A 57,671-nucleotide genomic window follows, 5' to 3' on the forward strand; every position below is an offset into this window, starting at 1 on the left:
AGGACGGCAGTCGACCTTGCGGAATTCCCAGGCGTCGTAGTCGAGCTGGCGGATCGCCTGGCGGATGTCGAACAGCGAGGCTGTGGAGGGCATCGGCGCGCCGACGGAGACGGTCACCGGGAAGGGGATGCGGTCGGGAATCCTCCTGCCGCTGATCGGTGCGAAGATACTCTCCTGAAGCCGGTCCAGGTGGATCGGGATGATCGGCGTCGTCCGGTTCTTGACGATGCGCAACAGCCCTCGCTGGAACGGGCCGATGAGGCCGGTGCGAGTCAACTGCCCCTCGGGGAAGATGCAAACGAGTTCCCCCGCGTCCAGCGCCCGGCCAGCTTCTCGGAACGCTTGCAGGATCATCCTCGGCCCCCGCGAGCCCGAGATCGGGATCGCCCGCATCGTCTTCAACAGGCGGCCGATGATCGGCTTGTCGAAGTACTCCGCGTAGACGACGAACCGCACCGGCCGATCCGAGAGCATCATCAGGAAGAGGCCGTCGGCAAACGAGACGTGATTCGGGACGAGCAGCGCTTGCCCCTTCTGGGGAATGTTCTCAAGGCCGACGAACTTCACGCGGTACGTCGTCCCGGCCATGCTCAGCAGCAGGAACCGGAAGAAGGCCTCCGGGACCAGCGAGAACGCCCAGAAGAAGCCGCCCGCGAGACCGATGCCGATGAGCAGGAAGACCGCCCGCCCGGAAAGCCCCGCGGCTGCCAGCCCCAGCGCCAGCAGCGAGCCGCCCAGCATCCCGGCGTAGACCAGGGTATTGGTGGTCGCGATCACGGCACCTCGACGATCCGCGGGTGACCGCCACTGGATCAGGGCGTTCAGCGGAACGAGGAGGAACCCGGCGAAGAAGCCCAGAAGCCCCATCAGCAGAATCGTCCCATTAAGCTGCGGCCCCCAGGCCGCGAACGTGATCGCCGAAGCCGCCATCCCCAACGCTCCGAGCGGCAGCAGCCCGTACTCAACCTGCGAGCCCGAAAGTCTCCCAGCCAGGTAGCAACCGATCCCGATTCCGATCCCGAGCGCCGCCAGGGGCATCGTCGCGTGGGATTCATCGAGTCCGAGGACGAGCTTTGCGTAGGGAAGCACGGGCGCCGGGATCAAGCTGGCGATGCTCCAGACGATCACCTGGCCGACTACGGCCAGCCGGAGCACGCGATCGGCCCGCATGGCGTCGAACGCCATTTTCAGGGTCTCGGCCAGTCCCCCCGCCGATCGTGCCGCCGGCCTTGCTGGGATCCGCAGGGCGGCGACCAGACCGATCGCCGACAGAACCGCCAGAGGAAGGGCCGCGAGCCATGGGCGTCCTTTGGTGTACTGGAAGAGAGGAGCCGCGGCGACCGTCCCGGCGATGATCGCGACGTTCGTCAGCATCTCCATCAGGCCGTTGCCGCGTGAGAGCTGCTCGTGCGGCACGATCTCGGGGAGAATTCCGTATTTCGCCGGGCTGTACAGGGCGGATTGGACCCCCAGGAGCCCAAGGACCATCAGTGCGGGCCAGCCACCGGTCGGATGGATCAGCACGACGAGCGTGCCGAGGACCATCAGCGCGAGTTCAGCGATCTTCATCCAGACGATGATCGATTGCTTGCCGACTCGATCGGCCAGGACGCCGGCCGACGGAGAGACGAGGAGCAGCGGCGTCATCAGGACGATCTGGGCGATCGCCATGCTGCGCTGGCCTTCGCTCTCGGTCGCCGCCGCGGCGAGCCCCAGAAGGACGACCAGCTGTTTCCAGGCGTTGTCGTTGAAGGCGCCCAGGAACTGGGTCGTCAGCAGCCCGCGGATGGCCGTAAGGCCGTTCGGACGCGTCGACTGGTCCTGGAAAACGTTCGCGTCCGCCGCGTCAGCCATCGACCGGGCTCCTGGTGCAGGTGTTCATGCCGCGCCGGACGGTCGCCGACGGTCAGCGCAACGACTGGGGAGCATGCGCCACGTTGGGAATATGTTCAAGCCCGGCTCGCTTGAGACAGCCGCGCCGTGGATTTCCGCCGTCGGGCCCGTTCCGTCGACGGCCGGTGGGCGATACGCTGGAATTGGGACGCGGCGACCGCGATTGGGGCGGGGCCGCGCAGTCGGTGCGAACGGGGGCGGAGGTTCCATGCGCGTGCTCATTACCGGGGGGGCCGGATTCATCGGCTCGCATCTGGCCGACGCCTACCTGGCTCGGGGCGACGAGGTGTTCATCCTCGACGACCTGTCGACCGGGAGCATCGACAACATCCGCCACCTGCGCGAGCGCCCGAACTTCCACTACACGATCGAGAGCGTACACCACGGCCCCACCGTGGCGGAACTGGTGGACCAGTGCGACGTCGTCTTTCACCTGGCCGCCGCGGTCGGCGTTCGCCTGATCGTCGAGAGCCCCGTCCGAACGATCGAGACGAACGTTCATGGGACCGAAGTCGTCCTGGCGGCGGCGAATAAGAAGAAGAAGAAGGTGCTCGTCGCCTCGACCTCGGAAGTTTACGGCCTGAGCGAGGCCGTCCCGTTTCGCGAGGACGGGAATCTCGTTCTGGGCGCCACCAGCAAGGGGCGTTGGAGTTACGCCTGCTCCAAGGCGATCGACGAGTTTCTCGCCCTGGCCTACTGGCGCGAGCGCAAGCTGCCGACGATCCTGGTCCGCCTGTTCAACACGGTCGGCCCCCGCCAGACGGGCCAGTACGGCATGGTCGTACCGACGTTCGTCAAACAGGCGCTCACCGATCGACCGATCACGATCCACGGCGACGGCGACCAGTCGCGATGCTTCACCGACGTCTCCGACGTCGTCGCCGCTCTCGTCGGCCTGATGGACCACCCCGGCGCGGTCGGCGAGGTCTACAACGTCGGCTCGAACGAGGAGGTGACGATCCGGCAACTTGCCGAGCGCGTCCTGAAACTGACCGGGTCGTCCTCCGAAATCGTCCACATCCCCTACGAACAGGCCTACGGCGACGGCTTCGAGGACATGCCCCGGCGCGTCCCCGACATCGCCAAGATCCACGCCCTGATCGGCTACCAGCCGAAAAAATCGCTCGACCAGATCCTCGAAGGGGTCATCGCCTACTTCCGCGACGCCCCCTCCGCACCGACCCGACCGGCGCCGATTGCGGGGTGAGCCTTCCCTCACGAACGGCCAGCCCAACGCGCTTGCCGTTCGACCCCTGATCGACCGAATTGTCAAAGAGCGATTCCCCCGCCTCAGACCGCCGTTCTGGGGCGGGTTCGTTTGCGCGGCGACGGAACGGCGATTATCGACGTAACTTCATGTTCAACCGACGCTTCAATCGCGGCGGCGTTGGGTTCGTTCGTCGCCTTTTGGGAAGCGGCGAAACGTGCCGTATGAAAGTCGCGACGCTTCGCGGTCGCCCCGGCTGTTTCGGGCGAGTCTGATCCACGACGGCCTTCCCCCCTGGAGGGGGAAGGTGGCCCGCAGGGCCGGATGAGGGGGACGACCGGCTTCGCGTTCGGGGAGTCCGTCGGATCGGACGTGTTCGCGACGGCGGTCGTCCCCCTCATCTGATCGCTCCGCGATCTGTCTTCCCCCTCCAGGGGGGAAGACGTTTTATGATCATGCTTCGCCGCGTCCTTCCGCATCTTCGTCAGCGTCTGCACCGCCCGAAACAACTCGCGCGCCCGCGCCGACTGGTATCGCCGCAGCCGCTCACCCTCGACGCCGGGCAGGAACGAGGCCGCTTCCGCTCGCTCCAGAGCGTCGTCCCCCTCAACCTCCTCCAACTCGGCCAACCGCTCGCTCAGGCGGTCGGTTTCGCCGTCGACGACCGCTCGCAACGTCGCCCGCGCCTCGTCCTCGTCGGCCGGCGGAGGGGCCAACTCGCGCCAGTGCTGCCACTGGCTGTAGGTCGGGTCGTGGAACGGCGAGTCCCGCCGCAACCGCTTCCAAAATCCGACGCCGCCGTCCTCCTCCAACTCCTCCCAGGCCAGGAAGATCGCGTTCAAGGCCGGGTCATCGACGGCGTCGCCCGCCTGCTTTCCCAGCAGCCTGACGAATTTGTATTTATCTGAATATGTGAACAAATGACCGTCGTCGATCAAGGTGCGGATCTCTGCCCAGCGGTCGAGCATCCAGCGCACGCCCTCGGGCGAGTCCTCCAGCGTCGCGACGATCGCCGCCGGTTCGTCGTCCGACGGCGGGGCCGCCTTGCCGGAGGCGAAGCTGCCGACGATCGCGAACAGCCTCTGCCCCAGCGCGGCGACCTTCGCCGCCCCCTTCGCCCGCGACGTCAGCATCGCCCTCCGCACCCGCCTCGCCAGCAGCGCCGCCTCATACCGCTCCGCCCGCTCCAGCGCCCACGAAGCCTTCGCCGCCCTCTCGACCAACTCCCGTTCGATGGCGTTCTGCGGCTCCCAATCCTCGACCCAGAGATTGACGCGAGCCTCCAACTCGGCCGGGTCCTCGTGCGGCAGGACCGGCCCGTTCTTCGACCGCATCCCATGCTTCAAAGCGTTCATCCGAGCCCGCGCCTTGCCGGCGTCGGACTTCGGCCCGGTCGATTTCTGCGCGTTCGCGCGATTGGCGCGGATCTGAGCCTCGGTAGCGGCCATGGCGGGAGTCTCCTCGGTCATTGCGGCGGGGATGTCACCTAGGAGGGACGATCCGCACGACGAGCGAGATGATTCCGATTGCCGAGACTTTTCACGCGCCGCTTCGGCCGACAAATCCGCATGTGCCGGTCGCCCTGGGTGCCGTGGCCACGCTTGCGTGGCCATGAACCGGCGTGGGAGAGTTGCAAGAGCGACGGCGATCGCATGGCCACGCAAGTGTCACGCGACGTCAAGTTATGCCGGCGAGTACGTCGGGTGGTTTGCCGCGATGAAGCCCGAAGAGAGTGGCTCTCTCCTTGGCATCTGAGATCCGAGCGTCAAAATCGAGAAACCGGGTGGTCCGGGCGGCTCGCCCGGACGTCGCTAGCCGTGGATCGAAGACGTCCGGGCGAGCCGCCCGGACCACCCTCTCGGTCATCCCCGGAAGCCGGGCAATTGATTCCGACGTCTCTCGCGGCAAACCAACTGGCGGGTCCCCCGGGAAAGCTTGACGACGCGTGACACAAGCGTGGCCATGGCACCCGTGCGCAAAGGAGCACTTACGGCTGCTGATTGAGTCGAGCGAAGAGCATCCGAAGCCGACTTCACTTTGACGCCGTCGGCGCATCCAGGACGACTGCCGCGGCCAGGTCGTTGCCGAAGGTTTTGAAGTCCTTCAGTGTCCAGACGACCTTCTTGTCGCGCGTGACCTCGATGAGCTGCGGGTTCTCGGGGCCGGCGTGGGTGTTGCCGAAGACGATGTTCCCGTTCGGTCGGACGGCCAGCGACGTGACCCATTGCAGACGGATGCCCGGCAGTTCGTTCTGGCCGACGCTCCAGACGACCTTGCCGGCGGGGTCGACCTCGATGACGCGGTTGCCGTTGCCTGTGGCGATCAGCGTGTTGCCGCTGGCGAGTCGGAGGGCGCCGAAGACCTCGGCGCCGTGTCCGCCGTGGCCGGAGGTTGCGGGGCGGCCGTCGAGATCAAGCTTGTACGACCAGACGATCGAGCCGTCGGGGGCGTACTCGTTGACCGCGCCGTCGAGTTCCTGGCAGACCAGGTAGTGGCCGTTGGGGAGCTTGCGAACCAACCGCGTGTCGCGGTGGGAATTCGGCTTCTGAACCTTCAGGTCGAGCGAGTGGACGATCTCCCCCGAACGGTTCACCTCGATGATCCGCTTGTTGCCGCTCTCGGCGATCATCGTCAGTCCGTCGTCGAGCCGCTGGACGGCGTGGACCTCGATTGGGCCGTCGTAGCCGGGCTTTGGCCTGGAGGTGTAGCTCCAGACGATCTCCTTCGCGGGGTTGAGCTCGACGACGGTCGCCGCGCCGGTGTGAGTCAGGATGTTGCCGTCGGGGAGCACCTGGAGATCATGGACCTGGCCTTTGATCGGCATCTCCCACTCGACTTTCCCCTGGCCGTCGACGATGGACAGCCGACCTCGATCCGCGCCGAGCACCCGCCGGCCGGCGGCCTCCTGAGCGTCCGCCTGAAGGCCGAGGAGCAGTCCGGAGAGGAGGAGTGCGATTCGTGCCGGCATCGTGATTCTCGTCCGTGGGGAGGTTGGGTCAGTCGTCGTTCTTCTGCTTGACGGGTCGGAAGGGGTGGACCCAGTTCGCGAAGGCCTGCGGGCTTCTCGACTGGACCCAGAGGCGTCCTCGTCCTGAGAACCGGATCAAGAGTTGATCCGAGAACAGGAAGGAACGCACACGGCGGGCCCGAGTCACACGATACTGGAGCGAAGGCTCCCAGGCCACCGCGAAGCCGCTGTCGACGATGTACTCGCCGTCGACGTCGATCTCGTAGACCGCGCCGTAGGCGCCGAAGAAGAGCAGGCCGGTTCCCGAGGCATGCAGCGTGAACAGGCCCTCGCTGAACATCCCCTTGAGCCCCTGCCAGCGCGTGTCGAGCCGAACGCCCGGGGAAGAAGCCAGGTAGGCGCCTCGCTCCAGGAGCAGCTCCCCGCGAAGCTCGTAGGCGACGACGTCGCCGGCCGATCCAGGGGCGAAGGCCACGCGACCGGGGCCGTGATCGGCGGTGTAGGTGTTCTGGAAGAGGCTCTCGCCGCCCATGACTTTCCGCTTGAGGCCCGCCATCAGGCCGCCCCGGGTGGAGGTCTCAACGCGGAGGTTGGGCGTCATCCAGGCCATCGCGCCGGACTCGGCGACGACGGACTCGCCCGGCTTCAGGTCGATCTCCAGAACGCTGTAGGTCGGCTCGCAGGTGATCTCGTAATCCATCGAAGTCCCCTTACGAACGAGGCGACAGCATTGAGCCGACCCGACGGCCGAACGAGTCCGAGTTGTGCGACTGGACGAGCAGTCGACCGCGTCCGGTGAAGTGGAGCACGACCCCTTCGCCGGCCAGAAAAGACTGGAGCCATGACCCGCCGAGCTTCCCCGGCGAGTAGCTCAGAGTTTCCTCATAGGCGACGACATGCCCGGTGTCGACCGTCAATCCGCCCTCGACCTCGACCTCCACGATCCTTCCAAACGCCGAGACCAGGAACGGCCCCGCGCCGGTGAGCCGGACGAACGAGAGCGACTCGCCCGTGAAGAAGCCCTTGAAGCCCTGGAACTGGGAATCGACGTCGATCGTCGAGGCCGAGCCCAGGTAGCTTCCCCCGGCGCAGAGCCAGGGGACGGAGCCGTCCATGTCGACGCGGAGGACGTCGCCCATCTGGACGGGCGCCAGGCCGACGTGCCCTGGCCGGCCGTCGGTCGTTCGGTAGGTCGAAAGGAAGAAGCTCTCGGAGGCGAGCAACCGCTTCAGGCCGCCGAGGATTCCGCCCGAACTGCGTGCGCGGGTCGTCACGTCGATGTCGACGTTGTCCGAGGCGACGTACATCGCGCCTGCTTCCGACACGAACGACTCGCCGGGCTTCAGATGAACCAGGGCCGACGCGAAGCCTCCCTGGTCGGGGATCTCGATCTGCATCGGAACTCCGGGGCAGGGTCAGGGTCAGGAGGGGAGGAAGGGCATGATCCAGCCCGCGAGGCTGGGGACCGTCCGCGTCTGGAGAAACACCTTGCCGCGGCCTTCGAGACGAAGGACCAGACCCTCTCCCGAGAAGAAGGTCTGTTTCAGCCCCCCCATGCCGCCGACCGTGTAAGAGAGCGACGGCTCCCAGGCGACGAGGTGGCCGGTATCGACCACGAGGGCTCCGTCGACCTGACGCTCGATCACCCCGCCGTAAGCGTTGAAGAAGAGGTCGCCCATGCCGGAGCATTCCAGGAAGAACGCTCCTTCACCCGAGAAGAACGCCTTCAAACCGCCGAAGCGCGTCTGAAGTTGAACGCCCGGCGTGCAGGCGAGGAACGACCCGGCGGTCAGGATGAACGAGTCCCCTTTGAGCCGACGGTGCAGAACCGAGCCGGGCTCCGAGGGCGCGAAGGCGACGGCGCCTCGCTCGCCGTAGGCTGAGTACTCTCCGACGAAGAGCGACTCGCCGCCGACGACCCGGCGGATCGCGGCCTGGAGCAGGCCGCCGATCAATCGGCTTTGCATCTGGAGGCCGCTGGCCATCCAGCTCATCGCGCCGGCCTCGGCCAGGATCGATTCGCCAGGAGCCAGCGTGACTTCCAGGCGTCCGTAGTCGGTGTTGCCGACGACTTCGAATTCCATGACGCTCCCTGAAGAGAGGATCGAGCGGCGGAAACACGCAGAGTCAAACGCCGCGACTATCGATTCGCGTCCCTCCGCCGCTTATTGCGGAAGGGACGCGAAATCGAGTCGACGGAACCGCGACCCTCTCAGCCTTCGGTCTGGCCGACGGCGACGGCGCCGAAGAGGGCTTCGTTCTCGGGGGACTTGTCGCGGCCGGTCTGGCTGTCCTCGATCCGCATGCCGTAGAAGCTGCGAATGACGAAGAAAAGAGCCGCCCCAAGCAGTGCGGCGGCGAGGGCGATCCGCAGCCCGGCGGGGACGCGCTGAGCCAACTCGACGGCGAGGAGGCCGAAGAGGGTCGCGAACTTGATGATCGGGTTCATGGCCACGCTGGAGGTGTCCTTGAACGGGTCGCCGACGGTGTCGCCCACGACGGTCGCCGCGTGCAGCTCGGTCCCCTTCTCGCGGAGGTCGGTCTCCACGATCTTCTTGGCGTTGTCCCAGGCGCCGCCGGCGTTGGCCATCGAGATCGCCTGGAAGAGCCCGCTGAGGGCCAGGCCGATCAGGAAGCCGATGAAGAAGAAGGGCTCGACGAACGCCGCCGCCAGCGTGATGAAGAAGATCGTCAGGAAGATGTTGAACATGCCGAGCTGGGCGTATCGCGTGCAGATCGCTACGACTCGCTTGGAGTCCTCGACGCTCGCCTTGGCGGAGCCGTCCAGCTTCATGTTCCGACGGATGAACGCCACCGCGCGATAGGCGCCGGTGATCACGGCCTGGGTGCTCGCCCCGGTGAACCAGTAGATCACCGCCATGCCGAAGATCATGCCGAGCAGGAACGGCGGATGGAGGATCGAGAGATTCTCGACCCGCGCCGGGATCAGCTTCAGCGTCTTCGTGACCGGATCGACCTCGCCCGCGAGCTGGACGACGATCGAGAAGATCATCGTGGTCGCCCCGACGACGGCAGTCCCGATGAGCACGGGTTTCGCCGTCGCCTTGAAGGTGTTCCCCGCGCCGTCGTTCTCCTCCAGCAGCAGCTTGGCGTGCTCGAAGTCGGGCTCGAAGCCGTAGTCGCGTTTGATTTCCTCGACGATGCCCGGCTCCTGCTCGATCAGCGACAACTCGTAGACGCTCTGGGCGTTGTCGGTGACGGGGCCGTAGCTGTCGACGGCGATCGTCACGGGTCCCATGCCCAGGAAGCCGAACGCGACCAGGCCGAAGGCGAAGACCGCCGGCGCGAGCATCAGGTCCTGGGGGAAGAGCAGGCTGACCCAGTAGGCGATCGCCATCAGGCCGGCGATCACGATCCCGCCGACCCAGAAGGCCGAGAAGTTCCCCGCCGTGAGGCCGGACAGGACGTTCAGCGAAGCCCCGCCCTCGCGGCTGGTGCTGACGACTTCCTTCACGTGGATCGACCCCGTCGAGGTGAAGATCTTCGTCACCTCGGGGATGATCGCCCCGGCCAGGGTGCCGCAGGTGATGATCGTCGCCAGTTGCCACCAGAGGTTGCCGTTCCCCGCGACGTTCGGGATCAGGGCGATGCTCGCGGCGTAAGTGGCGATGATCGACAGGATGCTCGTCACCCAGACCAGCCCGGTGAGCGGAATCTCGAAGTCGAAGTGGCGGAGGTGGACGAACCGCTTCGTGGCGATCGCCTCATTGACGAAGTACGAGACGCCGCTGACCACCACCATCAGGACCCGCATCGCGAAGATCCAGACCAGCAGGTCCACCTGGACCTCCGGCCGATTGACGGCCAGCAGGATGAAGGTGATGAGCGCGACGCCCGTGACGCCGTAGGTCTCAAAGCCGTCGGCCGTGGGGCCGACCGAGTCGCCGGCGTTGTCCCCGGTGCAGTCGGCGATGACGCCGGGGTTGCGGGCGTCGTCCTCCTTCACGCCGAAGACGATCTTCATCAGGTCGGCGCCGATGTCCGCGATCTTGGTGAAGATGCCGCCGGCCACCCGAAGGGCCGCCGCCCCCAGCGACTCGCCGATCGCGAAGCCGATGAAGCAAGGACCGGCCAGCTCGCGAGGGACGAACAGCAAGATGCAGAGCATCATCAGCAGCTCAACGCTGATGAGCACCATGCCGATCGACATCCCGGCCTTCAGCGGGATCGAGTAGCAAAGGAACGGCTTGCCGCGGAGGCTCGCCATGCTCGTCCGGCTGTTGGCGAAGGTGTTGATCCGGATGCCGAACCAGGCGACGAGGTAGCTTCCCGCGATCCCGATCAGGCTGAAGCCCAGGATGACGGGGACCTTCACGGTTGCGGGATAATTGTGTAGCCCCTCAGCCTCTGCATTCACGTGGCCTTCAGACAGGAACCCGAAGTAGGCCACGATGACCGCCGCGATGAACGCCCAGAGCACGAGGATGAACTTCCCCTGATGCAGCAGGTACGTCTTGCAGGTGGCGTAGATCAACTCGCTGACCTCGCGCATCGTCCGATGCACCGGCAGCCGCGCGAGCTGAATGAAGAAAATCAGCCCAAAGGCCAGCCCCAACGCGCAGACGACCAGCCCCCCGGCAAGGAGCGACCAGCCGGTGACAAGCCCGCCTAAATAAGTGCGGCTCGTGAGGTCGGGGAGGACCAGATCGGCCTCGCCGGCGAGGACGGAGTTTGGCAGCGTCAAAGCGGCGACGGAGCCGAGGACGGCCCCGGTGATTTTGCGTCGAGTGTAGGCCATGATTGTCTCGGGCATCCGGAACGAGATGTGGGGCCGGCGGACCCGCCCGGTCGATGGAGTCGATGGAGAGGCTCCTTCCCCCGGCTTGAGCTTGATGGTGAGATTATGCCGCTCACGACTAGCTCGCACAAGCTTGGGAAGAGCCTCCTTTATAGATGTCTAGGACGTGGAGGTCGTTGCGTCCATCAATGCCCTGGGCCGAAGAAGACAGCGTTCCAGAAGAATCGCTGCGTCGAGGGGGACATGGCCCGATAATTCGGATCGTCGGCGAATCCGACGACGTGGCCTTTTCCCAACTCCTGGTAGATCACGAGCGGTTTGCCGGCCATCAATTCGAGCGTCTCGGGCCAGCAGAATCCGCTCACAAGCGGATCCCCCGGCGCGATCGTCACGAGGTTCCTGCCGTCGGCCGGCTTCAACGGCGCCAGCGCGACGTCGGTGTTCAGCAGCGGCAGCACCTCTCGGGGCGAACCGAAGGTCACGAAGTGGTCGTCGTAGACGCTCGCGCGGAAGAACGCCCCGGGGACGGGATCGGGAGTTTCGCCCTCCACGTCGGTTCGGGGCTCGTCGGCGACCCCCGGTCGATCGCCCGACTTCCGCTCGGCCTTCGTCGCGGATTCGTCAGCCGACTTGGGCGCCGTTTTGAGGACTTTGGAGGCGAGCAGCCCTTGCGCCTTCTCCGTTCCCCAGGCGGCGGCCCCTTTCACGAGGATCAACGTTCCGCCCGCTTTCACCCATTCCTTGATTCGAGCTGTGAAGCCCTCGTTCAGGGGGCCGGGGTAGCGACCGTCCGGCAGGATCAGGACGTTGTATTTGCTGAGGTCGAGATCGCCGATCACGTTGCCGGGCACTCGCGTCACCGGGAAGCGCCAGACCTGGTCGAACAGGTACCAGGTGTGGCCAACGAAGGGCGAGGCCGGCCTGTCGACGAGCATGGCGACCTTCGGCGGCTTGACCCAGGAGATCCGGAAGCCCCCGAATCCCGTCCCGTCGTCGAGCAGGCCGCCGTCGGCGGACCTTGCTGAAAAGCCGAGGTCTCGGGAGAGTTCGCGGACGCGGGCGTGGAGACTCTCGGGGTTCTCGGCCGTCCGCAGCAGCAGCGTCCCCTTGGCGAACTTCTCCCCGCTCAGGCGCACGTCGTCGTCCAGAACGTGGACGCGGAAGCCCTCGCGGAGCAGGGCCGCCAGCGCAGACATGAAAGAGTCGTCCTCCGGCGGGATCAGGTAGCCGACCTTGGCTCGCTCAGGTCCTTCAACGCGACCCGTCGCGGCGGGGGAGTCGACGAGTTCGCTGGCGAGGCCGCCGGCCTCCTCGACGGCCAGCGACGTCAGGCCGTGGCTCATCGGGAGGGACCAGGCGGTCAGGTCGTAGATCTCGTCGCCCAGGCGCCGGCGCTTGCGGTCGAGCTGACGTTCACGAAACGATTGGCCCATGTCGAATCGGGCGTCGAGCAGGGCTCGGGCAAGTCGACCGGCCGGCTGCGCGAGCGGGACGTGGTAGCTCCCCGCCGGCGCGTTCCATTCCTTGAGTCCTGTCTCGGCGTCCTTCCGAGCCCGGACGGTCGCCGGGGCGGTCAGACGGCGAACCTCGATGCCGTTCTTCACGAGGAGGTCGGCGACCCTCGCCGCTCGCGCAGGAGTTTCGCCCGGGAGGATCAGGTAGTCGCGGAGCGGACCCTCTCGGCCCAGCGCCACGGCGGAGGCCCGGTATTCGTAGTAGTCACTGACGAGGTCGCGGGCGTGTTCGGCGGCCGTCTCCACCGTGGAGATCCCGCTCACGTAGTGGCGTCGGACGCCGTCGTGGAAGTGCAGCTTCGTCTCATCCTCGCGGTCGACGACCAGCCCGCGCGCCCCGGCCTGTTCCCAGAGGATGCCGATGGAACCGTGGAGCGCCGGCCAGGTGGTGCCGTAGCCGGGGTAGAAGCCGTCGTAGGTCTCTCGGCTGGTGTAGAGGAACCCATAGCCGTCGAACCGCCCCGCCTGTCGCCGGCCGAAGCGGCTGAACCAATCCCGCTGGCGGGACGTGATCAGGTCGAGGACCGGGTCGGCCGGCGGGTCGAAGTAGTATTGCTGGTTGGCCGACATCTCATGAACGTCGATCAGGACGTGAGGCTGCCACCGGAGAAAGGCGGCGATCCGGTCTCGGCTCTCCGACTGGGTTTGAAGGAACCAGTCGCGGTTCATGTCGAAGACGTAGTGGTTGTGCCTCCCCGTCGCCCACCGTTGGACGCGTTCGGCCGCGAGGGGGGAGGAATCAGGCTCGACCCCTCGGCCCTCGCGATGAAAGTTCACGAACCGATCGCGGCCGTCGGGGTTCTGCATCGGGTCGATCACGACCACGACCTTTTCCAGCAGCTTCCGCGTCGTCTCGCGACGGTCCGCCAGCAGGTGGTAGGCGGTGACCAGCGCGGCGTCCCCGGAGGAGATCTCGTCGCCGTGAACGCCGTAGGCCATCCAGACGATCGCCGGCAGCTTCTCCAGGATCGGCCGGGCGGCGTCGCGATCGAGCGTCCTTGGGTCGGCGAGCTTCAGGTTGTCGCCTCGAATCCCCTCGATACGCCTCATGTTCTCCGGCGACGCGACGACCAGGTAATACAGGGGGCGTCGCTCGATCGTCCGTCCGTAGGAAACGAGCTTCGCACGATCAGGCGCCGCGTCGGCAAGGGCGTGCAGGTAGCGTTCGATCTCCGAGACGCTCGAAACGTCTCGACCGAAAGGATGACCCACGACCTTTTCCAGCGTTGGGATCTTGGGGTCGGCGTCGACCTCGGGAATGGGCAAGAGCCAGCCGGCATCGGTGGTCCCCGGCTTCGGCGGCGATTGCGCCGAGATGCGACCCGGTACGATCAGGACGAGAAGCAGTCCCACCAAGGATCGCCTGGTCAAAGTCATCGCGTCGAGCCCTCGATCGCCCTCATATCCTTCGCCGAAACACCGCAACAAGATTAGCTCGGTCGAGGCTTCGATGGCAAGCTGCGGAGTTTAGGGTGTTTGTAAAACGAAAGAAGGCCGGGGGAGGGCCCCGGCCTTCTTTCAGCTTTCTTGTGATGCGAGCGAGGTCTGTCAGGACTTGCTCTGGATCGTCTCACCGGCCTCTTCAACCTTCTCGCCGGCCTTGTGCGTCTTGTCCTTGATCCACTCGCGGGCCTCGTGGGCCTTCTCGCTCGCAACCTGGCTGTATTCGTGGGCCTTCTCGCTGGCTTCGTGGCCCAGCTCAGAGGCCTTGTCGCCGACGGCGTGGCCGACCTGAGAAGCTTTATCGGAGATCTTCTGGCCGACCTCCTTGGCTTTCTCGGCGGCTTCACGGGCGATGTCCTTGGCTTTATCGGTCATCGATTCAGACATGATCGGCTCCCTGTTTGTGGATTGACTTCGGGGGGCCGCGTTTTTTGTGAGGGTCCATCCGAAGAACCCAGTTGGGAAACTCGCGGCCAACGAGGTTCTTAAGACGCAAAGCCGATGCCGAAGCAAGCGACGAAAGGGAAAGCCGAGCGCCGCCAAATCCTTTCATGGGCAGCGACCGCGGGGGCAATCCTGTTCAGCACGAGATTTGGGCCTCGGGAGAGGCGATAGAAACCTCGCAACTCCCCTGGTGGGAGAAGGGGGGGCAATGGCCTTCGGAGAGGCCCATGCAAGTCGTGCCGAACAGAATTGACCGCGGGGGTCGGGATTCTCCCGCGACGTTGGGAAGCCGGCTTCCCAACGAGCCGGCGGGTCATCGGCCTCATGGACTTTGCCGCGGATGAGGGCCCGCACGGCGTGAATCGGTACGGGGCGCGGCCTCGGCGCTTGCGTCGAACGGCGGCTTGACTTACAACCGATTCGGCCCCGCCGTGCGAGAGGCGGGGGCGGTTTGCGCGAGGCCTGGCGTCGGCGTTGAGTGCGCCGTCGCCGCAGACGACGAGCGAGGGTGGGATGAGCGAGCAGAACGTGGCGGCGAAGACGCGCGCGGCGCTGGACGCGGGCGAGGGGATCCTGCGACTGGCGCCGACCTGGGTGCCTCGGTCCTTTCTGATGCCGGGCGCTCGGCTGAAGCTGTCGCGGGAAGACCTCTACGCATTGGGCACCCACCGCGGCGGCATCGACGAGCGCTGGTTCGGCTCGACCACGCCGGCCGCCAACGAAGGCGCGCCTCCGGACGAGGGCCTCAGCTACGTCGTCCACGACGGCGGCAAATTCACCCTCCGAGACGCCATCTCCGCCCACGGCGAGGAGATCGTCGGCAAGGACATCTGGAACAAGTACAAGCGCTGGCCGGTCTACAGCAAGTTCTTCGACAACCTCGGCCCGATCCCCCACCACATGCACCAGTCCCAGGAGCAGGCCGAGAAGCTCGGCCTGGAGGGGAAGCCTGAGAGCTACTACTTCCCCCCGCAGCTCAACTGGACGGGGAACAACTTCCCCTACACCTTCATGGGCCTGGAGCCGGGCACCAAGAAGGAAGACGTCCGCCGCTGCCTGGAGAACTGGAACAAGGGGGACAACGGGATCCTCGACCTGTCCAAGGCCTATCGCCTCAAGCCCGGCACCGGCTGGCTCATCCCGCCCGACGTCCTCCACGCCCCCGGCTCGCTGGTGACGTATGAGCCGCAGTGGGGCTCGGACGTCTTCGGCATGTACCAGTCGCTCGTCGAAGGACGCCGCGTGCCCTGGGAGTTGCTGGTCAAGGACGTCCCCAAGGAATACCACCAGGACCTCGACTACCTCGTCGACCAGCTCGACTGGGAGCAGAACGTCGACCCTGAGTTCAAGGCGAACCACTATCTTGAGCCGATCGTCCGCTCGGGATCGGAGAAGGAAGGGTACGTCGACAAGTGGATCGTCTACGGGACGGTCGCCGGCAAGCAGGTCTTCAGCGCCTGCGAGCTGACCGTCATGCCCGGCCGCACGGCCACCATCAAGGACCCCGGCGCCTACGGCCTGACCGTCGTGCAGGGGAGTGGGTTCATCGACAAGCTCGATGTCGACAGCCCCAACTTCATCCGCTTCGGCGAGGTGACCAAGGACGAGGTCTTCGTCAGCCACAAGAAGGCCGGCGAGGGCGTCACGTTCAAGAACACCGGCTCCGAGCCCTTCGTCAGCCTCCGCTACTTCGGGCCCGACGCCCATGCCAACCTGCCCAAGATGGGCGACTACCTGAAGGTCTAAAGAACGGACTCCAGCCGGACCGGCCGCCTTCGCGCGGTCGGTCCGGCGCGGCGTTCGCAATCCCGTCTAGAGAGCCTCTTCCCCCGATCGAAGGTGATTCCCGAGTTGATCTGAAACGACCACCGAATGTCCCGAGGAAGCCCCGCGATGGACGACCAAGGCTGGTGCGATCCGGACGACTTCGACGACTCTGTCCGCGACGGCGTGAAGCAGGAACTCTCCCCCGGCGAGTGCCTGCTCTGGGCCGAGCGGCCGACGCTCCCTCGGATGCGGCGCGTGCGGTTGATCCCGCTCGCTTTCGTGGTCGTGCTCACCGCTCTCTCGGGGGTATCGCTCGCGGGGATGCTGGGCGTGCTGAATCAGGCGACCATCAACCCCTGGGCCGTCGTGGCTGGATTCGGGCTCGCCCCGGCGACGATCGGGACGCTCATCATGCTGGACGCTCTCTACCGGACCGGCTCCTGGATGTCTCGTCGCTGGACCCTGGCCCGGACGGTCTACGCGATGACCGACCAGCGCGTCATCATCGGCCGGTTCGACCCGACCGACGGCCGGCTCGACGCCTACTCGATCATCCCCGGCCTGATCGCGGATACGACTCCGTTCGAGTATCCCGACGGCACCGGCGACCTCCATTTCGAGGGTCTCGGCGCGATCGTAAGAGGCCCGATCGGCTTCTTCGGCATCCGCCGGGTCCGTAACGTCGACCGTTTGCTGCGCGAAACGCTTATCGACCCCTTCCCCCGCTGGTGACGCGACCTCGGGGCTGATTTCGAATCAAAACGCTTCCCTCTCTTCAAGCCATCGAGCCGAGGCCGTCCGATGACCGCGACCCACACGCACAATTTCCCGAAGCTGCACAACGCCGCCTGGCCCGGGGTGGTCGGCAAGGGGAGCGAGGGGGGAGACCCCTGCATCGACCTCGACGTGATGCTCGACCTGACGGCCGCCGCCCAGGTCGACGGCGTCAAGTTCGACGGGTTCGACCTCTTCCTGTTCGCCCCCCACGTCGACATCGACTCAACCGACGACCAGATCAAGCAACTGGCCGAAAAGGCGTCGAAGCGTCACCTGACGATCGGCTCGGTCGTCGCGCCGGTCTGGCCGCCGACGGGGGGCGGTTCGGCGATGGACGAGGGCGAGGGCCGCAAGAAGTTCCTGGAGCAGGTCCGCAAGGGCTGTCGAATCGCCAAGAAGCTCCGCGAGCTGGGAATTCGCCCCTACGGCGTCGTCCGGCTCGACTCGGCGTGCAGCCCCGAGGCATGGTCGGCCGACCCTGACGGGAACCAGGCCAAGATCGCCGAGACCTTCCGCCAGGCCGCTGCGATCGCCAAGGATCACGGCGAGAAGCTCGCCGCCGAGGGGGAGATCTGCTGGGGAGGCATGCACTCCTGGCGCAAGATGCTCGACCTCCTGGAGCGCGTCGATCAGCCGGACGTCCTCGGCTTCCAGGCCGACATGGCCCACACGCTCCTCTACACCCTCGGCGAGAACGCCCCCGAAGACCGCATCCTCCCCAAGAACTACGACTGGCACGACAAGCACGTCCTCGACGAGGCCCTGCGGACGCTGACGGACGCCCTCCGTCCCTGGACGCTCGACTTCCACGTCGCCCAGAACGACGCGACGGTCTTCGGCTCGGGCTCGCACGACCACACGGGCCGCCACTGCCTGGCCAACGATCCCAACGGCAAGCTGGACATCCCCCACCACGCTGGTTTCTGGCTCCGCGACGAGACCGGCCGGCCCACCCGGAAGTTCAAGCACATTTGCTGGGACGGCTGCATGTTCCCCAACGACGTCATGATGAAGCCCCAGACCTGGAACGACATCCTCGCGACCATGATCCAGGTCCGCGACGCCCACGGCTGGTCCGCCTGAGCCCGACCGAGCCGCCGATCCCTCCTGCATCCGAATATGAGAACAGGTGACGATATGTCCGAGAAGAAGCTTCTGAACATCGGCCTCGTCGGCTACGGCTTCATGGGCCGGACCCATTCCAACGCCTACAAGCGCGTCAATGATTTCTTCGACCTCCCGTATCGCCCGGTGCTGAAGGCCGTCTGCGGTCGCGACAAGACCGCCGCGCAGGCGTTCGCCGAGAACTGGGGCTATGAGTCGGTCGAGACCGACTGGCGGAAGCTGATCGAGCGCAAGGATATCGACGCGATCGACATCTGCACGCCGAACAACACCCACGCCGAGATCGCCATCGCCGCCGCCGAGGCCGGCAAGATGATCCTCTGCGAGAAGCCCCTCTCCATGGACCTCGTCCAGGGGCAGGCGATGGTCGACGCCGTCGAGAAGGCGGGCGTTGTGAACACGGTTTGGTACAACTACCGTCGCGTTCCGGCCGTGACGTTGGCCAAGCAACTCATCGACGAGGGCCGGCTCGGAAAGATCTTCCACTACCGCGCTGAGTTCCTCCAGGACTGGACGATCTCCGCCGATCTCCCCCAGGGCGGCGCGGGGCTCTGGCGTCTCGATTCGGCCGCGGCCGGCTCGGGCGTCACCGGCGACCTGCTGGCCCACTGCATCGACACGGCGCTCTGGTTGAACGGCTCGATCAACAGCGTCTCCGCCATGACCGAGACGTTCATCAAGGAGCGGAAGCACAGCCTCACGGGCAAGGTGGAGAAGGTCGGCATCGACGACGCCTGCGCCTTCCTCTGTCGGTTCGACAACGGCTCGCTCGGCCTGTTCGAGTCGACGCGCTACGCCCGGGGTCACAAGGCCCTCTACACGTTCGAGATCAACGGCGAGAAGGCGTCGATCAAGTGGGACCTCCACGACCTGCACCGGCTGGAGTACTTCGATCACGGCGACGACGGCATCCTCCGCGGCTGGCGGTCGATCCACGTCACCGACGGCGACCAGCCCTACATGAAGCACTGGTGGGTCCCCGGCCTCCAGATCGGCTATGAGCACACGTTCGTGCATCAGGTGGCCGACTTCCTGGAGAACCTGGCCTCCGGCAAGTCGACCCCGCCGACGTTCCGCGATGCGCTGGCCACCCAGGCGGTCTGCGACGCCGTGCTCGACTCGGCCGACAATCGGAAGTGGGAGACCGTCGTCCCCGTTTGAGGATTTGGTTGCGCGTCTCCCATCGCAAGGATCGTCGATATGAAGACCGGTATGAACCTGTTGCTGTGGACCGACCACGTCACCGAGGCCCAGGACGGGGTGCTTGAGTCGATCAAGGCGATCGGCTTCGACTCCGTCGAGGTGCCGATCTTCAATATCGACGATCATGCAGCCTACAAACGCCTGGGAGGGCGGCTGAAATCGCTGGGGCTCTCGGCGACGGCCGTCACGGTCATGGGGGGGCCGGAGATCAACCCGATCTCGTCCGACCCCAAGGTTCGTGATGCGGCCGTCGCGTATCTCGACCGGGTGCTGGAGTGCGGCCAGCAGTTCGGCTGCGAGATCCTCTGCGGCCCGCTCCACTCCACGATCGGTCTGTTCTCAGGCCGAGGGCCGACCGACGACGAGTTCCAGTACGGCGTCGAGACCCTTCAGAGGGTCTCCGAGAAGGCCGAGGCTCGCGGCATCCGGTTGGCCGTTGAGGCGCTGAACCGGTTCGAGTGCTACTTCCTGAACACGGCCGCCCAGACGGAGGCGTTCATCCGCGCGGTGAACCACCCGTATTGCCGGATGATGTTCGACAGTTTCCACGCGAACATCGAGGAAAAGGACCAGGCCTCGGCGATCCGGTCGTCGGCCGAGGAGACGATCCACGTCCACGTCTCGGAGAACGACCGCGGCACTCCGGGGACCGGCCAGGTGGCCTGGGACTCCTTTTTCGACGGCCTGAGCCAGACCAATTACGACGGCTACCTGACCATCGAGGCCTTCGGCCTCGCCCTCCCGGCGCTGGCGGCGGCGACCCGGGTCTGGCGGCCGCTCTTCCCCGACGCCGAGGGCCTTTGCCGCGACGGCCTGGCGTTCATCAAGAAGAACATAGGCCAATAAGCTTGGCCGTTCACGTTCCGGGAGGCTCCATGTCCGAGCGTTTCACTCGAGGTCGAGGTCTCGCCGCCGCCGCGTCCATGCTGGTCGTCGTCGCAACCGCCGGCGCGCAGCAGGCGCCCGCCACGGCTCCCGGCGCACAGGCCCCGGCCGCGGCCAAAACGCCGGCGACTCCCCAGCCTCGACCGCATGGCCAGCCGCTCAACGTCGATCCCTCGACCGTCACCGTCGACGACGGCGACACCGTCGTGATCCACTGGCCGGGCGGCGATGTGGAGACGGTCCGCATCCTGGGCATCGACTCGCCCGAGACCCGCCACGACGAGCACAAGATTCCCTACGACCAATCTTTCGGCCAGGAGGCTCGCGCCTTCGCCCAGGGAGCCTTCGCCACGGCGACGACGATCCAGCTCGTCCGCTCGGCCACGCTCGACCCCTACGGCCGGACGCTCGGCTATCTGCTGGTCAACGGCAAGAACTACTCGGTCCTCATCGTGAAGGCGAAGCTCGCCGAGGAGACGGTCACCTTCTACGGCGACAACGGCCTCCCCGGCCTCGCCGCCGAGGTCCTCGCCACCGCCAAGGCCGCCGGCCCGATGCCGTTCGAGCCGCCCCATGTGTATCGCAAGCGGATGCGAGCGGTGTCGGAAGCGGCCCCGGCTCCGCAGCACTGATCCACCATGCCCGTCGCCGTTCCCAGCACCTACGAAACGCTCTCCGCCATGATCACCCCCGCGCTGTTCATGACGGCGACGGGGTCGTTGATCATCTCGACGTCCAACCGGATGTCTCGGATCGTCGACCGGATCCGCCAGCTCAACCAGGAGGCCGACGACCTCGGCCGCGGGGCGAAGCAGGTGGATTTCGTGGAGGAGCGGCTGGAGCACATCTCGGTCCAGCTCGATCGCATGATCGAGCGGAGCGACACCATTCGGCTGGCGCTGACGGTGCTCTACTCGGCCCTGGCGATGTACGTGGGAACGAGCCTCACGCTGGCGCTCGACGCGCTGGCCGGCGGCTGGTTCCTCGTCGTGCCGACGACCCTGGCCATTCTGGGCGTCGGCCTGATGCTGGCCGCCTGCGTGTTGTTGATCCGCGAGGCGCGGATCGCGCTGCGGAACAACCGGCTGGAGATCCTCTTCTACCAGAAGCTCCGCAACCTCCGCGCAGCGAAACCGGCGGCGTCCTCCACGGAGGAATCGCCGCCGGCCGGTTAAAAACTCCGGATCGATCGGCGTCAGACGCCGACCTTCTTGCCGGCGCGGCCGGACCGCTTGCGGCCTTCCTCGGTCAGCACCTTCTTGCGGAGGCGGACCTTGGTGGGGGTGATCTCGACGAGTTCGTCGGACTCGATGTATTCGAGGGCGTACTCGAGCGAGATGTCGCGGGGGGGCTTGAGCAGGATGTTCTTATCCGAGCCCGAGGCCCGCATGTTGGTCAGCTTCTTTTCCTTGCAGGGGTTGACCACCATGTCGTCGTCGCGGGCGTTCTCGGCGATGATCATGCCCTCGTAGGTGTCGTCGCCCGGGGCGACGAACATCGTCCCGCGCTGCTGGAGGTTGTCCAGCGCGAAGCCGACGACCTGCCCGCGCACCATGCTGATCATCACGCCGTTGGCCCGCGAGGGGATCTCACCCTTCAGCGGCCGGTAGTCGTGATAATTGTGGTGCATGATCGCCTCGCCCTGGGTGGCCGAAATCAGCCGGCTGCGGAGGCCGATGAGGCCGCGGGCGGGGATCAGGAACTCCAGGTGGGCGTAGGCCCCCTTGACGTCCATCTTGCTCATCTCGCCGCGACGGCTGCCGACCAGTTCCATGACCGGCCCGATGTGGGTGTGCGGCACGTCGACGACCAGGAACTCATACGGTTCGTAGTCGACGCCGTTGATCTTCTTGATGATGACCTCGGGCTTGCCGACCGAAAGCTCGTAGCCTTCGCGGCGCATCGTCTCGATCAGGACCGAGAGGTGCAGCAGGCCGCGGCCCGAGACGATGAACGCGTCCAGGTCCTCGGCCGGCTCGACCCGCAGCGCCACGTTGGATTCCAGCTCGCGGTCGAGCCGGTCCTTGATGTGACGGCTGGTGAGGTACTTCCCCTCGCCGGTCAGCGGGGAGTCGTTCACCGAGAAGAACATGCTCAGCGTCGGCTCGCCGACCTCGATGCGAGGCAGGGCCTCCGTGACCTCGGGCGAAGCGATCGTGTCGCCGATCTCGACCGTGGAGAGGCCGACGATCGCCACGATGTCGCCGGCCTCGGCCTCCTCGACCTCGACGCGGCCCAGCTTGTCGAACAGCAGGACGCCGGTGATCGAGCCGGGGACGACGGCCTCGCCGCGCTTCAGGAGGTTCGCCCGCTGGCCGCGCTTGACCTTGCCGGTCGAGATCCGGCCGATGGCGATTCGGCCGACGTACTCGGAGTAGTCCAGCGTGGTGCAGACCATTGAGAACGGCTTGTCGAGGTCGACCTCGGGGCCCGGCACCTTCTCAAGGATCAGGTCGAAGAGGGGCCGCATGTCGCCGGAGGTCGCCTTGGGATCGTCCGAGGCGAAGCCGGTTCGGCCGGAGGCGAAGATGTAGGAGAAGTCCGCCTGCTCCTCGTTGGCGCCCAGCTCGACGAAGGTGTCGAAGATCTCGTTGAGCACTTCCTCGGGGCGGGCGTCGGGCCGGTCGACCTTGTTGATGACCACGATCGGCTTGATGTGGCACTCAAAGGCCTTGCGGAGGACGAACTTCGTCTGCGGCATCGGCCCTTCGAAGGCGTCGACCAGCACCAGGGCGCTGTCGGCCATCTGCAGGGTCCGTTCGACCTCGCCGCCGAAGTCGGCGTGGCCCGGCGTGTCGATGAGGTTGATTTTGACGTCGCCGTAGTTGATGGCGATGTTCTTGGCGAGGATCGTGATCCCGCGCTCGCGTTCCAGGTCGTTCGAATCCAGGATCCGCTCGCCCTGCAACTGCGAGGCGCGAAACTGGCCGGACTGGCGGAGCATCGAGTCCACGAGCGTCGTCTTGCCGTGGTCGACGTGCGCGATGATCGCCACGTTCCGGATGTCGTCCCGTCTCTTCATCTTAATCTTGGCCCGGGTCCCATGTGTCGAGGCGTATGTGCGGCCGATCCCAAATCAGAAAACGGCCGCGAGCCCAGTAGCCCACCGCCGCTCCGCCAATCCGAAGCCATCTCCGCTTCCCCCTAATGGTACGAAAATGACCCCGAATTGATCCAGAAGGAAAATGCAACCGGATTATGTGTTCAGTAGGCAGCGCGATCTCGGATCGCCGACGGCTCCGTCCCATCGAACACGACGGGCATCCCAATCGAGTTCGAGCGCAGACCGCTCGGGTTGCACACGGAGCGGAGGAGTCAAGGGGGACTGGCTCCGCAGCGCAGCGGAGGTGCCTGTCCCCCTTGGCTCGTCCCCCTTGGCTCCGAAGCGGCCTCGGGGATGCCCGGAGAAAGGGGACAGGCACCCGGCCGCCAGGTTGATACCAAGGGCCGAGGCGCTTTCGCCGGGAGCCAGTCCCCTTTCTCCTCCGCCGTGTGCGGTCGCCGCTCTCGACGGGTGCTCGTCGGCAAGCCATTTGGGGCCAATGGCTTGCGTCTGGTGGACTTATTGCTGCGGGCTCGCGTCCCGTCATCGCTTACAGCAGCGGCGCGAAGAGCCGGACGACGCTTTCGACGATCTCGCGGGCGCCGCCCGGCTTGGGCTCGTAGACCGTGCAGCCGCCGGCCAGCCGCTCGATCCATCGGGCGACCTCTTCGGCCCGATCCGAGGCGAAGAGGTAGAGGGCGACCTCGTAGTTCAGGAAGAGGCTGCGGTAGTCCATGTTCGCCGATCCGATCACGGTGAGACGATCGTCGAAGAGGACGGCCTTGGCGTGGAGCATCGTCGGCCGGTAGAGCAGCACCTCCGCGCCGGCTTCATAGAGGTCGCGGATATAGCCCTCGCGGGCGAAGTCGGTGATCGGGTGGTTGGAGCGCCTGGGGACGATCAGGCGGACGTCCACCCCTCGGCGCGCCGCCAGAACGAGGGCCCGAACGAGCATCTCGTCGGGGACGAAGTAGGGAGTGACGATCCAGACCCGTCGACGCGCGAAGAAGATCAGCGAGAGTAAGGACTCATAAAGCGGGTCCCCCTCGACGTCGGGGCCGCTGGCGACAACCTGAACCATGGCGGAGCCCGGTTGAGGGCTTTCCGTCGTCGGAGGTTCGCCCGGAGGGTGAGGCGGTCGGCGACGACTGGCGGCGAGTTCCTCGCCCGTGGCGAACTTCCAGTCGGATCGGAAGAGCCACTCCAGGTCGTCCACCGCCGGACCTTCGACGGCAACCGCCAGGTCTCGCCAGCGGGCGTGGTCGGGGAGCGGCCCCATGTAGGCGGCCGCCAGATTCATCCCCCCCGTGACCGCCGTCCGGCCGTCGGCGACGGCCACCTTGCGGTGGTTTCGCAGGTTGGCTCGACCCCGGAACGGGATGTGGAACATCGGCATGAAATAGGCGACGCGGCCGCCGGCCTCGATCAACGGCGCGAGCTTTCGGCGCCGCAGCCACCAGGAGCCGACGTCGTCCAGCAAGAGGCGAACCCTCACACCGGCTTCCGCTCGGCGGGCCAGGGCCTCGATCAGGGCCTGGCCCACCTCGTCGTCGCCCAGGATGAACGTGGTCACGTACAGGGTGGAATGCGCCTCCTGGATCAGATCCATCATCCGGGCGAACGTTTCCTCGCCCGTCTCTAGAAGCTCGACGCGATTCCCCGGTTTGGCCTCCGGAACGCCGAACGACCGCAGCAACCGCTCGGTGTCGAGGTCGATCGCCGGGGCGAGTCGCTGAGCCGAGCCCGCGTAGACCGGCGCTTTGCGGGCCGCCAGCCGGCTCATCTTCCGACCGCCGAAAATGATGTACAGCGGCACGCCGATGTAAGGGGCCAGGATCACGGCCAGCAGCCAGGCCATCGTGGTGGCCGGCGACCGCTTCTGCCGGAGCAGGTAGGCGACGAAAACGATCGCGAGCGTGAAGCCGAGCAAGGTCGTCAGCTCGGCCGAGATCCAGTAGTACGCCCTCTCCAGGACCTCGCGCAACGTTCCGGCGACCTCCGTCCAAGACGCGCCGACGGCTGCCCGCCCTTCGAGCGAACCGCCTTCACGCCTCAACGAAAGGCTACCAGCGCGTCAGGGCGACTTCGACAGGGCACCGGCTTCCAGCGTGCGGACCTCGCCGGGCTGGGTCGTCAGGTCGAGGACCTGATCCCGGTATCGAATCCGGCACTTCCCGCCACGGTCCGAGCGGACCACGGCGCGAGCCAGAACGCCTCCGTTCCAGGCGAGGTCGACCTCGAATCCGCCGCGGGCGCGGAGGCCCGTCACGGCGCCCTTCGGCCACGCCAAAGGCAAGGCGGGAAGCAGCTCGATCTCTCGCGAATCGGGATCGTCGGTTGGGCGGAGATGGCTCTGGAGAAGCAGTTCCGCGACGCCCCCCGTCGCGCCGAAGTTGCCGTCGACCTGGAACGGACCGCACTTGTCGAGCAGGCTCGGGAAGGTGCGGCGAGCGAGCTGGATCTCCAACTGGCGGAACGCGAAATCGCCGTCGTGGACCCGGGCCCAGAGCGGAATTCGCCAGGCGAAGCTCCAGCCGGTGTTGCCGTCGCCGCGCCAGCCGAGCAGAACCTTGGCGGCGTCGAACGACTTCAGGTCGGCCGGCGTCAGGTCCCAGCCGGGGAACAAACCCCACAACGGCGACATGTGCCGATGCTTATCGTTGGGCTTGTCCATGTCGACGATCCACTCCTGGAGCTGGCCGTGGCGGCCGACCTGATTCGGAGGGAGTCGACGCCGTACGTCCGCCAACTTGGCCATCAGGTCGGAGTCGACGCCCAGCAGGCCGGCGGCCTCGATCGTGTAACTCAGAAGTGAGCGGATGAGCTGGGCGTCCATCGTCGGCCCGTAACAGAGCGGGTCCTGCTCGGGCGAGATCGAGGGATTCGTGACGAGCCACCCCGTCCTGGGGTCGGGCACGAGGTAATCGACGAAGAAGAGCGAGGCCCCCTTCATCGCCGGGTAAGCTCGGCGAGCCAGGAACTCGCGGTCGCCCGTGTACAGATAGCGATCCCAGAGGTGATGGCAGAGCCAGGCGCCGCCGGTCGGCCAGACGCCGTCGATGTTGTTGATCGGGGCCGTCCCGCGCCAGAGGTCGGTGTTGTGGTGCACGACCCAACCCCGCATGCCGTATTGTTCGCGAGCCGTGCGCGATCCGCTGACGATCAGGTCGTCGATCATGTCGAAGAGCGGCTCATGGCATTCGGAGAGGTTCGTCGCCTCCGCCGGCCAGTAGTTCATCTCGACGTTGATGTTGGTCGTGTACTTGCTCCCCCACGGCGGGTCCAGGAGTTCGTTCCAGACCCCCTGGAGGTTCGCCGGTTGCGAGCCCAGTCGACTGCTGGCGATCAGCAGGTAGCGGCCGAACTGGAAGTAGAGCGCCGCGAGCGCCGGGTCGACCCGAAGCCCGATCGAGGCGCCCGATTCCGTCCCGCGAGAGGCGGGCGAGGACGCTGTCAGCGCGTTGTAATCCTTCGAGATCCGATCGACTCGACGATCGATGGGCCAGTCCGCCCGTTCGTCCCGTCCAAGATCCAGTGTCACGCGACGGAAGAGTTTCCGGTGGTCGGCCACATGGTCGGCCCGAAGCGACTCGTAGCTCTTGGACCCCAGACGAGCGAGCGTGGCCTCGCAGCGGGCCGCCGGATCGGCGGTGACGTCCTCGAAGGTCTTGAAGCTGGTGGCTGCCGACAGAACCATCGTCACGGCGTCGGCTCCCTCGATGCTCACCCCCGAGTCGTCCACCAAACAACGTCCGCCGGCATTGAAGACCCGCAGGCGAGACTCGAACCGGAGGCCGTCGTTGCGGACATGGCCGGACATCGCGAGCGTATCGATCCCGATCGCTCGCGACTGCACAGCCTCGTGTGGGCTCGTGGTGTTGGCTTGGAAGCTCACGGCGCCCTTCCGGTCGGCCTCGATGCGAACCACGATGACCTGGTCCGGGTAGCTGGCGAAGACCTCGCGCCGGTAGGTTACGTCGCCGACTCGATAGGTCACGCGAGCGACGGCCGAGTCGAGGTCGAGTTCACGTCGATAGTCGACAGCGCCTTCATGACCGGGCGTCCGAATGTGCAGGTCGCCGAAGGGCTGGAAGGCTTCCTGGTGGATCGGGTCGCTGAGGAACGAGCCGCGGACGATGGGGGCGGCCTCCTTGTCCTTGCCCTCGAACAGCAGCCGGCGAATTTCGTCCAGGTGGCCGCGAGCGCCCGCTCGGACGTAGTCGTGAGGCTTGCCCGTCCAGAGGGTGTCCTCGTTGAACTGGATCCGATCGTCGGCGACGTTGCCGAAGACCATCGCCCCCAGGCGTCCGCAACCGATCGGCAGGGCGGTCTCCCACTGCTTGGCCGGCTCCGAGTACCAGAGGCGAAGGTCTCGGCTCGGTTCGTCCGCAAAACAGAGCAGGGGCACCGCGAGCAACAGTCCGCCGATCATCGACGCGCGGGATGCCTGGGAACGCTTCATGAGTCGGCTCCTCGTCGCTGCATTTCAGGGCCTCGCCGGAGCAGGCCGCCGGGAGAGTTCTTCGAGGTACGCCCGATGGAATCCGCTCGGGTCGATCGGATCCGCGGTCGGAGAGGCGTGGAGGAAGACGCCGAAGCCCAGTTTGAACGTCTCGCCCGGCTTGACGACGACCCGGCTCTCCGGCCCCTTCGTGAGCGCCTTGCGACCGAATGGGTTGGCGACGGCCAGCCCGTAGTCGCGAACGTGGAACCAGCTCACGCGAAAATTGGCCGGGTCGGGGATCAGGCTCGCGCCCGCCCAGTGGCCGTCGACGACCCCGCTGTAGTCGCACCAGGCGGTGGCCTTGCCGCGGACGCCCTTCTCGTCGCGGTCTCCCTCGGTGTCCATGATCCGCCCGCCCCCTTTCACCGAGAGCGGTGTGGCGACGCGGAAGCCCAGGCCCATCTCCTCCTGGTCTCCGAAGACGAGATCGCCGTCGACCGCCGTGAACTCGGACTGGAGCGCGAGGAGGTAGCCGGACGACCGAGCGACGACCGTGACGCGGCCGACCTCGCGAGCATAGATCGCCCCGCCTGAAGTACGCCGATAAACGTTGCGGACGACGAAGGAGCCCCGGCCCTCGCCGCCGGTCGGTGGTTCGACGAAAGCCTCGTGCTCGATGGGCGCCTTGTTCCGCCAGGAGTCGGACCCCGAGAGGTCGCCGAACGCCATCCAGAGGCCGGGGTGGAGGTCGGCGTGGTCGACGGGATCCTTGCCCGCGATCGGCGGATGGTTGCGCGAGAGCTGAACGCCGCCCGGGCCGAACAGGTGGCTGAAATGCGGCCGAGGGATCGTGGAGTCCTGGTAGACGTAGGTCGCCACGGGGGAGCCGTCGGCCGTGATCCGAATTCGGCCGGGCTCCTGGTGGAACTCGACGTTCGGCTCCGCCGCGCAGGCTGCGGCCGTAAGGCCAAGGACGAAGACGAGGCCGCTGACAGGTCGATTCATCGATCAGGCTCCGCGGGGGACGGCCCAGTGGCCCTGGCGGTAGGATCGGCCCAGGAGACGATCGGCCTCATCGTCGCCCTTGATCCGCTCGGTGGCCGGGTCGAACTGGATCGTGCGGCCGACGCGGGCCGCGATATTGCCGAGGTGGCAGAGGGACGTCGACCGATGGCCGGTCTCGATGTCGGCGGCCGGGGCGCGGCCTTCGCGGATGGCCGAGACGAAATCAAGCTGGTGGTCGGGGACCTTCGGAAGCTCTCCCTCGACGGGCCTCGGCTTCCCCTGACGGTCGAAGAGTTTGACGACGCCCCCCTTGCAGAGGATCATCCAGCCCTCGGTGCCGTAGAAGATATCGCCGTTTTCCTCGCCGTCAGGCTGATAGGGGGACCAGATCCGCATCTCATAGATCAGTTGACGGGGACGGCCGGAGGGCGAGGCGCCCGGGTACTCGAACACGACGTTCTGGGTGTCGGGGAACTGCTGGTCGTCGTCGAAGAAGCACTTGGAGCCGATCGCGGCGATCCTGGCGGGATGCTCGTTCACGCCCAGGCCCCAGCGGGCGATGTCTAGCTCGTGGACGCCGTCGTTCCCCATGTCGCCGGTGCCGAAGTCGTGCCACCAGTGCCAGGTGTAATGGTGACGGTTCGCCTGGAAGGGGACGAAGGGGGCGGGGCCGACCCAGAGGTCGTAGTCGAAGCCCGGCGGCGGTTCCGACGGAGATGCACGGCCGATACTGTCGCGGCGCTGGACGTCGAACGCCTTGGCCACGAGCACCTCGCCGATCGCCCCCTCGTGGAGCAGCCGGATCGCGCGGAGGACCATCGGATTGGATCGGCTCTGCGTGCCGAGCTGGACCGTGCGGCCGGTGCGTCGAGCGGCCTCGACCATCAGTCGGCCTTCGCGAAGGTTGTGCGAGCAAGGCTTTTCAACGTAAACATGCTTCCCCGCGTCGACCGCGAGGATGGTCGCCGGCGCGTGCCAGTGGTCGGGGGCCGCGACGGTGACGGCGTCGATCGAGCGGTCGTTCAGAACCCGACGGAGGTCCGTGACTACCTTCGGGGTCTTGCCCGTGGCCTTGGCCACCGCCTGAGCGGCGGCCGCCGCGCGTGCCTCGTCGGGGTCGCAAACGTAGCCGACCGTCACGTTCTCCAGGGCGGCGAACTTCTTTATGAGCGACGTCCCCTGCCGCCCGCAACCGATCGCTCCCAGTGTGATCGAATCCGCCGCGCTGGCCTGGCCCGGCAACGCCGCGACGGCGGCCAGGCCCGCCACGGCCCCTCCCTGCGTCAGGAATTCTCTTCGGCTCGTCATCTTCCGTCTCCACGAGGAAAGGGGCCGGCGACTGCGATCAGGTTAGGGAGTCTTCGCATCCGAGACGCGTCGGAGGCGGACCGCCGTGTACGGCTTGCCGGGCAGAGGAATGCTCGGGCGTTCGGGACAGGCGAACGTATATCGATCCGAGGGCGTGACGGTGAAGGTCCCCTCGACGGGCGTGACCGTCATGTCCCAGGCGTCGATCACGTCGACCTGGAACGTCATCGGTTCGTTCATCCGCGTGCGAGGGATCTTGAAGGGCCATACCTTGGGAGCTTCGCGGCCGAAATAGAAGAGGTAGTATTCTCCTCGCTTGCCGACGGACGGCGATCCCTGCCACTTGTCGATCGGCTCCAGGCCGTGACTCGGGCCTTCCTCGATGATCTTGCGGAGGAAGGCGATCCGAGGCGGGCTCTGGCCATGGAGGACGCCCCCCTTGGACCACCAGATGACCTCGTCGGGACTGAGGTAGGTCTCGCCGTGGCCGACGTAAGTCCCGGCGATCGTCCCCTGCCAGAAGGCGTCGACCATCTCCTGCGCCGAGAGATGTCCCCAGCGATCGGGGAGGTTCCCCTCGTAGCAAACCTCGTCGAAGACGATGGGCTTGCGGTAGACGTCGCGGTAGAGGACGGCCCGGCCGTAGTCCTTCGTGGCCGATCCGTTCTGGATGCTCGCGTGGGTGATCCAGGGCTGCGAATGGTTGTAGATCAATGTCCCGTTATGGATCGACCGCAGGTGGTTGTACGGGTCGGCGTCTCGGACGACCATGAGCATCCGGTCCCAGTCCGACTCACGCTTCTCCTTCATGAAGTCCCACTCGTTGGCCAGGGACCACCAGACGTTGCGGTACGCGGACAGCCTCGCGACGACGTAGCGGAGATAGCGATCGTCCGCCTCCGCCGGCATGCGGTCGAAGCCCCAACGGCCTTCGTCGTAGGGATGCAGCAGGATCACGTCGGCCTCGATGCCGAGGTCGCGGAGCCGTTCGATGCGGTCTTCCAGGTGGCGGAAGAAGTCGGGATTGAACCGAGAAAAGTCCCAGGTCTTCGGCGGGGTCCCCTCGAAAGGGTAGCGCGGAGGTTCGGCCCGGTTGTAGGTGTATGACTTGGGGAAGACGCACATCCGGATCTTGTTGAAGGGCGAGTGCGCCAGCGTCTCCAGCGTCTGCGCCTCCAGCGACTCCATCTGATGGGTCCACGCGTAGCAGGTCGTGCCGATCGGGACGTATCGAGTCCCGTCTTCATACGCGAAGTGGAATTCGTTCCGCACCCGGACTGGGCCGTGGTTCCCCGGCGAGGGAGGCATGACCTCGATACGACCCGTCTTGCCGTCGAGTTCGCGGCGGTTGCTGTGAGTTGTGTACTCCCAGACTCCTGGACGATCGGGCATGAAGCGAATCCGATAAACGCCCGCGCCGTCGTAGAAGCCCGACGCCTTGAAGGTCCGCCCCTCCTTCAAGAAGACGGCGGATAGCTCAACGTCCGTGAAGGGATTCCCCTCCGACGGCCCCTGCAGGATGATCTCGGCGACCCCCCACTGCTCCACGGCGGACGACCCCCTCGAAGGCGCCATGAAGGCGGCGAGGCAGGCCGTGAGGATGAGCCGCAAGGCTGTACGCGCTGGGGAGAGGCGTCTTAAATCCATGGTGGCTCGTCGAGGTCGAAGAGGTGGTCACAGTCATTACGATCGGCCGAGCGGCATCCAGACGGACATCTCCGAATGGCCGCGGTTGCCCCACGCGAAATAGGGAACGAGCCGCAGGTCGAACGGTCGCTGCGGGGCGGTGGGCAATTCGCGGTAGAGCTTCCCGGACCAGTCGGGCTCGCGCCAGGCCTCGGCGTGGCCTTCCAGGACGGTCACGCCGCCCAGGAGCTTGGCGTCGTACCGAGGCTTGAAATTGACGGCCCGAGGGATGACCACGTCCTGCACGCGGACCCCTTCAGGAAGGTCGCTCGACTCGACGCAGTAGACGATCGGTCCGCGCTGGATGGCTACCTGATTGCGAGCCTCTTCGACCAGCGGGTTCGCCTCCATCAGCCGCGTGGGCATGGGGAGCGCCAACTCGACGAGGTCGCCCGGCTTCCAGGTCTGTCGGACTTCCGCGTACGAGCCGGCGAGAGGTCGCGGCTGCTCGACGCCGTTGACGCGCACCGACGCCTCGGCCGCCCAACCGGGGATGCGAAGCAGGATCGAGACCGCCTGCGCCGGGGCCTCGGCGATGGTGAGCGAGACCCGGCCGTCCCAGGGGTAGTCCGTCGTCTGCGTGAGCCGGAGCCGGCCGACTTCGAGCGTCGTGTCGAGGTTGTTGCCGCCGTAGAGGTGAACCCAAAACTGGTCCTTCGACCGTCCATAGGCGAAACCGGCCGATTCGGCGATGGTCCGAACCAGATTGGGGGGGCAGCAGAAACAACTGATGAACGGCTCGCGATGGCGATTCCAGCGCAGGTCGGCGGGCAGGGAGTCGAGCTGTCGGAGCGTGTTCGTGTAGAAGTAGCGCGTCCCTTCCAGGCTGACGCCGGCCATCGCGGCGTTCAGAAGGGTCGTCTCCATCACGTCGGCGAATCGAGCTTCGCCCGTGACCTGGAGCATCCGCTGATTCCAGAGCAAATTGCCGATCGCCGCGCAGGTCTCGTTGTGGGCCAGGCTCTGCGGAAGCTGGTAGTCTCGACCGTACGACTGGTGGACGCGGCTGATCGACTTCTGATCCTTGACCCCTTCGGGAGAGGCCCCGTCGAAGAGGGCGCCGCAGCCACCGGTGATCGCCAGCTTGTGGGTTGCGACGTCCTCCCAGACGGCCAGCAGCGGGGTGAGTAGGCTGGCGTCGCCGGTCTCGACCAGAACGTCGGCCGCGCCCGCGTAGAGGTAATTCGCCCTCGCGGCATGGCCGGCTGCCTTGGTCTGACGGCGGAACGGGATCCGGTCCTGGTTGTCGTCGGTGCCCCCCTCGACGAGGTCGCGGGCGTCGATCAGGGCCCGAGCAAGCTCCAGATAGCGCGGGTCGCGGGTCGTCCGGTAGAGTTCGACGATCCCCATGTAGTGGGCCGGACAGACGGCGTTGCGAGCGAGTTCCCTCGTCCGGACCTTCGACACGGACACCAGATAATCCCCGGCCTTCACGGCGACGGCCAGCAGGTTGGATTTGCCCGTCGCGCGATGGTGGACGCAGGCGGCCGTCATCAGGTGGCCGAGGTTGTAGGCCTCGAAATCCAGGCTGTCGAGGAACGGCTCGGCGCTCGTGTCGCCGCTGCGCGCCCGGATCTGGACGGGGGTGTGGAGATAGCCGTCCTCGCGCTGGGCCTTGGCGACAATGCCGATCACCTCGTCGAGCCGGCGATCGAGCGATTCGTCCCATTCTCGCGCCAGCAAGGCGGAGGCGGCCTCGATCCATTTGTAGAAATCGCCGTCGTTCCACTTGGGGCCGCGGTGTCGGCCTTCGGCGAGACCCGCGGCGATCTTGAAGTTCTGCAGGAACTGGGTCGGCTCCGTGCCGCTCATCAATTCCCACATCGACGGGACCATCGACTCGCGGCAGACGGTGAAACGATCGGCCCAGAAACCGCGCGTCCACGAGACCTCGCCGAGTCCGATGCTCCTCGTCTTCAGGCAGGGGCTTTGCGACGTGTCCATCAAGCCGAGGTCGCGTCGCCCTCGGCTGGTGCTCATCCACGGCGCCTGTCCCGCCGCGCGACGCAGCGAGCCGAGGCCGCCCAGGACGAGCCCCGCGCCCGAGGCGAGGAAGGAACGGCGATCGAGTCGGAATCGGCTCATGAGGAGATCCGCCGTAAAGAGAAGTCAGGGGCCGGGCGTTTCGCCGTCCGCCGCACCGTCGGTGGTCAGCCACAGAAGAGTCGGCCCCGCGTCGGCCGCGAGGAATTTCACGGGCCCGCCTCCGCGCACGGTCTCAGTCGACGAGTCGACGCGACCGGTCTTCGGATCGACCCGCCGGGCCGAGAAACCCGCACGCTCATGAGACAGGTCGACGACGACGGGATCACTCGCGCCAGCATACACAAGGTAATTGCGTCCGGGATCACCCAGGATCCATTTCCGGTCGTCGGATTCGGAGCGACCGATCGGTTGCATCCGAGGGACGGCGCGGAGTAGACGGGGGTCGACGCCGATGGGAAGGGGAGCCAGCGATCCTCCTGCCGCGAGGGTCGCCCAGCCGTCGTCGGGCGCGTCGGCGACGATGACGGCCTTCGTCGGGAAGCGGTCGCGATACTCCCGAACCGCCCGGGCGGTGGCTTCCACAGATCGTTTCTTCGTCCCCTTCCACTCGCGCTGCTGTTGCCGAGGAGCGAGGTTCTCGCCGCCCCTGGGAGCATAGAGCGAGCCGTCGGCCAGGTACCACCAGTATTTCAGCTCGATGACCGACACCAACGGCCCTCGGACCGGGTCGGCGAGGATCGCGTCCTGGACGTCCTTGGTCGCGCTCAGGCCGATCAGGACCTTGCGGCCCGTCTCGCGCTGCCACTCGGCGACGACGTCGAACCAGAACTGCATGAAGTGCAGCGGCCCCGTGAACTCGTCGCCCGTGAGGAAGACGACGTTGGGATGCCGGCCGAGAACATCCAGGCAGTGCCGGATGTACGATCGGTGGAGTGCTCGGCGGACCGCGTGATCGACGTCGTAGAAGTGGTCGGCCATGAAGATGCGTTTGCCGCCAGCGTAGGGGGGAGGCTCCGGGAAGCCCGTGTCCTGCAGGCAGTTCGCCGGCCGCCAGGGGAAGTCAGCCCAGTGGGCTCCGGCCTCGAGAATGTTGTGCTGGAAGTAGGCCTGGTGGATGAGCACCAGTCCTTTGCGGTCGCAGTGGCCGGCGAACTCGTCGAGGCGGTTGAAATACCAGGGATTGAAGCGTTCCAGGTCATACTTGCTGAGCCCGTCCCAGGCCGTGCCCCGACCACTCCGCGCCCACGGCTGTTCCAGGAAAGGCGCCCAGACGTCGCCGTCAATGCGACGGGCCATCTGGTGGTCGTCGCGGCGGCGGTCGTACCAGAGGCCCCAATGATGCTCAAGCGCCGATTTGCCCGTGCGAGTCATCAGGTCGGTCAGATCGTCGAGGTCGTCGGTGAAGCCCGGCCCCTCGCGGCCGGGGACGAATCGGGTCACGCCCACGCCGAACTCGCCGCCGCGCGTCGGCAGGGCGCTTCCGCGCCACCAGGTTGTGCCGATTCGCCCGCCGGTCAGCACGGAGTCGTCACGGGTCAGCCAACCGTTCTGAAGGGTCAGCGGTGCGACAGGCGCGGGAGGCTTCGAAGCGATCGTCGGTGAATCGTCGCGAGTCGATGAAGGGATGCCGTGTTCGGAGTGTTTCCGAGGCTCCAGCGTCTTCAGTGCGCTGGGGCCGAGCCGCTCGGCGAGTTGCGCCCGGTAGAGGCTCTCCGGCTTGACGAACTCGTTGGGTGCCTGCCACTCGCCGTCGCCGAAGAACTGGCCCCAGCAGCCGATCGCCCAGTTGTGCGCGCCCGGCGGCTTCCGGCAGGTCACCACCGAGGCCGAGCATTGCCAGAGCACGCTGTTGGCACCAGCCCATCCCGCCCCCTGGCCTTCGGTCTCGCGGTTGGTCAACGAGAGGCCGGCGCCGTCGATCTTGACGTTGTCATAGAGGACGCCCGTCGCCCAGCTTTCGACCGGGCCGCTGAAGCCGAGCGGCTCCGTTGCGGTGCATTCCACATAGGCGTTTGGCCCCGGCGTCAGAGCCCCGACGGCGAAATCATGCCTTCCCTGACTGGAGCGGCAGCGAAGGAAAAGCGTGCTCTGGCCGGACGTGATGAAGGCGTCCCGCCGTCGGCCGCCGATCTCCGAGACCGGCTCGACCGACTCGCAGTCCTGGACGGTGACCTGTTTGGAGCCGTCGAGGATTCGGACCGTGGAGCCGGCGAAATGCGCCGCAGCCAGGTTGCGGACCCAGACGTTCTGGGCGGCGTCGATGCGGACGGCGTCCCAGGCGTGTTCCTCGTCGCGGGGGTTGCTGGGGTCGAAGGCCGATTCGCAGCGCAGATCTTCAACGCCGACCCGTTCGATTCGGCCGTCCCAGGTGTATCGCTGGATCGTCGCCGTCCCAAGCTTGGCGTCGATCGCATCCGTCAGGGGAGCATCGAGAGTCATCACGGCCCCGTCGACGGCGGTGACGACGCGGTCTGAGAGGCCCGTCATCGCGCCGGGGCGCCAGTTCAGGGAGCCCTCATACCCCAGGGGGAATCGGTCCATCCCCAGGGCGGCGATCCACTCGGCCGTGGCGGGCCGGACGATCGCGACCGCATCGCCGACGCGAAAGCCGGAAGTACGGTCGAGCGTCAGTCGAATCGAGCCGACGGGGACGTAGGCGTCCACAACGCGGGAGGTGCCTTGCGAGTCGTACTGACGTTCGCCGCGACCCTCGATTCGGATCAACGGCCGCCGTCCGATCCCCGAGGCGACCAGGACGGTCGCCGCCCCCTCGCCTCGAAGGACGACGCCGCTCGTCGTGATCCGAAGGCTGCCGGCGACTTCATGGCGGCCGGCTCGAAGGAGAACCGCACCGCGGAATCCGAGGGAGTCTGCGGGGAGCGAGGCGATTCGATCGAGGGCGGCCTGAATTCGCGCCGTGGCGTCGCCGGGATCAGGGGCGATCACGATTCGCGTCGGCACATCGGGGATCTCGACGCCGCCGCCGCCGTATCCGGCGTGCGAGAAGTCGGGGATCCGGTCGCCTCGGTCGTCGGCCGTGTAGACGAGTTTGCCCGCCTTGTCGACGCTGAGATACTGCGGCGGCGGAGGTCCGGCCGCCGTCGCAGTGCTCACCGAGACAACGACGGCTAGCAGGGCCTGCAGAGGTGCTCGTCGCGGGACCGAAATCACGGCCGCGCCCCCTGGCTCGGCGAGCCGGAGCGAAGCGTGTTGCGGTTGTTCTCCGCCTTGGTGTAATCCAGGAACGTCGATGGATCGGTGCCGTTGAGGTGTTCCTCGATCGCAGTGTAGCCGTCGTGGTCGGCGTCGGAGGAGGCGTCGGCCGGATTCGTCGGGTCGAGGCCGTGCAGCCGCTCCCAGGCGTCGGGCATGCCGTCGCGATCCGTGTCTTCCGGGGTCGTGGAGGCCCGGTACTCGGGCCAGCCGCCGACGTCCGCGGGGGAGTCGATGATGCCGTCGCCGAAGGTCGGCTTGCCGCTGCGGACCGTGGCGATGACGCGCTCGTCGACGGGGTCGCGGCGCGGCAGGGTCGCACCGACGTCGGCCATCACTCGCTCATAGGCGGATTCGGCCGATTCGGTCTCGACGGCCGGCGCGGGGAACTCGGTGCGTGAGCGAGCCTCAGCCTCAGTCACCTTGGGGATGACGATCCCCTTGTCCATCCCGGCCTCGTCGAAATAGACGCCGCCGGCCCAGTTGTCGGACGTGATCGATGGGTAGCCGTCGACATAGTTCCCCTCGACGTACCAGAGGCCTCCGCCCGGGTAATCTGTGCGGGGCGAGCGGCCCTGAAGGCGGCAGATCCGGTGCCGGAGAAGCTCGTCCTTCGTCGCCGGCCCAGCCTTGTAGTAGTTGTTGACGAGGTTGACCCGAGAGCTGCCGTCGCCGCCGTCGGCCGTGCGGTGGACCCAGTTGAAAATCACGTTGTTGCGGTAGTCGAACAGGCCGTTCATGCCGATGCTCGGGTTTCGGCCCGTGTTGCTGGCGAACAGGTTGTGGTGGAAGGAGCAGGGCTGGCCGCCCCAGGTCCCGCCGAACGCGTGGTTGTATCGGTTGAGGGCCTCGCTGGAGATCGACCACTGGATCGTGACGTGCTCCAGCGGCATCTTCTTTAATGTCGGGCCCTCTCCCTTGATCCACCGATAGAGCGAGAGGTTCTCATCAAGCCCCCAACTCGCCGAGACGTGATCCACGATCACGTTGGCCACCGGGTAGCCCCCCAGCGCGTCGTCGCGAACCTTCAGGTTCCCTCGGCGGAACCGCATGTACCGGATGACGACGTCGTGCGTGTTGATGTGGACGCTCTCTCCCCGGACGCAGACCCCGTCGCCGGGAGCGGTCTGGCCGGCGAGCGTCAGGTAGGGATGCGTGATGTCGACCGGCTTTTCCAGCGTGATCAGCCCCGCGACGCCGAAGACGACCGTCCGCGGGCCCTCGGCTTCCAGCGCCTCTCGGAATGAGCCGGGGCCGGAATCAGCCAGCGAGGAGACGACGAAGACCTTGCCCCCTCGGCCGCCGGGCGTGCCTGCCCCGGAGCCTTCCGCGCCGGGGAAGGCGGGGACCTTCGGCGTTTCGCGGGCCCCGGCCGGCGTCAGAGCGCCCCAGGCGAGGCCTGCGGCCGCGGCCGCGATTCGCAGGGGACGCGTCCCGATCGACGTCATGCGACTCTCCTTCTTGCAACACGAGGTGCTGATGGGATTTCGGGCTGGGCGGCTCGGGTCAATAGGCGTCGGAGGAGACGACCTCGCCCCCGTCCTTCGTGCTGAGGGCCCTCCAGGTCGTCAGGTTGACCGAATCCTTGATGAACTTCACGCTTCCGTCGCAGAAGAGGACGTTCACGCCGCCGCCGTGGTAGCTGCGGGCCGCATTGAATTCGCGCTGGGCGCCCGAAGCCTGGAAGCAGGGAGGGGTCAGAGCCGGGCCTGGGCAGCCGCCCGAGCCGTCGAGCTGGTCGACGATCGCGGAGTTCGGGGCCGTGGCCGCAGTGAACATGTAACCGCATTTCGTGGTGCCTGACCAGACGTCGCCGCGAGCGTCCGACTTGCTCCCCGTGTCGGGGACGATCTTGATCTCGCTGGCCATCGTCGTGTTGCTGGTGCCGTCGATGATGTCGCGGATGCTGTACGGGACGATGGCGTTCGTCGTATTGTTGACCCGGAACGGGCCGCGGATCGACGTAACGCTGTCGAAACCGTTGCCGATCACCGCAGGGGCGAACGAATCGGTCGGCGTCATGTTCTGGACGTAGTCGGAATTGCCGAAATTGACCATGTAATTGCCCTTCGCTCGATTCGGAATGGTCGCCGAATTCGAGAGCCACATCGCGCCTGCGAGCGGATCAGAGGGGCAGTTGAAGATGGAGATCTTCATCTGGATGACCGTCATGTTGAGGAGCGACGTCGACGCCTGCGACATGTTGGCGGCGTTGTAAGCCGGCACCTGTTCCAGGTAGGGGAGCAACAGGAAGACCCAGCTCTGGGCGGGGCTGTTCTTGGCGCCCCAGGGGAAATTCCCCTGCACATCATGATGGTTCATCATCCCCAGACCGATCTGCTTCAGGTTGTTCACGCACTGAATCCGCCTCGCCGCAGACCGGGCGGCCTGAACCGCCGGCAACAGCAGAGCGATCAGCACGGCGATGATCGCGATGACGACCAGAAGCTCGATCAGCGTGAAGCCGCGAGAGCGCCGAGTGCCCATACGTACCTCCGGGAAAGCCGAGAATCGGCCGGATCGAGGGGGGGATCAATCAGACTGACGCGGTCCCCCCTGGCACGACCTACCGGGAGAACGACGATTGATCCCAGACATGTGATGGAAGTGTAGAGATCCCACTGAGACCTCAGCGGGATTTCTCTATTGCTGGTTGCGATCCTACTGAGATCTCAGTAGAATCTCAAGAAGAATTCGACGAAAATTTCTCGAAGTCAGAATGCATGTCTTGAACATCTTGATTTGAATCATAAGAGGTGGTGTCGATGTCGATCAAACCCGCCACGTCCGAGGTTCTGGCCGGCGGCGCCTCGAAGGGGCCTGCACGCGGCCTCTTCAAGAGTCGGGCTTACGACGAGATCAAAGGAATGATTCTGAGCGGCGAGTTGGCCCCGGGCGCGTTCATCGCCGAGCGGCCGCTCGCCTACCGGCTGGGGATGAGCACGACGCCGGTCCGTTCCGCCTTGCAGCGTCTGGAGATGGAGGGGCTGATCCTGATCTCGCCGCAGCAGGGGGCCGTCGTCCGGGACTTCTCGTTTCGCGAGGTGGCCGAACTCTACGAGATCCGCATGGCGCTGGAGCCGTTCGTCGCGCGGCGGATTGCGGGGAGGTTGACCGCGGAACAGATTGAACGCGTGAACGCCAACCTGGCGGCGCAGCAGGCGAATCTCGCCCGGCGCGACATCGGTCTATGCGTTCGGCTGGACGAAGATTTCCACACGCTCTTTTCCGAGTTCCTCGACAACCGCGAGATCTGCCGTGTGATGGGAACTCTCCGCGACCGCACGCACCGGGTCTTCCACCGCGTTTTTTCGCTCAACCCCGGCCGGATGGAGGGGAGCTACAACGAGCACGTCGTCATCGCCAAGACGATCATTGAGGGCGACGCCGAACTGGCCGCGCAACGAGTCGAAACCCATCTCGACTACGGGCGACGGGCGCTGATCGACCCCCACGGAGCCTGACCTAACGCAAGACAACCCGAGGACTCTCCCATGTTCGCAGCGATTCCGACGGCGTGCGCTCTCATCCTGGCCGCGGCGGCCGGAGACGCTTCGATCCGAGTCGACCTGAATCCCGACAACGGCCGGGGCGACGTCGTCACCCAGGGTCGGGAGAACTGGCCCTTCAACCCGACGCATCCGTCGCGAGAGTTCGCCGGAGTCGCCGTGGCGTTCCGGTCGCAGTCCCCCCTGGTGGTTCGCTGGTACAAACCTCTCCTCGCCTATGGCGCAACTCAGGCGTCGGACGGCGTGGCCGCATCGGGATCGCTGGAGATCGTCCTGACCGGCCTCAAGCCGGGGCCTCATACCCTGGCCACCTTCCACAATCGACTTGAGGAAGGTCCCGTCCCCAGTTACGACGTCTCCGTCGCAGGCAAGCCGCTCGTCAACGGATTGACTCCAACGACGCGTATCCACGACGACGCCGACGCCGCCTGCGCCTTTATCGAGTTCACGGCTGGCGCCGAGCCGACCGTCGTCACGATCACGGCGAAAGGAGGCGATGGCGAGGTCATCGTGAACGGCCTTGAGATCGATTCGTCCGACCCGAACCACCGGGCGATCAAGCCGTCGCCCTTTAACGGCGACAGTCACGTGGACGCCGAGTCAGGCTCCGCTCTCTTGAGTTGGACCTCTCGCGAACCGGCCGCACGTCATCGGATCTACTTCGGCGCCGATCGCGCGGCGGTCGAGGCCGCCGAGCCGTCGTCGCCTGAATTCCGAGGCGAATCAACGACCGCCACGTCCAGGGCCGAGGGGCTTTCCAGCCATCGTGACGCCTTCTGGCGCGTGGACGAAATCTCCCCTACCGGCGCGGTCACGCGTGGCGACGTCTGGTCGTTTCGGCCGCGTCACCTGGCGTTCCCAGGGGCTGAAGGCTACGGAAGATTCGCCCGAGGCGGTCGCGGAGGCCGGGTGATTGAGGTCGTCAACCTGGACGACTCCGGCCCCGGCTCCTTCCGCGCCGCGGCCGAAGCCCAGGGGCCGCGCACGGTGGTTTTCCGCGTCTCTGGAGTCATCCGGCTAAGGTCGGCCGTGTCCGTGCGGAACTCCTATTTGACCGTGGCCGGTGAGACGGCGCCTGGCGACGGGATCTGTTTTCGAGGCTACATGGTGGGGACGGCTCCCAGTTCGAGCGATGTGATCATGCGTCACATTCGGGTCCGCCCCGGGGACGAGTCCAACCACTCGGTCGATGGCATGGGACTTGGCGGCGACCACACGATCTTCGACCATTGCTCCGTCAGTTGGTCGATCGACGAAGGGCTCGACAGCCGGTCGGCCAGGAATTCGACGTTCCAGCGCTGCATGATCTCGGAGGCTCTGAACGACTCGTTCCAGCGGCATCCGCACTCGTACGCCGGTTCGATCGGCGGGAACCTGGTCAGCTATCACCACAACCTGCTGGCCCACTGCGCGGGGAGAAACTGGTCGCTCGCGGGAGGCTACGACCAGGCGGTACGGTTCGCCGGTCACATGGACATCCGCAACAACGTCGTCTACAACTGGGAGCATCGGACGACCGACGGCGGCGCGAAGCGCGTCAACTTCGTCAACAACTACTACAAGCCCGGCCCCGCTACTCGCGTCTTCCACCTCGTGAAGCCCGACGTGGGCTCCGAGTCCGACCGCCAGGTCTACTACATCGCCGGCAACTTCATGGAAGGCCGACCCAGCTACGACGACGACAACTGGAAGGGCGTCACGCCCAACGGAACCGCTCCGCTCGCCGAGTTCCGCTCGGACCAGCCGTTGTTCCCCTCCTACGTCACGACGACCTCGGCCGCCGAGGCGTATCGCGACGTTCTGGCGGACGTCGGCGCGACGCATCCCCGCCAGGATTCACTCGATCGCCGCGTCATCGAAGAAACCCGCACGGGAACGGTCTCCCTTCGAGGGAGCAAAACCGGGCTCCCCGGAATCATCGACGTCCCCGGCGACGTTGGACCGTCCCCCTGGCCCGACTACCAGACCCGCGACGTTCCGGTCGACTCCGATCACGACGGTCTCCCCGATGAGTGGGAGCGGCGTCATGGGCGAAATCCCTCGTCGCCGGCCGGTGACTTCTCCGACTCCAACGCCGACCCCGACGGCGATGGTTACACCTTGCTCGAAGACTATCTCCACGAGCTGGCGTCGCAGCCTTGAAGCAGGATAGGGAGCCGTTGAGGGCCGGCGGAGCCCGCCGGCAGGGCCGTGTTGGATCGGCCAGCATCAGTTGTGCTGGCCGACCTGGAAGGTGGGGAGTGGAGACGAAGGGGATCGAACCCTCAACCTCCTGGTTGCAAACCAGGCGCTCTCCCAATTGAGCTACGTCCCCAGCATTTGCCAGCGATTACTGATTGTACCTACCTCGGCTCGCTTGGGAAGGTGGATCACGGCCGGTCCGCGCGACTTGTCTGGGAAACCGGAGGCGGCCTCAACGGAAAACGCGCTGGGAAAACCAGTAAAGGTTGTTTCGCCACTCGATCGGGTCGTGGGCGTGGCCGTCGACGTGCCAGACGTGCGGGACGTCTTTCTCCTTCAGGTAGGCGTGAACGCCCTGGCTGATCCGGATCAGCCCGTCCTTGTTCCCGCAGGCGAGCCAGAGGAGTTTCAACTGCTCCTTCGCTTGGCTCGGGTCGGGGACGAGTTCGGCGGCCGGCTTCGTGTTGGGAGCCGATGAGAACCCGCCGACCCAGGCGAAGACGTCCAGGTGCGACAGCCCGAAGTTCAGCGACTGGCCTCCGCCCATCGACAGGCCGGCGAGGGCTCGATGCTCTCGGTCGGCCTGGACGGAGTATCGCGCCTCGATCGTCGGCACGACATCTTCAAGGAGGTCCTTCTCGAAGGCCGCGAAGGCCGGGGCGGCGGCGTAGATGTTCCCCTCGGGGCGATCGTTCTTCTGGGCCCGTCCGTTGGGCATGACCACGATCATCGGGACGATCTTGCCGTCGGCCAGCAGATTGTCGAGGAGGGCGTCCACCTTGGCGAAACGCTGCCATTCGGTCTCGTCGCCGCCGATGCCGTGGAGCAGATACAAAACCGGGTACTTCTTCTCGGTCGTGTAACCCGGCGGCGTGTAGACCTGCATCTTGCGAGTTGCGCCGACCGATTTGGAGTCGTACGAGATCATCTCCAGACGTCCGTGAGGCACGTCCTTCACGACGTTGATTTCCGCCGGAGGCTCTGGGAAGGCCGGAACGTCGTCAGCATTGAGGACGATGGGCCCCCCTCGTTGCGGAGGGCCGCCACGGTTGGGGGAGGGACGAGTTGCGCCTGGAGGTGCTTCCTGGGCTGAGGCGGCCGCCAGGAAAATCAAAGGTGCAATCACGGCCAGGCCGGCGCGTTTCATGGTTGTTCTCCCTGGCTGGCGGTTTCAAGGCCCTGGAAAGGGTCGACGGTCATGAATTGGTCAGCACGCTGAACACGGCGTCGAAAGCGGGCTTGGGTCGCAGGTCGCGATCCCAGAGCAGGGGGTGGTTGGTTCGACGGAAGACCGGCCAGAAGTTCAGCCAGGAGCTGCCGTCGTGGACGCCCCAGAACGTGACGCGGCTCACGACGCCCGGGTGTTTGAGGAGAACTCGGAAGAGGCGATCGTAAAACTGGGCCTGCGACGCCGCGACGTCGGGAGGCAGGCCGTTGGTGTAGGGGTCGGCTCCCCTCTGTTCACGAGCGGCGACGTCCGCCCCTCTCGTCCGACGAGGAAGCACGTCGACGTCCAACTCGCTGACGACGATCTTCACGCCCTCCGAAGCGTAGGCGGTGATCGCCCGGTCGAGCCTATCCACGGCGGTAGGGTCGTCGAGCCTGAAATGCGACTGAATGCCGACGGCGTCGAGACGGACGTTCCGGGCTTTCAACTCGCGGACCAGGCGAAGCGTTCGTTCGAGCTTCCCGGGGGTTTCGTTGCCGTAGTCGTTGTAGTAGAGTTCGGCGTCGGGATCAGCCGCGTGGGCGAATTCGAACGCCTGAGCGATATAGTCGTCGCCGATGGCCTGACGGGCCGGGGTGTCGCGAAGATACCGGCCCTCGCCGTCGTTGTCGCTGATCGCCTCGTTGACCACGTCCCACCCGACGACCTTGCCCCGGTAGCGTCCCACGACCTTGTCGATGTGCGTCTTGAGATTCCTCAGCGCCTCGTCGCGCGGCAGCGGTTTTCCATCCGGGCCGCGGAACATCCACGACGGCGCCTGGCTGTGCCAGCAGAGGGTATGACCGACGACCTTCTGATCGTGCTTCCGGGCGAACTCCACGATCGCGTCGGCCGCCTCGAAGTTGAACACCCCCGGCTGCGGCTGGAGCGCTCTGGGTTTGAACTCGTTCTCGGCGGTCAGAACGTCGAACTGATCGGCGATCAACTCGGACGCCCTCGGCTCGCGAAGCTGCCGCGACGAGACCGCCGTCCCGATCAGGAACCTCCCCTCCACGGCCCTTCGAAGGGACCTGGTCGTCGCTCCGCTTTCGAGGGATCCGGCCGGGGACTGGCCGTAAGCCCGTGCGGGCCCGACAAAGCTTATCAGGGCGGCGAGCAGCAGGAATGTCGCGGCACCCAGGGACGCAATGCGGCCAGGCGGTTTGCCGTCGCCGACGAACTTTCCAGGGCTCTGGTCGAGACCTGCAATCGGGCATCTCATGAAGCGTCCCTCATCCACCAGGGCCGTCGTCGACGCACCGTCGACACCCCCTGGACAGGGCTAGGCAATCGCTTACCATGATGAGGAGTCTACACGCATCCTACCGCGTGTCAACGACACGGCGACACCGCGCGCGGACTCTCTCAATCGTCGCTGCTCCGTCCGTCGCCGGCCGGGCGTTCTCTTCTCGCCGTCCTGCCTCGCGTGGAGCCTGTCCTGTGCAACGCCGACCCACCCTCTCGGACATCGCCAGGCTTTGCGGGGTGACCGCCTCCACGGTCAGTCGGGTTCTCAACAAGAAGCCGTCGTTCTCAACCAGTCCGGAAGTTCGTCGGAAGATCGAGGAGACCGCCGAGCAACTCGGCTACGTCCCTGACCTCGCCGCGAGGAACCTCAGCCGGCGCACGACGCGTGTGGTCGGCCTCTTCGCATCGCCGGCGACGCACGTCTCAGAGGGTATCTACGAGCCGTTGATCGAGGGGGTTCTGGAAGCCCTGCACGCGAGCGACTACGACGTGTTCTTCGACCTGAGCGCCAGCCGGGGCCGCCGTCTCCCGTTCTGGCGATTCGACGGAGCGCTTCTGCTGCAATGCCCGCGTCCCGAGACGGTCGAGGAACTGGACCGCCGTCGCGTCCCCTACGTCTGCGTGAACGAAACGGTTGGTTCTCCCGTCGTGCGGGTTCTCGCGGACGACGGCATGGGGATGCGGCGAGCCGTCGAGCATCTGGCGCAACTGGGGCACCGTCGACTGGCCTACGCCAACGCGCGGTCGAATTCGCTGCCCCACTACTCGATCGCCGAGCGCCATGAGACGCTTCTGGCTTGCTCCAAGGAACTCGGCGTCGACCTTGTCGGGCTTCATGATGCTCCGTTCGCCGATGCGAAGGAGTTCATCGTCTCGACCGTGGTCGACCAGGGGGCGACGGCCGTGATCACTTACGATCATCAGATCGCCGTCGCCATCGTCGGCGCGGCGGCAGGACTGGACCTGCGGATCCCGGAGGACTTCAGCCTCCTCTGTTTCAACGACGTTTTCCCCGTCGTACTCATGCCCACGCCCCTGACGGCCGTGAGCGTGCCGGCGCGGGAGATGGGGCGGGTCAGCGGGCGTCGATTGCTTGAGAATCTGGCGATCCGCGGACCGAACGAGGCGAAAGAGATTCGACTGCCGGAAGAGCTTGTCGTCCGCCTCTCGACGGCGCCCCCCCGCCGGGAAGGCCGCGCCTTGGGCCGCAACCGGCCTGAATCCTCGAGGAGCCACCAGCGTCAGGAACTCCATACCGAGTGAATCTCGGAGAGGCCGGCGCCAGGATCCGTGGTCTGCCCTTGCAACCTCAGACGCCTCAGTTGGTGCGGATCCACTCCTGAACGGCGAGGGTGGCTCGGCCCCGACTGGGGAAGGGGGTGGCCTGCCAGTTGGGGAGGCCGGCCGCGGGGTTCGACATCTCGTCGATCCACTGCTTGATGAGTTGCGGCGACTGACTGACCATCGCGGCCCTTCGAAGTCGGCCGTTCGGCAACGGTTGCTCGAAGAGCACGGCGTAGTAGGGCATGGGGTCGTAGCCCTTCTGCTTCGTGAGCTTCGTCAGATACGCGTTGATCGTCTTGTCCAACTTGCCGAGGTCGGCTCCGAAGACCTCACGAAACGTTTTGACGTGATCGTCGGCCGTCCGAGGTTCGAGCGGCGCGGCGGCTCCCATGATTCGGAGGAACCGAGTGAAATCGTCGACCCGCTTCATCGCCAGGTAATGCGTGATCGCCCAGGCGAGCGCGTATTCCGTGGGCGTCAATTCGTTGCGTCGAATCATCGCCTCGACGAGCGGCTGGCCTGGATCGCGGAAGAGCGACTTGGTCTGGACGTCCTGACCTCGCATCGAGAGCGAAACGGGGTCCTCGATTTCGCGGATCGTCGCCATGTGGAGGTTGTTGATCTGACCGAGGCCGTCCCAGGCGGCGACCCCCTTCCGCGGGGGCGCGGGCGTCGCGCAGTACTCGGCCAGGCCCTCGACCAGCCAGAGGGGCCAGTCGCTGAGGCGCGGCTGGACGCCGATGTTCTGAAGGATTTGATGGGTTCCCTCATGAGCCGTCATCTGGGGCTTGAGAAGAGCGTCGACCTCGGGACCGCTGCGCCGGCCTGAAGGAGTCTCGTAGAGGAAGATGCGGTTCGTGTAGATCTCGTAGTAGGCCTGAACGTCCGGAGCAACGGGACGGAACGCGCGGAAGTCCTCTTCCTTCTTGAAGATGACCGCCACCAGCGGAAACTCGGCCTCGTGCACGCTCATGTCGTGGTTGCGGAACGCGGCGGACAGTCGCTCGTAGAGGTCCTCAAGCAGAACGCCGTTCGACTTGGCGAACGCGTCTCCGTCGGGCTGACCTGGATCGCTCTGATAGAGGATCAGATAGTGCTTCGTCCGATGGAGCTTGAAGCCGGAAAAGGGACCGGTGAGGAGCCGATCGCTCATCTCATCGGCGGTGAGAGGCTTGAACGGCTCGTCGGTCGGGACGAGCATCGAGGGGACGCCCAGACGGCCGTCGGGAAGCATCACGACGGTCTTGCCGTTGTGACTGCCGTGGAGCCGGGCGACGATCTGGCGGCCGTCCTCGTCTCGGAGGAGGAATCTTCGCTCCTCGGGAACGGCGAGTTTCGCCTGGAGTTCGTCGATCGCAGGCGCCCCGAAATCCGGCGGGGTCAGGAGAGCGGGGGAGGCAGCGACCTCGTCTCCCCGGGCCGGAGTCGCGACCCCCTCCTGAGCGGAGGCCTTGGCCGAAAGTCCACCCAGGAACCATAACCCTCGGGCGAGCGGCCGAGCCTCCAAGAGGCGGCAGACGGCCTGGCCCACCAGATTGACGCCGTTCGTCGTCGCCGCTTGCAAGAACATCGCGGCTTTCCGATCGAGCGATTCGGGGAGCCGCGGCGTGGGGGCCGATTCTCGGAAGACCAGGGGAGGAGAGGCCGCCGCCGAGGTCGTCCAGGCGGCCGACGACCAGACCGCCGCCGGAGCGGAGATCATCATGAGCAAAGTCAGCTCAAGCAGGCCGAGCGAGCCGATGAACGCACGCCGATGCGCAGGCGCTGAACGTCGAGTTCCCTCAATCGCACCCGACGTCGGAGTCGTCAGGAGCGTCCCACAGATCGGGCAGAGGTGCTTTCGTCGCACCTCGGGACGGCGAATGCGGATGGCCTTGCCGCAGCCGCCGCAGGTCGTCACCACGGATTCCATGGCCGTCGCCTCTCGCGGGTCACGGAGCTAGGATTCTGAAGGAATTCGGCGAAGGGTGACTCCAGTCTACCAGCCGATGCGGCGTGCGGAAAGCGTCTCCACGGTAGAATTCGGATCTTTTCTTATTTGGCGAAACTTGGTCATGCCAGAATTGGCCTGACCACCTTGCCGTGGACGTCGGTGAGGCGGAAGTCGCGCCCCTGGAACTTGTAAGTCAGCCGGGTGTGGTCGATTCCCAGCAGGTGAAGGATCGTGGCGTTCAGGTCGTAGACCTCCACCGGATCCTTGACGATGTTGTAGCTGAAATCGTCGGTCTCGCCGTGGACGAGGCCCGGCTTGATCCCGCCTCCGGCCAGCCAGACGGTGAAGCAGCGGGGATGATGGTCGCGGCCGTAAGTGGTGGCGGTCAGGGCGCCCTGGCTGTAGATGGTTCGGCCGAATTCGCCTCCCCAGACGATCAGGGTGTCGTCCAGCAATCCACGCTGTTTCAGGTCGAGCAGAAGCGCCGCGGACGCCTGGTCGGTGTCGCGACACTGAGCGCGGATCTGGTTGGGAAGGTCGGTGTGCTGGTCCCATCCCATGTGATAGAGCTGGATGAAGCGGACTCCGCGCTCGGCGAGCCTTCTCGCCAGCAGGCAGTTCGCGGCGTAACTGCCAGGTCGCTGCACGTCCGGGCCGTAGAGGTCGGTCACGGACTTCGGCTCGTTGCTCAGGTCCGTCAACTCGGGGACGGACGACTGCATCCGGTAGGCCAACTCGTACTGGGCGATCCTCGTGAGCGTCTCGGGGTCTCCCGTCTCCTGGTGGTGCAGGTTGTTCAACTCGCCTAGGTCGTCGAGTTGCCGCCGCCGTAGTTGAGGCGAGAAGCCGGAGGGGTTGGCGAGGTAGAGGACCGGCTCCTTGCCGCCGCGGAGCTTCACTCCCTGGTACCGAGTCGGAAGGAACTCGCTTCCCCAGAGGCGGTCATAGAGCGGCTGGTCGGTCCGTCCGCGCGAGAGGAGCACGACGAACGCAGGCAGGTCCTGGTTAAGGCTCCCCAAACCGTAGGCGACCCAGGCCCCCATGCTCGGCCGGCCGGCTAGCTGAGAACCCGTCTGGACGAAGGTCACGGCCGGGTCGTGGTTGATCGCCTCGGTCTGCATCGAGCGGACGATGCAGACGTCGTCCACGATCTTCGAGGTGTGCGGCAGCAACTCGCTGATCCACGCCCCGCTCTCGCCGTGCTGCGCGAAGTTGAAAATCGAAGGCGCGATCGGGAGGCTCTTCTGGCCCGAGGTCATCGTGGTGATCCGCTGACCCATGCGGATTGATTCGGGGAGTTCGATTCCCCGACGCTCACGGATGGCCGGCTTGTGGTCGAACAGATCGATCTGAGACGGGGCGCCGGACTGGAACAGGTAGATGACTCGCTTCGCCTTTGCGGGGAAGTGAGGCAGTCCGGGAAGTCCGCCCGATGGGCCAGGAGCGGCCGCTGGCTTTGCGTCCGACGCTCCCGCCGCTGTCCCCATGAGCGATGCCAGCGCCATCGATCCGAGGCCCAATCCCGATCGGCTCAGGAATAGCCGGCGGTTCATCTCCTGCGTGATCTGGAGTAGGTCCACGATCATCCTCCTTCAGTGCTCATTCGAGCGTGATCGTCTCGTCCAGATTGAGGACCACTCCGGCTGTGGCGGTGTAAGCCGCAAGTTCGACTGGATCCACGCCTGCGGGGACGGTTCTCTCGCCCTGACGGATGAAACCGTCGGCCGACGCCGGGTCAGCGCGAAAGGCCTCCAGATATCGAGACAGGCTGGCGAGCAGCACTCGACGCTCGGTCTGACTCGGTTCCCGGCCCGTGGCGCGACGGAACGCGAAGGCGATGCGGTCCTCCGCCGTGGAACCTCCCTGCGAGAGCATGAGCGTGGCGAGGTTTCGAGCGGCCTCCACGTAGACGACGTCGTTGAGCAGTTCGAGGGCCTGCAACGGGGTGTTGGTTCGGGCTCGCTTCACCTGGCAGATCTCGCGGCTGGGCGCGTCGAAGGTGGACATGACCGGGTGGGGGACGGTCCGCTTTCGGTAGATGTAGAGGCTTCGACGGTAGAGCCCTTCACCCTTGTCCTGAACGTAGGGGCCTTCCCCCGCGCCTCCCGCGAGTTCCTCCCAGAGTCCAGCAGGCTGGTAGGGCTTCACGGATGGGCCTCCCATCCGGGTTGAGAGGAGCCCCGCGATCGCCAGGACGTTGTCGCGAACGGCCTCGGATCCCAGCCTGAATCGAGGGCCTCGGGCGAGCAGTCGGTTCTCCGGATCGCGCTGGATGAGCTCGGCCGGAGCCCGGGACGACTGCCGGTAAGTGGCGCTCGTGACGATCAATCGGTGCAGGCTCTTCAGGCTCCAATCGTTGCGAACCAACTCCGTCGCCAGCCAGTCGAGGAGCATCGGGTGGGTCGGCGGCTCGCTCTGGAGGCCGAAGTTCTCGGACGACTTCACCAGGCCCTCGCCGAAGTGTCGCTGCCAGATCCGGTTCACGACGACCCGGGCGGTGAGCGGGTTCTCTGGGGCGACCAGCCATTTCGCCAGCCCCAGCCGATCTGGACCGACTCCCTCGGGGAGAGGAGGCAGGCACGAAGGGACGCCTGCGGCGAGGGGCTGTGACTTATCCGGCTGGTCGTACTGCCCGCGCTTCAGCAGGAAGAGCGGCCGGCGCTCCGACGCGTCCTCCATGATCATGACGGTTGGGATCGATTTCTCGTATTCCGACTTCTCCGCCTTGAGCTTCGTCAGACGCTCAGAGAGCGGCGGCAGCTCGCGGTCGACGGCCGTCTGGAAATGGCGGGCGAGGATCGCCCTGCGAGTCGCCGTCCGATCGGCTTCGGGCGTGCGGGCGATGTCGATCACGGGATGATCGTGCAGGGCGCCGACGTCGTCCGTCGAGAGCATTCGAGCGGCGAAGCGGATGTCGGCGAGTTCACCCTTGAATGGGAGGCTGGCGGTCCGTCGTCCAATCCGGAGCGGTTGGTCCGTCGCGATGGTGTTCTTGAGCGAGTCGGTTTCGACCTCAACCTCCACTGGTCGGCCGTCGATGAGAATCTTCAGGCCGGCGGCCTTCTTCGATCCGTCATAGGTGACCGCGACGTGGCTCCAGGAGGTTTTGGGAAGAGGGGCCTTCGACCTGATCTTGATCGCATCGCTCGGCCAGTTGTTGATGACGTGGACAGTGAGCCGGCCGCCGAGGATGCAGACGTCATAGCCCCGGAATGCGGCCGATTCGTCCATCTTGCTGAGGCAGGCTCCATCGCCGAGGGGACGAACCCAGAACGCAATCGTGAACGGGCTCTCCGCTTGAAGCTCAACGCCTGGGGCGGCCTCAACGAAGGATTCGGGCTCGCCGTCGAGCGCCAGGGCTGACTTCAGAGGACCGTCGACCCAGGTCGGAACGCCTTTGCCGCGATAGGTTGAGGTGGCGGGGAGTTCTCCGTTGAGGGGGACTTGGAGCGTCCAGTCGGACGGCTCGCTCGGTGGAGCCTCGCGCCGAACATGCTCCTCCCAGGCGCCCTGACGCTCGGCGAGCTTCTTCTCGCATTCCTCGACGGCCCTCGTCGCTTCGACGAGATCGGCGTTCAGTTGCTGCTGGCGTGCTTGTTGTTCAGGCGAGGGGACGGCCACCAACGGCGGGACGTTTCCCCGGGTCTCGGTGTAGACGCCCTTCTCGTTGACGTCGTTGAAGAAGCCGAGAAACTGGTAGAACTCGCGCTGGGATACCGGGTCGTACTTGTGGTCATGACAGCGGGCGCAACCCATCGTCAGGCCAAGGAAGACGGTTGAGGTGGTTTCGACGCGGTCGATGGCGTTTTCGATTCGCCACTCCTCGTCGATCGACCCGGCCTCGGTGACGGTCCGGTTGTTGCGGTTGAATCCGGTGGCGATCTTCTGGGCGAGGCTCGGGTTCGGGAGCCTGTCGCCGGCGATCTGCTCGAGGGTGAAGCGGTCGAAGGGCATATTCGCGTTGAAGGCGGCGACGACCCAGTCTCGCCAGGGCCACATGGTGCGGGCGAAGTCGTTCTGATAGCCGTTCGTGTCGGCGTAGCGGGCGGCGTCGAGCCAGTCGCTGGCCATGGCTTCGCCGTATCGGGGCGATGCGAGCAACCGGTCGACGAGGCGCTCGTAGGCGTTCGGAAGTCGGTCGGCGAGGAACTCGTCGATCTCGGTGAGGGTGGGCGGCAGGCCAGTGAGGTCGAGGCTCAGGCGACGGATCAAGGTCGTCCGGTCGGCCTCGGGAGTGGGGGCGATCCCGTCCTTCTCAAGCCTCGCGAGCACGAAGCGGTCGATCGGGGTTCGGGCGCGATCAAGCTGACGGATCGAGGGCGGATCGGGGCGATGGGGGGGCTCGAAGGCCCAGTGGCGGCCCCAGGGGGCTCCCTCGTCGATCCACTTCGAGAGGGTCGCGACCTGGCCGGGCGAGAGCGTCTTGCCCGATTTCGCGGGGGGCATCTTCTCGTCGGCGTCGTCGGTCGTGAGGCGGCGAATCAACTCGCTCTCCGCCGCCTTGCCAGGCTCGACGATCGGGTCTTTTCGACGGAGAGCGCTCTCACGGACGTCCAGGCGCAGGTCGGCCTTTCGAGCGCCGGCGTCGGGACCGTGGCAGAGGAGGCAGTTCTCGGAGAGAATCGGCAGAACGTCGCGGCTGAAGTCGACGGCGGGCGGCTGGGCGTTCGCGATGAGATTCGCGAAGGTCAGCACCGTCCCGAAGGCGGCGACGAGTAGGCGAGGCTGAGGCATGCGGGGAGACGCTCCTCGGGGACGGTCTCGCGTCGGTTGGCTGCACGCATCGTTTGGTTTACGTAGGTCTCATGATTATGTCCGACCATTCCAACGCGAAGCAACCGCGGATCGATCCCACCGTCTTCGTCGCTCCCGGCGCCATCGTCGTGGGCAACGTTCAGATCGGCGTCGATTCCAGCGTCTGGTATCAGGCCGTGATTCGCGGCGATACGGAGTCGATCCAGATCGGAGCCTCGACCAACATCCAGGACATGACGATGATCCATGCCGACCCGGGATTCCCCTGTACCGTCGGCGACCGGGTCACCGTCGGCCATCGGGCGATCCTTCACGGCTGCATCGTGGAGGACGGTTGTCTCATCGGCATGGGAGCGATCCTGCTCAATGGCGCGAAGGTCGGCGCGGGGTCGGTCGTTGGAGCCGGCGCGTTGTTGCTGGAGAAGATGGAAGTCCCTCCCGGCTCCCTCGTGGTCGGTTCGCCGGCGCGAGTCCTGCGACTGATCGGCGAATCGACCCGCGATCGGATGGACAAGTCCTGGCGGCACTACTGCGAGTTGGCTCGTCGCCATCGATCGGGGGAATTCCCGCCGTTCCAGCCCGATGCGTCCTCATGATTTCGGTGGCTTCTGCTTCTTCGCGACACGTCGGGCGAAGCGTTCGACGTCAATGACCCGGCGCTTGTGCAGGCCCTTGGCGACAGGCTCCGCCTCGTCGAACGCCTCGATCCGGAACGTAACCACCGGACCCTCGACGTGAATCACCCGGGCGCGGCAGGTCACGCGCGAGCCGATCGGGCTCGGGGCGAGATGCTCGATCTCCACCAAGGCGCCGACGCTTCGCTCGTTCTCCAGGAGACAGGCCGAGAGCGCATCGCGGGAGACGTACTCCAGATAGGCGACCAGCCAGGGGGTCGCCAGAACCGCCGGCATCCGGTCGTCGGCGAAGTTGATGCAGTTCTCCTCCACGACCTCGACGACCATCTCGCCCGTCAGGCCGATCCGGGGCGGCTGTTTCATGGTGACTCTCCGAATGGACAGTGAATCAAGAATGATTCTTGATTGGGGGCTCGTCGTTACGATATAAGAGACTCGGCCGTGTGGCGAGGCCTTCGTCGCGGCCTCGATTGGATCGGCAGGAATCGGTGATCTCGGTCGGGAAACATGCGACGACCTCGCGAAAGCTCATCCCGAGATTTCCACGGCGAGTGACATCCTGCAGCCGCAAGGGCTGCGAAACCTGAATCAACGGTCATCACTGGTCGGTTCAAGGGCACGCAGCGGTGCGCTTGAAAGCGAACCAGTCTGAAGAGCGGAAGCGATGATCCGGCCGCGGGCGGCAAGGCCTCCCTCGCGAGCCCAGGGGCCCGGCGTCACTTTCCGGCGTCCCGACCTAACCTTGTCTCGGCCTCGATCTCCCGGAGTCGGTTCATGACGATGACGAGAACGCACTGGTTGTTCGTCCCCGGTCTAGTCTTGCTGTCGGGGATGGCCTGGGTTCACCAATCCATGACGGTCGCCGCCGGGGGGGCTCCGCTCGCCGCTGCGGCGCAGGACGAGCCGAACAAGCCCGCGGACGAGGACCCCGCCAATCCCGCCGAGTTCCTCTGGCAGCGCCCCGACCCGAGCCTGATCCAGGACGAACCCCTGGCGGTGGTCGTTCCCACGGGGCTCCCTCCGTTGGCTCCCAAGACGGTCGTGCCGCTCTCCAATCCGATCACGAAGGGGAAGTACGAGCTGGGGCGGCTGCTTTACTTCGATCCTCGCATTTCGCTCGACGGCACCGTGAGCTGCGCCACCTGCCACAACCCGGACAAGGGGTGGAGCGACGGCGGGCGGACCTCCACGGGCATCGACGGTCAGCGCGGCAATCGCAACGCCCCGACCGTCTTCAACACGGCGTTCGGCAAGAACATGTTCTGGGACGGCCGCTCGCCCAGCCTTGAGGGCCAGGCGCAGGGCCCGATGGTCAACCCCGTCGAGATGGGCGAGCAGAAGCACGAAGACGTCGTCAAGCGGCTTCGGAAGATCCCCGCGTATCGCGAGGCCTTCAAGAAGGTCTTCGGCACCGATGTGACGCTCGACGGCGTGGCGAAGGCCATCGCCACCTTTGAGCGCGTCGCCGCCCTCTCGGGGAACTCGAAATTCGATCGGTACGTCACCGGCGACGTCAGCGCCCTGAACGAGAGCGAGAAGCGCGGGATGGTCCTCTTCGGCCTCCGCCTCGACCAGGACGACGAATACAAGCCCACCGTCGAGCTTCAGAAGGCCAAGTGCACGCTCTGCCACGCCGGCGCCAACTTCACGGACGAGGAGTACCATAACCTCGGAGTCGGCTGGGACGACGCCAAGAAGAAGCATGGCGACCCCGGACGCTGGGCCCCCGAACCCATCGGCCAGAAGGCCGACCTGAGCCTGGGAGCGTTCAAGACGCCGACCGTCCGCAACGTGGCCCTCAGCGGACCCTACATGCACGATGGCAGCATGAAGACGCTCGAAGAGGTGATGGACCACTACAACAAGGGGGGCACTCCCAACCCGGCGCTCGACAAGGACATGAAGCCCCTGAATCTGACGGCCCAGGAGATCGCCGACGTCATCGCCTTCATGAAGGCCCTGACCGGCGAGGTCAAGACCACGGCCGAGTTGATTCCTGCCAAGCTCCCTCCTGGCCCTGACGGCGCCTCGCCCGATCCTCACAAGGCGCTCACGCCGCCCGCCAAGTGACCGGAAGGTAGGAAGGTCCGATTCGCCCGGCGGCCTGCTCAGGAGGGCCGCCGGGCGTTCTTGCGCGCCGAGCTTCCCTCGGATTGCGACGGGGCGTCTGGGACGTGATACGATAAGCTCGTCCCGACCGCCTCATCCTCACTCTCGGGCCTTGAGACCCCTTCATGAATCGCGAGTCCGTCTGGTCGAAAGCCCTTCCGGTCGTCTGTCTGGCAGCCCTTCTGCTGGCCTGTTTCCATCGGGTCCTCTTCGACGACCAACAGTTCGCGTATCGTGACGCGGCGCATTTTTATTACCCGCTCTACGAGCGCGTGCAGCGCGAGTGGAACGCCGGGCGATGGCCGCTGTGGGAGCCCGAAGAGAACGCCGGGATGCCGCTGATGGGCAATCCGACGGCCGCCGTGCTCTATCCGGGTAAGGTCGTCTACGCGATTTTCCCCTACGCCTGGGCCGCGCGGTTGTACATCGTCGCGCACGTAGCCCTGGCGTTCGGGGCGATGTTCGCTCTGATGCGATCGCTAGGGGCGAGTTGGACGGCGAGCGGCCTGAGTTCGCTGGCTTACACGTTCGGCGGGCCGATTCTCTTCCAGTACTGCAACATCATCTACCTCGTGGGGGCCGCCTGGCTGCCGTTGGGGTTCCTGGCGGTCGACCGGTACGTGCGGCGCGGATCGAGGAGATCGCTCGTGCTGCTGGCCGTTGTGCTGACGATGCAGACGCTCGGCGGCGATCCGCAGGCCTCGTATCTCCTGGGCCTCTGCTCGGTCGCCTACTCGGCCGGGGCGGCCTGGACCCACGGACGCGGGTTTCGAGGAGCAGAGGAATCTGATCGGCCCAGCCGAGGGAAGCGTCGAGCGGCCTGGCTCGTCGCGCTGGCGATCCTGTGGACCGTCGTGACGCTGGTGATGGCTCGATTCGCCCCGTCGCTCCGGCCACACTACAACCCACCCTCTCCGACGCCCGCGCTTCTCTGGATGAGCTGGGTGCCGACACTCGTGCTGGCTCTGTGGGCCGTCGTGGCCATCGCCTACTTCTCGAGGAAGAAGCCCACGAGCGAGCGGAAGACCCTCTGGCGGCTTGTGTGCGGTCTCGGCTGCGCGGCGATCCTTGCCGGCGCCATGACGGCCGCACAACTCTTGCCGGTCGCCGAGTTCACCCAGCAAACGGTTCGTGCAGCCCAGGAAGGCCCGCACGAAATCTATCCATTCAGCGTCGAGCCCTACCGCCTGGTGGAGCTGTTCTGGCCCAACGTCTTCGGCACCTATTTCAGCGGCAACGCAAGCTGGCTCGATCGTCTTCAACTGGGCAAGGATCGAGGCAAGGTGTGGGTGCCCACCCACTACATCGGCGGAGCCGCGGTGATTCTGGCGATCGCCGCCTTCTCGTTCCGACGCGGAGATCCCGCGCGGGTTTGGTTCTCCTGGATCGTCGCCGTCACAGTGGTGGGGAGCTTCGGCGCCTATACGAGCCCGATCTGGGCGACCCGCTTCGTCGCCGACAAGCTGAGCCCGGGAACGCCGCCCATCGGCGACCTCGATCCGGCGAACGGCACACCGTTGCGGAAAGACGGATTCCTCCGCGACGGCGACGGCGGCGCCTACTGGGCGATGACCACGTTCCTGCCGGGATTCCGCCAGTTTCGGTTCCCCGCCAAGTTGATGACGTTCTCCGTCCTTGGCATTGCGGTCCTGGGAGGACTGGGATGGGACGACCTGACGCGAGGCCGATCGCGTCGCGTCGTCAGGCTGGCGCTCGGCCTCCTGGGCGTGTCGACGCTGTTGGCGATCGTTGTGCTTGTGGGGAGAGGGCCGATCTTGCAGTGGCTGGAAAAAGGGCCGCAGTCCAGCGCCTTCGGCCCGTTCGAGCCACAGACGGCCTACCGTGAGACGCTGACGGCGCTCGTTCAAGCGGCGCTCGCGGCGGCGGCCTTGATCGCGATCGTCCGAACGTTCACCCGAAGGCCCGCCCTGGCTGGCGCCGCCGTGCTCGTCCTGGCGACGATCGACCTAACGCTGGCGAATCGCCGCATGATCGCCACGGTCCCGCAGTCACTCTTCGAAACGCCCCCGGAGGTTCTGGCCCACATCGAGAAGGCCGAGAAGGAGAAGCCGGCCGACGGGCCCTTCCGCATCCACCGCTCGCCGATCTGGAACCCGCCTGGCTGGCTTACGCACTCCTC

General features: G+C 66.0%; 39 protein-coding genes and 1 tRNA gene (2 of these 40 cut by a window edge). 14 read left to right on the forward strand and 26 right to left on the reverse strand.

The annotated features are described in order from the left end of the window. Positions 1-1,854 carry the 5' portion of an MFS transporter gene (locus G5C50_RS20440; protein ID WP_206107778.1) on the reverse strand. Its footprint begins 1,593 nt before the window's first position, so 1,854 of the gene's 3,447 nt are visible here — the first part of the coding sequence; the start codon lies at positions 1,852-1,854; the stop codon falls past the left edge of the window. 247 nt (positions 1,855-2,101) lie between these two features. Here G5C50_RS20440 and G5C50_RS20445 point away from each other — a divergent pair, with 247 nt between their 5' ends. Next, positions 2,102-3,100, forward strand: coding sequence for a GDP-mannose 4,6-dehydratase (locus G5C50_RS20445; RefSeq protein WP_165072397.1), 999 nt, complete (start codon positions 2,102-2,104; stop codon positions 3,098-3,100). 83 nt (positions 3,101-3,183) lie between these two features. On the opposite strand, the gene G5C50_RS20450 is transcribed toward G5C50_RS20445, so the two are convergent. From G5C50_RS20450 to G5C50_RS20485, 8 genes are all read right to left on the reverse strand, one after another. Further along, complete coding sequence (locus G5C50_RS20450; RefSeq protein ID WP_165072399.1) at positions 3,184-4,548, reverse strand: hypothetical protein; 1,365 nt, start codon at positions 4,546-4,548, stop codon at positions 3,184-3,186. A gap of 584 nt (positions 4,549-5,132) precedes the next feature. After that, a complete protein-coding gene (locus G5C50_RS20455; RefSeq protein ID WP_165072401.1) occupies positions 5,133-6,068 on the reverse strand; it encodes a beta-propeller domain-containing protein in 936 nt (311 codons plus the stop codon). A gap of 28 nt (positions 6,069-6,096) precedes the next feature. Further along, positions 6,097-6,768, reverse strand: a complete 672-nt coding sequence (locus tag G5C50_RS20460; RefSeq protein ID WP_165072403.1) for a TIGR00266 family protein — start codon at positions 6,766-6,768, stop codon at positions 6,097-6,099. Positions 6,769-6,778: 10 nt separating this feature from the next. Beyond that, the gene (locus G5C50_RS20465; RefSeq protein ID WP_165072404.1) at positions 6,779-7,465 is read right to left on the reverse strand and encodes a TIGR00266 family protein; all 687 of its coding nucleotides are present in this window, start codon (positions 7,463-7,465) and stop codon (positions 6,779-6,781) included. 24 nt (positions 7,466-7,489) lie between these two features. After that, positions 7,490-8,152: a TIGR00266 family protein gene (locus G5C50_RS20470; protein ID WP_165072406.1), complete on the reverse strand. Its 663-nt coding sequence runs from the start codon at positions 8,150-8,152 to the stop codon at positions 7,490-7,492. Positions 8,153-8,280: 128 nt separating this feature from the next. Continuing rightward, positions 8,281-10,827: a sodium-translocating pyrophosphatase gene (locus G5C50_RS20475; RefSeq protein WP_165072408.1), complete on the reverse strand. Its 2,547-nt coding sequence runs from the start codon at positions 10,825-10,827 to the stop codon at positions 8,281-8,283. A gap of 185 nt (positions 10,828-11,012) precedes the next feature. Beyond that, positions 11,013-13,694 (reverse strand): M14 family metallopeptidase, encoded by a 2,682-nt coding sequence (locus tag G5C50_RS20480; protein WP_165072410.1) that lies wholly within the window; start codon positions 13,692-13,694, stop codon positions 11,013-11,015. Positions 13,695-13,889: 195 nt separating this feature from the next. After that, complete coding sequence (locus tag G5C50_RS20485; protein ID WP_165072412.1) at positions 13,890-14,171, reverse strand: hypothetical protein; 282 nt, start codon at positions 14,169-14,171, stop codon at positions 13,890-13,892. Positions 14,172-14,741: 570 nt separating this feature from the next. Here G5C50_RS20485 and G5C50_RS20490 point away from each other — a divergent pair. The 7 genes from G5C50_RS20490 to G5C50_RS20520 all read left to right on the forward strand — a co-directional run bounded on the left by G5C50_RS20490 (position 14,742) and on the right by G5C50_RS20520 (position 21,160). Beyond that, positions 14,742-15,974, forward strand: a complete 1,233-nt coding sequence (locus tag G5C50_RS20490; RefSeq protein WP_165072413.1) for a hypothetical protein — start codon at positions 14,742-14,744, stop codon at positions 15,972-15,974. A gap of 147 nt (positions 15,975-16,121) precedes the next feature. Next, the gene (locus tag G5C50_RS20495; protein WP_165072415.1) at positions 16,122-16,727 is read left to right on the forward strand and encodes a hypothetical protein; all 606 of its coding nucleotides are present in this window, start codon (positions 16,122-16,124) and stop codon (positions 16,725-16,727) included. Positions 16,728-16,796: 69 nt separating this feature from the next. After that, positions 16,797-17,855 carry a sugar phosphate isomerase/epimerase family protein gene (locus G5C50_RS20500; RefSeq protein WP_165072417.1) on the forward strand — a complete coding sequence of 353 codons (1,059 nt, stop codon included), beginning with the start codon at positions 16,797-16,799 and terminating at the stop codon, positions 17,853-17,855. A 54-nt stretch (positions 17,856-17,909) separates the two neighbouring features. Further along, positions 17,910-19,058 (forward strand): Gfo/Idh/MocA family protein, encoded by a 1,149-nt coding sequence (locus tag G5C50_RS20505; RefSeq protein WP_165072418.1) that lies wholly within the window; start codon positions 17,910-17,912, stop codon positions 19,056-19,058. Between the two features lie 39 nt (positions 19,059-19,097). Then, entirely contained in the window at positions 19,098-19,946 is an 849-nt protein-coding gene (locus G5C50_RS20510; RefSeq protein ID WP_165072420.1) for a sugar phosphate isomerase/epimerase family protein, read from the forward strand. 29 nt (positions 19,947-19,975) lie between these two features. Next, on the forward strand, positions 19,976-20,617 hold the full coding sequence (locus G5C50_RS20515; protein ID WP_165072422.1) for a thermonuclease family protein: 642 nt from the start codon (positions 19,976-19,978) through the stop codon (positions 20,615-20,617). A gap of 6 nt (positions 20,618-20,623) precedes the next feature. Beyond that, entirely contained in the window at positions 20,624-21,160 is a 537-nt protein-coding gene (locus tag G5C50_RS20520) for a DUF2721 domain-containing protein (RefSeq protein WP_165072423.1), read from the forward strand. A gap of 20 nt (positions 21,161-21,180) precedes the next feature. Here the strand turns inward: G5C50_RS20520 and typA are convergent, their stop codons facing one another. The 10 genes from typA to G5C50_RS20570 all read right to left on the reverse strand — a co-directional run bounded on the left by typA (position 21,181) and on the right by G5C50_RS20570 (position 39,157). Then, entirely contained in the window at positions 21,181-23,007 is a 1,827-nt protein-coding gene (typA, locus tag G5C50_RS20525) for a translational GTPase TypA (RefSeq protein ID WP_165072425.1), read from the reverse strand. A 571-nt stretch (positions 23,008-23,578) separates the two neighbouring features. Then, the gene (locus G5C50_RS20530) at positions 23,579-25,012 is read right to left on the reverse strand and encodes a phospholipase D-like domain-containing protein (RefSeq protein WP_165072427.1); all 1,434 of its coding nucleotides are present in this window, start codon (positions 25,010-25,012) and stop codon (positions 23,579-23,581) included. Positions 25,013-25,102: 90 nt separating this feature from the next. Beyond that, a complete protein-coding gene (locus G5C50_RS20535; RefSeq protein ID WP_206107779.1) occupies positions 25,103-27,490 on the reverse strand; it encodes a glycoside hydrolase family 95 protein in 2,388 nt (795 codons plus the stop codon). Positions 27,491-27,514: 24 nt separating this feature from the next. Beyond that, entirely contained in the window at positions 27,515-28,477 is a 963-nt protein-coding gene (locus G5C50_RS20540) for a DUF6807 family protein (RefSeq protein ID WP_165072429.1), read from the reverse strand. A gap of 3 nt (positions 28,478-28,480) precedes the next feature. Continuing rightward, a complete protein-coding gene (locus G5C50_RS20545) occupies positions 28,481-29,785 on the reverse strand; it encodes a Gfo/Idh/MocA family protein (RefSeq protein WP_165072431.1) in 1,305 nt (434 codons plus the stop codon). 42 nt (positions 29,786-29,827) lie between these two features. Beyond that, positions 29,828-31,432, reverse strand: coding sequence for a DUF5060 domain-containing protein (locus tag G5C50_RS20550; RefSeq protein WP_206107780.1), 1,605 nt, complete (start codon positions 31,430-31,432; stop codon positions 29,828-29,830). A 36-nt stretch (positions 31,433-31,468) separates the two neighbouring features. After that, positions 31,469-33,556 carry a glycoside hydrolase family 127 protein gene (locus G5C50_RS20555; RefSeq protein ID WP_206107781.1) on the reverse strand — a complete coding sequence of 696 codons (2,088 nt, stop codon included), beginning with the start codon at positions 33,554-33,556 and terminating at the stop codon, positions 31,469-31,471. Positions 33,557-33,580: 24 nt separating this feature from the next. After that, positions 33,581-36,628 (reverse strand): DUF6298 domain-containing protein, encoded by a 3,048-nt coding sequence (locus tag G5C50_RS20560; protein WP_206107782.1) that lies wholly within the window; start codon positions 36,626-36,628, stop codon positions 33,581-33,583. Continuing rightward, entirely contained in the window at positions 36,625-38,118 is a 1,494-nt protein-coding gene (locus G5C50_RS20565) for a pectate lyase family protein (protein WP_165072435.1), read from the reverse strand. Before G5C50_RS20565 ends, G5C50_RS20560 begins: the two co-directional genes overlap by 4 nt. A gap of 58 nt (positions 38,119-38,176) precedes the next feature. After that, positions 38,177-39,157, reverse strand: a complete 981-nt coding sequence (locus G5C50_RS20570) for a DUF1559 domain-containing protein (RefSeq protein ID WP_165072437.1) — start codon at positions 39,155-39,157, stop codon at positions 38,177-38,179. A 278-nt stretch (positions 39,158-39,435) separates the two neighbouring features. On the opposite strand from G5C50_RS20570, the gene G5C50_RS20575 reads away from it, so the two are divergent. Then, positions 39,436-40,134 carry a GntR family transcriptional regulator gene (locus G5C50_RS20575; protein WP_165072439.1) on the forward strand — a complete coding sequence of 233 codons (699 nt, stop codon included), beginning with the start codon at positions 39,436-39,438 and terminating at the stop codon, positions 40,132-40,134. Between the two features lie 30 nt (positions 40,135-40,164). Then, positions 40,165-42,321 (forward strand): pectate lyase family protein, encoded by a 2,157-nt coding sequence (locus G5C50_RS20580; RefSeq protein WP_165072441.1) that lies wholly within the window; start codon positions 40,165-40,167, stop codon positions 42,319-42,321. 99 nt (positions 42,322-42,420) lie between these two features. On the opposite strand, the gene G5C50_RS20585 is transcribed toward G5C50_RS20580, so the two are convergent. The 3 genes from G5C50_RS20585 to G5C50_RS20595 all read right to left on the reverse strand — a co-directional run bounded on the left by G5C50_RS20585 (position 42,421) and on the right by G5C50_RS20595 (position 44,789). Further along, positions 42,421-42,493: transfer RNA gene (locus tag G5C50_RS20585), tRNA-Ala, on the reverse strand. A 99-nt stretch (positions 42,494-42,592) separates the two neighbouring features. Continuing rightward, entirely contained in the window at positions 42,593-43,507 is a 915-nt protein-coding gene (locus G5C50_RS20590; RefSeq protein WP_165072443.1) for an alpha/beta hydrolase, read from the reverse strand. A 49-nt stretch (positions 43,508-43,556) separates the two neighbouring features. After that, positions 43,557-44,789: an endo-1,4-beta-xylanase gene (locus G5C50_RS20595; protein WP_165072445.1), complete on the reverse strand. Its 1,233-nt coding sequence runs from the start codon at positions 44,787-44,789 to the stop codon at positions 43,557-43,559. A gap of 218 nt (positions 44,790-45,007) precedes the next feature. Here G5C50_RS20595 and G5C50_RS20600 point away from each other — a divergent pair, with 218 nt between their 5' ends. Continuing rightward, positions 45,008-46,078: a LacI family DNA-binding transcriptional regulator gene (locus G5C50_RS20600; RefSeq protein ID WP_165072447.1), complete on the forward strand. Its 1,071-nt coding sequence runs from the start codon at positions 45,008-45,010 to the stop codon at positions 46,076-46,078. 55 nt (positions 46,079-46,133) lie between these two features. Here G5C50_RS20600 and G5C50_RS20605 read toward each other — a convergent pair whose 3' ends face one another. The 3 genes from G5C50_RS20605 to G5C50_RS20615 form a co-directional block, all read right to left on the reverse strand. Continuing rightward, a complete protein-coding gene (locus G5C50_RS20605) occupies positions 46,134-48,011 on the reverse strand; it encodes a DUF1570 domain-containing protein (RefSeq protein ID WP_165072449.1) in 1,878 nt (625 codons plus the stop codon). 140 nt (positions 48,012-48,151) lie between these two features. After that, positions 48,152-49,618, reverse strand: coding sequence for a DUF1501 domain-containing protein (locus G5C50_RS20610; protein ID WP_165072451.1), 1,467 nt, complete (start codon positions 49,616-49,618; stop codon positions 48,152-48,154). A gap of 13 nt (positions 49,619-49,631) precedes the next feature. Further along, the gene (locus G5C50_RS20615) at positions 49,632-52,766 is read right to left on the reverse strand and encodes a DUF1553 domain-containing protein (protein ID WP_165072453.1); all 3,135 of its coding nucleotides are present in this window, start codon (positions 52,764-52,766) and stop codon (positions 49,632-49,634) included. A 77-nt stretch (positions 52,767-52,843) separates the two neighbouring features. Between G5C50_RS20615 and G5C50_RS20620 the strand changes: the two genes are divergently transcribed. After that, positions 52,844-53,383: a gamma carbonic anhydrase family protein gene (locus G5C50_RS20620; RefSeq protein ID WP_206107783.1), complete on the forward strand. Its 540-nt coding sequence runs from the start codon at positions 52,844-52,846 to the stop codon at positions 53,381-53,383. On the opposite strand, the gene G5C50_RS20625 is transcribed toward G5C50_RS20620, so the two are convergent. Then, complete coding sequence (locus G5C50_RS20625) at positions 53,378-53,785, reverse strand: thioesterase family protein (protein WP_165072457.1); 408 nt, start codon at positions 53,783-53,785, stop codon at positions 53,378-53,380. The two genes, G5C50_RS20620 and G5C50_RS20625, sit on opposite strands and share 6 nt — an antisense overlap. 411 nt (positions 53,786-54,196) lie before the next feature. On the opposite strand from G5C50_RS20625, the gene G5C50_RS20630 reads away from it, so the two are divergent. Continuing rightward, positions 54,197-55,492 (forward strand): cytochrome-c peroxidase, encoded by a 1,296-nt coding sequence (locus G5C50_RS20630; RefSeq protein ID WP_165072467.1) that lies wholly within the window; start codon positions 54,197-54,199, stop codon positions 55,490-55,492. A gap of 164 nt (positions 55,493-55,656) precedes the next feature. Next, positions 55,657-57,671, forward strand: the 5' portion of a protein-coding gene (locus G5C50_RS20635) for a YfhO family protein (protein WP_165072469.1). The gene runs 997 nt beyond the window's last position; only the first 2,015 of its 3,012 coding nucleotides appear in the window; the start codon lies at positions 55,657-55,659; the stop codon falls past the right edge of the window.

It is taken from the genome of Paludisphaera rhizosphaerae (genome assembly GCF_011065895.1).
Taxonomy (GTDB): domain Bacteria; phylum Planctomycetota; class Planctomycetia; order Isosphaerales; family Isosphaeraceae; genus Paludisphaera; species Paludisphaera rhizosphaerae.

Excerpts from the sequence above, each read along its gene's own strand:
- G5C50_RS20485 (WP_165072412.1), bottom strand. The coding sequence starts at position 14,171 with ATGTCTGAATCGATGACCGATAAAGCCAAGGACATCGCCCGTGAAGCC.
- G5C50_RS20570 (WP_165072437.1), bottom strand. The coding sequence starts at position 39,157 with ATGGGCACTCGGCGCTCTCGCGGCTTCACGCTGATCGAGCTTCTGGTC.
- G5C50_RS20595 (WP_165072445.1), bottom strand. The coding sequence starts at position 44,789 with ATGAGATGCCCGATTGCAGGTCTCGACCAGAGCCCTGGAAAGTTCGTC.
- typA (WP_165072425.1), bottom strand. The coding sequence starts at position 23,007 with ATGAAGAGACGGGACGACATCCGGAACGTGGCGATCATCGCGCACGTC.
- G5C50_RS20460 (WP_165072403.1), bottom strand. The coding sequence starts at position 6,768 with ATGGATTACGAGATCACCTGCGAGCCGACCTACAGCGTTCTGGAGATC.
- G5C50_RS20630 (WP_165072467.1), top strand. The coding sequence starts at position 54,197 with ATGACGATGACGAGAACGCACTGGTTGTTCGTCCCCGGTCTAGTCTTG.
- G5C50_RS20540 (WP_165072429.1), bottom strand. The coding sequence starts at position 28,477 with ATGAATCGACCTGTCAGCGGCCTCGTCTTCGTCCTTGGCCTTACGGCC.
- G5C50_RS20490 (WP_165072413.1), top strand. The coding sequence starts at position 14,742 with ATGAGCGAGCAGAACGTGGCGGCGAAGACGCGCGCGGCGCTGGACGCG.
- G5C50_RS20545 (WP_165072431.1), bottom strand. The coding sequence starts at position 29,785 with ATGACGAGCCGAAGAGAATTCCTGACGCAGGGAGGGGCCGTGGCGGGC.
- G5C50_RS20625 (WP_165072457.1), bottom strand. The coding sequence starts at position 53,785 with ATGAAACAGCCGCCCCGGATCGGCCTGACGGGCGAGATGGTCGTCGAG.
- G5C50_RS20565 (WP_165072435.1), bottom strand. The coding sequence starts at position 38,118 with ATGACGTCGATCGGGACGCGTCCCCTGCGAATCGCGGCCGCGGCCGCA.
- G5C50_RS20550 (WP_206107780.1), bottom strand. The coding sequence starts at position 31,432 with ATGGATTTAAGACGCCTCTCCCCAGCGCGTACAGCCTTGCGGCTCATC.
- G5C50_RS20505 (WP_165072418.1), top strand. The coding sequence starts at position 17,910 with ATGTCCGAGAAGAAGCTTCTGAACATCGGCCTCGTCGGCTACGGCTTC.
- G5C50_RS20555 (WP_206107781.1), bottom strand. The coding sequence starts at position 33,556 with ATGAGCCGATTCCGACTCGATCGCCGTTCCTTCCTCGCCTCGGGCGCG.
- G5C50_RS20535 (WP_206107779.1), bottom strand. The coding sequence starts at position 27,490 with ATGAAGCGTTCCCAGGCATCCCGCGCGTCGATGATCGGCGGACTGTTG.
- G5C50_RS20615 (WP_165072453.1), bottom strand. The coding sequence starts at position 52,766 with ATGCCTCAGCCTCGCCTACTCGTCGCCGCCTTCGGGACGGTGCTGACC.
- G5C50_RS20620 (WP_206107783.1), top strand. The coding sequence starts at position 52,844 with ATGTCCGACCATTCCAACGCGAAGCAACCGCGGATCGATCCCACCGTC.
- G5C50_RS20500 (WP_165072417.1), top strand. The coding sequence starts at position 16,797 with ATGACCGCGACCCACACGCACAATTTCCCGAAGCTGCACAACGCCGCC.
- G5C50_RS20445 (WP_165072397.1), top strand. The coding sequence starts at position 2,102 with ATGCGCGTGCTCATTACCGGGGGGGCCGGATTCATCGGCTCGCATCTG.
- G5C50_RS20475 (WP_165072408.1), bottom strand. The coding sequence starts at position 10,827 with ATGGCCTACACTCGACGCAAAATCACCGGGGCCGTCCTCGGCTCCGTC.
- G5C50_RS20515 (WP_165072422.1), top strand. The coding sequence starts at position 19,976 with ATGTCCGAGCGTTTCACTCGAGGTCGAGGTCTCGCCGCCGCCGCGTCC.
- G5C50_RS20450 (WP_165072399.1), bottom strand. The coding sequence starts at position 4,548 with ATGGCCGCTACCGAGGCTCAGATCCGCGCCAATCGCGCGAACGCGCAG.
- G5C50_RS20575 (WP_165072439.1), top strand. The coding sequence starts at position 39,436 with ATGTCGATCAAACCCGCCACGTCCGAGGTTCTGGCCGGCGGCGCCTCG.
- G5C50_RS20580 (WP_165072441.1), top strand. The coding sequence starts at position 40,165 with ATGTTCGCAGCGATTCCGACGGCGTGCGCTCTCATCCTGGCCGCGGCG.
- G5C50_RS20590 (WP_165072443.1), bottom strand. The coding sequence starts at position 43,507 with ATGAAACGCGCCGGCCTGGCCGTGATTGCACCTTTGATTTTCCTGGCG.
- G5C50_RS20465 (WP_165072404.1), bottom strand. The coding sequence starts at position 7,465 with ATGCAGATCGAGATCCCCGACCAGGGAGGCTTCGCGTCGGCCCTGGTT.
- G5C50_RS20610 (WP_165072451.1), bottom strand. The coding sequence starts at position 49,618 with ATGATCGTGGACCTACTCCAGATCACGCAGGAGATGAACCGCCGGCTA.
- G5C50_RS20455 (WP_165072401.1), bottom strand. The coding sequence starts at position 6,068 with ATGCCGGCACGAATCGCACTCCTCCTCTCCGGACTGCTCCTCGGCCTT.
- G5C50_RS20470 (WP_165072406.1), bottom strand. The coding sequence starts at position 8,152 with ATGGAATTCGAAGTCGTCGGCAACACCGACTACGGACGCCTGGAAGTC.
- G5C50_RS20510 (WP_165072420.1), top strand. The coding sequence starts at position 19,098 with ATGAAGACCGGTATGAACCTGTTGCTGTGGACCGACCACGTCACCGAG.
- G5C50_RS20605 (WP_165072449.1), bottom strand. The coding sequence starts at position 48,011 with ATGGAATCCGTGGTGACGACCTGCGGCGGCTGCGGCAAGGCCATCCGC.
- G5C50_RS20520 (WP_165072423.1), top strand. The coding sequence starts at position 20,624 with ATGCCCGTCGCCGTTCCCAGCACCTACGAAACGCTCTCCGCCATGATC.
- G5C50_RS20495 (WP_165072415.1), top strand. The coding sequence starts at position 16,122 with ATGGACGACCAAGGCTGGTGCGATCCGGACGACTTCGACGACTCTGTC.